The sequence below is a fragment of the Streptomyces sp. NPDC052101 genome, assembly GCF_040680235.1.
In the GTDB taxonomy this organism is placed as follows: domain Bacteria; phylum Actinomycetota; class Actinomycetes; order Streptomycetales; family Streptomycetaceae; genus Streptomyces.
The window spans coordinates 1-56621 of the sequence record NZ_JBFAWH010000009.1; the positions used below are offsets into that span (position 1 = coordinate 1).

The 56621-nt window shown below is 70.4% G+C and carries 52 protein-coding genes (1 of these 52 running past the window's edge); 27 read left to right on the top strand and 25 right to left on the bottom strand.

Going from position 1 to position 56621, the window contains the following annotated elements; translation table 11 throughout:
* Nucleotides 1–72: 72 nt before the first annotated feature.
* On the bottom strand, nt 73–489 hold the full coding sequence (locus AB0L75_RS17650) for a DUF3052 domain-containing protein (RefSeq protein WP_365181727.1): 417 nt from the start codon (nt 487–489) through the stop codon (nt 73–75).
* 450 nt (nt 490–939) lie between these two features.
* On the opposite strand from AB0L75_RS17650, the gene aceE reads away from it, so the two are divergent.
* On the top strand, nt 940–3687 hold the full coding sequence (aceE, locus tag AB0L75_RS17655; RefSeq protein ID WP_365181729.1) for a pyruvate dehydrogenase (acetyl-transferring), homodimeric type: 2748 nt from the start codon (nt 940–942) through the stop codon (nt 3685–3687).
* Nucleotides 3688–4086: 399 nt separating this feature from the next.
* Here the strand turns inward: aceE and AB0L75_RS17660 are convergent, their stop codons facing one another.
* Complete coding sequence (locus AB0L75_RS17660) at nt 4087–5733, bottom strand: MFS transporter (RefSeq protein ID WP_365181731.1); 1647 nt, start codon at nt 5731–5733, stop codon at nt 4087–4089.
* Between the two features lie 66 nt (nt 5734–5799).
* On the opposite strand from AB0L75_RS17660, the gene AB0L75_RS17665 reads away from it, so the two are divergent.
* The 3 genes from AB0L75_RS17665 (at nt 5800) to AB0L75_RS17675 (ending at nt 8657) form a co-directional block, all read left to right on the top strand.
* Nucleotides 5800–6435, top strand: a complete 636-nt coding sequence (locus AB0L75_RS17665) for a TetR family transcriptional regulator (protein WP_365181733.1) — start codon at nt 5800–5802, stop codon at nt 6433–6435.
* 83 nt (nt 6436–6518) lie between these two features.
* Complete coding sequence (locus AB0L75_RS17670) at nt 6519–7736, top strand: alpha/beta hydrolase (protein WP_365181735.1); 1218 nt, start codon at nt 6519–6521, stop codon at nt 7734–7736.
* Between the two features lie 66 nt (nt 7737–7802).
* Entirely contained in the window at nt 7803–8657 is an 855-nt protein-coding gene (locus AB0L75_RS17675; protein ID WP_365181736.1) for a DUF4429 domain-containing protein, read from the top strand.
* A gap of 1 nt (nt 8658) precedes the next feature.
* Here AB0L75_RS17675 and AB0L75_RS17680 read toward each other — a convergent pair whose 3' ends face one another.
* Both AB0L75_RS17680 and AB0L75_RS17685 read right to left on the bottom strand, forming a co-directional pair.
* Entirely contained in the window at nt 8659–9675 is a 1017-nt protein-coding gene (locus tag AB0L75_RS17680; protein WP_365181738.1) for an aldo/keto reductase, read from the bottom strand.
* Entirely contained in the window at nt 9672–10136 is a 465-nt protein-coding gene (locus AB0L75_RS17685; RefSeq protein ID WP_365181740.1) for a MerR family transcriptional regulator, read from the bottom strand. The genes AB0L75_RS17680 and AB0L75_RS17685 overlap by 4 nt, the downstream gene beginning before the upstream one ends.
* Nucleotides 10137–10233: 97 nt before the next feature.
* Between AB0L75_RS17685 and AB0L75_RS17690 the strand changes: the two genes are divergently transcribed.
* Together AB0L75_RS17690 and AB0L75_RS17695 are read left to right on the top strand one after the other, a co-directional pair.
* Entirely contained in the window at nt 10234–10710 is a 477-nt protein-coding gene (locus AB0L75_RS17690; RefSeq protein WP_365181742.1) for a GNAT family N-acetyltransferase, read from the top strand.
* A gap of 19 nt (nt 10711–10729) precedes the next feature.
* A complete protein-coding gene (locus AB0L75_RS17695; RefSeq protein ID WP_365181744.1) occupies nt 10730–11560 on the top strand; it encodes a serine hydrolase domain-containing protein in 831 nt (276 codons plus the stop codon).
* A 27-nt stretch (nt 11561–11587) separates the two neighbouring features.
* On the opposite strand, the gene AB0L75_RS17700 is transcribed toward AB0L75_RS17695, so the two are convergent.
* Nucleotides 11588–12241, bottom strand: coding sequence for a pirin family protein (locus AB0L75_RS17700; protein ID WP_365182121.1), 654 nt, complete (start codon nt 12239–12241; stop codon nt 11588–11590).
* A gap of 95 nt (nt 12242–12336) precedes the next feature.
* Here AB0L75_RS17700 and AB0L75_RS17705 point away from each other — a divergent pair, with 95 nt between their 5' ends.
* From AB0L75_RS17705 to AB0L75_RS17725, 5 genes are all read left to right on the top strand, one after another.
* Nucleotides 12337–13560, top strand: coding sequence for a helix-turn-helix domain-containing protein (locus tag AB0L75_RS17705; RefSeq protein ID WP_365181746.1), 1224 nt, complete (start codon nt 12337–12339; stop codon nt 13558–13560).
* A gap of 89 nt (nt 13561–13649) precedes the next feature.
* Nucleotides 13650–14603: an ACP S-malonyltransferase gene (locus AB0L75_RS17710; RefSeq protein ID WP_365181748.1), complete on the top strand. Its 954-nt coding sequence runs from the start codon at nt 13650–13652 to the stop codon at nt 14601–14603.
* A 10-nt stretch (nt 14604–14613) separates the two neighbouring features.
* Nucleotides 14614–15645, top strand: a complete 1032-nt coding sequence (locus AB0L75_RS17715) for a ketoacyl-ACP synthase III (protein ID WP_365181750.1) — start codon at nt 14614–14616, stop codon at nt 15643–15645.
* Between the two features lie 90 nt (nt 15646–15735).
* Entirely contained in the window at nt 15736–15984 is a 249-nt protein-coding gene (locus tag AB0L75_RS17720; protein WP_365181752.1) for an acyl carrier protein, read from the top strand.
* A gap of 77 nt (nt 15985–16061) precedes the next feature.
* Nucleotides 16062–17333 carry a beta-ketoacyl-[acyl-carrier-protein] synthase family protein gene (locus AB0L75_RS17725; RefSeq protein WP_365181753.1) on the top strand — a complete coding sequence of 424 codons (1272 nt, stop codon included), beginning with the start codon at nt 16062–16064 and terminating at the stop codon, nt 17331–17333.
* 101 nt (nt 17334–17434) lie between these two features.
* Here the strand turns inward: AB0L75_RS17725 and AB0L75_RS17730 are convergent, their stop codons facing one another.
* On the bottom strand, nt 17435–17929 hold the full coding sequence (locus AB0L75_RS17730; protein ID WP_365181755.1) for a DUF3145 domain-containing protein: 495 nt from the start codon (nt 17927–17929) through the stop codon (nt 17435–17437).
* A 323-nt stretch (nt 17930–18252) separates the two neighbouring features.
* Here AB0L75_RS17730 and AB0L75_RS17735 point away from each other — a divergent pair, with 323 nt between their 5' ends.
* Together AB0L75_RS17735 and AB0L75_RS17740 are read left to right on the top strand one after the other, a co-directional pair.
* Nucleotides 18253–19143 carry an SGNH/GDSL hydrolase family protein gene (locus AB0L75_RS17735; protein WP_365181757.1) on the top strand — a complete coding sequence of 297 codons (891 nt, stop codon included), beginning with the start codon at nt 18253–18255 and terminating at the stop codon, nt 19141–19143.
* A gap of 24 nt (nt 19144–19167) precedes the next feature.
* The gene (locus tag AB0L75_RS17740; RefSeq protein WP_365181759.1) at nt 19168–20139 is read left to right on the top strand and encodes an aldose epimerase family protein; all 972 of its coding nucleotides are present in this window, start codon (nt 19168–19170) and stop codon (nt 20137–20139) included.
* Nucleotides 20140–20153: 14 nt separating this feature from the next.
* Here the strand turns inward: AB0L75_RS17740 and AB0L75_RS17745 are convergent, their stop codons facing one another.
* Nucleotides 20154–21149: a hypothetical protein gene (locus tag AB0L75_RS17745; RefSeq protein ID WP_365181761.1), complete on the bottom strand. Its 996-nt coding sequence runs from the start codon at nt 21147–21149 to the stop codon at nt 20154–20156.
* Between the two features lie 133 nt (nt 21150–21282).
* Nucleotides 21283–23724, bottom strand: a complete 2442-nt coding sequence (locus AB0L75_RS17750; protein ID WP_365181763.1) for a glycoside hydrolase family 3 C-terminal domain-containing protein — start codon at nt 23722–23724, stop codon at nt 21283–21285.
* Nucleotides 23725–23847: 123 nt separating this feature from the next.
* Between AB0L75_RS17750 and AB0L75_RS17755 the strand changes: the two genes are divergently transcribed.
* A complete protein-coding gene (locus tag AB0L75_RS17755; RefSeq protein WP_365181765.1) occupies nt 23848–24411 on the top strand; it encodes a TetR/AcrR family transcriptional regulator in 564 nt (187 codons plus the stop codon).
* A 23-nt stretch (nt 24412–24434) separates the two neighbouring features.
* Here the strand turns inward: AB0L75_RS17755 and AB0L75_RS17760 are convergent, their stop codons facing one another.
* Together AB0L75_RS17760 and AB0L75_RS17765 are read right to left on the bottom strand one after the other, a co-directional pair.
* Nucleotides 24435–24821: a RidA family protein gene (locus tag AB0L75_RS17760; RefSeq protein WP_365181766.1), complete on the bottom strand. Its 387-nt coding sequence runs from the start codon at nt 24819–24821 to the stop codon at nt 24435–24437.
* Nucleotides 24822–24831: 10 nt separating this feature from the next.
* Nucleotides 24832–25671 carry an NAD(P)-dependent oxidoreductase gene (locus AB0L75_RS17765; protein WP_365181768.1) on the bottom strand — a complete coding sequence of 280 codons (840 nt, stop codon included), beginning with the start codon at nt 25669–25671 and terminating at the stop codon, nt 24832–24834.
* Nucleotides 25672–25730: 59 nt separating this feature from the next.
* Here AB0L75_RS17765 and AB0L75_RS17770 point away from each other — a divergent pair, with 59 nt between their 5' ends.
* The gene (locus tag AB0L75_RS17770) at nt 25731–26669 is read left to right on the top strand and encodes a LysR family transcriptional regulator (protein WP_365181770.1); all 939 of its coding nucleotides are present in this window, start codon (nt 25731–25733) and stop codon (nt 26667–26669) included.
* A gap of 44 nt (nt 26670–26713) precedes the next feature.
* Here AB0L75_RS17770 and AB0L75_RS17775 read toward each other — a convergent pair whose 3' ends face one another.
* Both AB0L75_RS17775 and AB0L75_RS17780 read right to left on the bottom strand, forming a co-directional pair.
* Nucleotides 26714–27535, bottom strand: a complete 822-nt coding sequence (locus AB0L75_RS17775; RefSeq protein ID WP_365181772.1) for an EI24 domain-containing protein — start codon at nt 27533–27535, stop codon at nt 26714–26716.
* Between the two features lie 20 nt (nt 27536–27555).
* Nucleotides 27556–28002 (bottom strand): MarR family transcriptional regulator, encoded by a 447-nt coding sequence (locus AB0L75_RS17780; protein WP_365181774.1) that lies wholly within the window; start codon nt 28000–28002, stop codon nt 27556–27558.
* A gap of 90 nt (nt 28003–28092) precedes the next feature.
* Between AB0L75_RS17780 and AB0L75_RS17785 the strand changes: the two genes are divergently transcribed.
* Nucleotides 28093–29145: an NADP-dependent oxidoreductase gene (locus AB0L75_RS17785; protein WP_365181776.1), complete on the top strand. Its 1053-nt coding sequence runs from the start codon at nt 28093–28095 to the stop codon at nt 29143–29145.
* A 109-nt stretch (nt 29146–29254) separates the two neighbouring features.
* Nucleotides 29255–29674, top strand: coding sequence for an organic hydroperoxide resistance protein (locus tag AB0L75_RS17790; protein WP_365181778.1), 420 nt, complete (start codon nt 29255–29257; stop codon nt 29672–29674).
* 178 nt (nt 29675–29852) lie between these two features.
* Here AB0L75_RS17790 and AB0L75_RS17795 read toward each other — a convergent pair whose 3' ends face one another.
* Both AB0L75_RS17795 and AB0L75_RS17800 read right to left on the bottom strand, forming a co-directional pair.
* A complete protein-coding gene (locus AB0L75_RS17795) occupies nt 29853–31007 on the bottom strand; it encodes a serine hydrolase domain-containing protein (protein ID WP_365181780.1) in 1155 nt (384 codons plus the stop codon).
* Between the two features lie 204 nt (nt 31008–31211).
* On the bottom strand, nt 31212–32231 hold the full coding sequence (locus AB0L75_RS17800; protein ID WP_365181782.1) for a hypothetical protein: 1020 nt from the start codon (nt 32229–32231) through the stop codon (nt 31212–31214).
* Nucleotides 32232–32431: 200 nt separating this feature from the next.
* Here AB0L75_RS17800 and AB0L75_RS17805 point away from each other — a divergent pair, with 200 nt between their 5' ends.
* The 8 genes from AB0L75_RS17805 to AB0L75_RS17840 all read left to right on the top strand — a co-directional run bounded on the left by AB0L75_RS17805 (nt 32432) and on the right by AB0L75_RS17840 (nt 42579).
* Complete coding sequence (locus tag AB0L75_RS17805; RefSeq protein WP_365181783.1) at nt 32432–33595, top strand: mandelate racemase/muconate lactonizing enzyme family protein; 1164 nt, start codon at nt 32432–32434, stop codon at nt 33593–33595.
* Entirely contained in the window at nt 33592–34596 is a 1005-nt protein-coding gene (locus AB0L75_RS17810) for an alcohol dehydrogenase catalytic domain-containing protein (RefSeq protein WP_365181785.1), read from the top strand. The genes AB0L75_RS17805 and AB0L75_RS17810 overlap by 4 nt, the downstream gene beginning before the upstream one ends.
* A 125-nt stretch (nt 34597–34721) precedes the next feature.
* Nucleotides 34722–35690, top strand: a complete 969-nt coding sequence (locus tag AB0L75_RS17815; RefSeq protein WP_365181787.1) for a hypothetical protein — start codon at nt 34722–34724, stop codon at nt 35688–35690.
* A 35-nt stretch (nt 35691–35725) separates the two neighbouring features.
* The gene (gene chvE / locus AB0L75_RS17820; protein WP_365181789.1) at nt 35726–36835 is read left to right on the top strand and encodes a multiple monosaccharide ABC transporter substrate-binding protein; all 1110 of its coding nucleotides are present in this window, start codon (nt 35726–35728) and stop codon (nt 36833–36835) included.
* Nucleotides 36836–36891: 56 nt separating this feature from the next.
* On the top strand, nt 36892–38469 hold the full coding sequence (gene mmsA / locus AB0L75_RS17825; protein WP_365181791.1) for a multiple monosaccharide ABC transporter ATP-binding protein: 1578 nt from the start codon (nt 36892–36894) through the stop codon (nt 38467–38469).
* A complete protein-coding gene (mmsB, locus tag AB0L75_RS17830; RefSeq protein ID WP_365181792.1) occupies nt 38466–39710 on the top strand; it encodes a multiple monosaccharide ABC transporter permease in 1245 nt (414 codons plus the stop codon). The genes mmsA and mmsB overlap by 4 nt, the downstream gene beginning before the upstream one ends.
* Nucleotides 39711–39735: 25 nt before the next feature.
* Nucleotides 39736–40887: an aldose epimerase family protein gene (locus tag AB0L75_RS17835; RefSeq protein ID WP_365181794.1), complete on the top strand. Its 1152-nt coding sequence runs from the start codon at nt 39736–39738 to the stop codon at nt 40885–40887.
* Between the two features lie 102 nt (nt 40888–40989).
* Nucleotides 40990–42579 (top strand): histidinol-phosphate transaminase, encoded by a 1590-nt coding sequence (locus AB0L75_RS17840; protein ID WP_365181796.1) that lies wholly within the window; start codon nt 40990–40992, stop codon nt 42577–42579.
* A 20-nt stretch (nt 42580–42599) separates the two neighbouring features.
* Here the strand turns inward: AB0L75_RS17840 and AB0L75_RS17845 are convergent, their stop codons facing one another.
* The 4 genes from AB0L75_RS17845 to AB0L75_RS17860 form a co-directional block, all read right to left on the bottom strand.
* On the bottom strand, nt 42600–43130 hold the full coding sequence (locus AB0L75_RS17845) for a hypothetical protein (protein ID WP_365181798.1): 531 nt from the start codon (nt 43128–43130) through the stop codon (nt 42600–42602).
* A 25-nt stretch (nt 43131–43155) separates the two neighbouring features.
* The gene (locus AB0L75_RS17850; RefSeq protein ID WP_365181800.1) at nt 43156–44979 is read right to left on the bottom strand and encodes an alpha/beta hydrolase; all 1824 of its coding nucleotides are present in this window, start codon (nt 44977–44979) and stop codon (nt 43156–43158) included.
* Between the two features lie 9 nt (nt 44980–44988).
* Nucleotides 44989–45429 (bottom strand): hypothetical protein, encoded by a 441-nt coding sequence (locus AB0L75_RS17855; protein WP_365181802.1) that lies wholly within the window; start codon nt 45427–45429, stop codon nt 44989–44991.
* A 177-nt stretch (nt 45430–45606) separates the two neighbouring features.
* A complete protein-coding gene (locus AB0L75_RS17860; RefSeq protein WP_365181803.1) occupies nt 45607–46059 on the bottom strand; it encodes an ATP-binding protein in 453 nt (150 codons plus the stop codon).
* 195 nt (nt 46060–46254) lie between these two features.
* Here AB0L75_RS17860 and AB0L75_RS17865 point away from each other — a divergent pair, with 195 nt between their 5' ends.
* Nucleotides 46255–46374: a DUF397 domain-containing protein gene (locus tag AB0L75_RS17865; protein ID WP_365181805.1), complete on the top strand. Its 120-nt coding sequence runs from the start codon at nt 46255–46257 to the stop codon at nt 46372–46374.
* Here AB0L75_RS17865 and AB0L75_RS17870 read toward each other — a convergent pair.
* The 6 genes from AB0L75_RS17870 to AB0L75_RS17895 all read right to left on the bottom strand — a co-directional run bounded on the left by AB0L75_RS17870 (nt 46355) and on the right by AB0L75_RS17895 (nt 53579).
* On the bottom strand, nt 46355–47701 hold the full coding sequence (locus AB0L75_RS17870) for an FAD-dependent monooxygenase (RefSeq protein WP_365181807.1): 1347 nt from the start codon (nt 47699–47701) through the stop codon (nt 46355–46357). The genes AB0L75_RS17865 and AB0L75_RS17870 overlap by 20 nt on opposite strands.
* 124 nt (nt 47702–47825) lie before the next feature.
* A complete protein-coding gene (locus AB0L75_RS17875) occupies nt 47826–48701 on the bottom strand; it encodes a geranyl diphosphate 2-C-methyltransferase (protein ID WP_365181808.1) in 876 nt (291 codons plus the stop codon).
* 48 nt (nt 48702–48749) lie between these two features.
* Entirely contained in the window at nt 48750–50594 is a 1845-nt protein-coding gene (locus AB0L75_RS17880; protein WP_365181810.1) for a family 2 encapsulin nanocompartment cargo protein terpene cyclase, read from the bottom strand.
* A 5-nt stretch (nt 50595–50599) separates the two neighbouring features.
* Entirely contained in the window at nt 50600–52033 is a 1434-nt protein-coding gene (locus AB0L75_RS17885; protein ID WP_365181811.1) for a family 2B encapsulin nanocompartment shell protein, read from the bottom strand.
* A 275-nt stretch (nt 52034–52308) separates the two neighbouring features.
* Nucleotides 52309–52962, bottom strand: a complete 654-nt coding sequence (locus tag AB0L75_RS17890; RefSeq protein WP_365181813.1) for a DUF4360 domain-containing protein — start codon at nt 52960–52962, stop codon at nt 52309–52311.
* Between the two features lie 158 nt (nt 52963–53120).
* Nucleotides 53121–53579, bottom strand: coding sequence for an Rrf2 family transcriptional regulator (locus AB0L75_RS17895; protein WP_365181815.1), 459 nt, complete (start codon nt 53577–53579; stop codon nt 53121–53123).
* Between the two features lie 76 nt (nt 53580–53655).
* Between AB0L75_RS17895 and AB0L75_RS17900 the strand changes: the two genes are divergently transcribed.
* Nucleotides 53656–56610 carry a beta-galactosidase gene (locus AB0L75_RS17900; RefSeq protein ID WP_365181817.1) on the top strand — a complete coding sequence of 985 codons (2955 nt, stop codon included), beginning with the start codon at nt 53656–53658 and terminating at the stop codon, nt 56608–56610.
* Here AB0L75_RS17900 and AB0L75_RS17905 read toward each other — a convergent pair.
* Nucleotides 56597–56621, bottom strand: the end of a protein-coding gene (locus tag AB0L75_RS17905) for an alpha-N-arabinofuranosidase (RefSeq protein ID WP_365181819.1). 1490 nt of this gene lie beyond the right edge of the window; 25 of the gene's 1515 nt are visible here — the last part of the coding sequence; the start codon falls outside the window, past its right edge; it ends in the stop codon at nt 56597–56599. The genes AB0L75_RS17900 and AB0L75_RS17905 overlap by 14 nt on opposite strands.

Here is a 56621-nt window from a genome sequence, read left to right on the forward strand (position 1 = left end):
GGCCGGGGGGGGGGGGGCGGCCCCGCCCGGGTGTCCGCCGCCGCCCCCGCTTCGCTCACCGACCGGCGTCGGTCACCGCTTCGGGGTCGACAGCTTGGTGTCGTTCCAGTCCTTGCCCACGCTGACGCTCTTGGCCTGCGACAGGCCCGCCGTCTGGGCCGCGTCGCTGATGTCGCTGGGCTCGATGTAGCCGTCCCGGCCGGTCTTCGGCGTGAGGAGGTGGATCAGGCCGCCCTCTTCGAGGAAACCGAGGGCGTCGACCAGCGCATCCGTCAGGTCACCGTCCTCGTCGCGGAACCACAACAACACGACGTCGGCCACGTCGTCGTAGTCCTCATCCACCAGCTCGCTGCCGATGGTGCCCTCGATGGACTCGCGGAGATCATGGTCCACGTCGTCGTCGTAGCCGATCTCCTGGACCACCTGTCCGGGCTGGAACCCCAGCCTGACGGCCAGGCTCGTCTCCGCGTGGTCCGCGGTCGCGCTCACGGTCTGCCTCCTGATCATGTCTTTGGGAAAAACTCGGCCACGCGCGTGCGCGCGTTGCTTGGCCGTAGTCCACACGGGCGGGACGGATCGCGCAAGTACCCGGCCGTTCGGACCGCCGAAACGGTGACGATCTCGACCTTGTCACCGCAACTCCTGGCACCGTATCCCGATTCTGCATGGCCCACATCACAGCGCTTTGCGTGGTTTGCACCGTTCGGAATCATCTCAGAATCATCCGGCGATACGCCCATCGAACACTTTTGCCAAGCGCGTCACACCCCGGGCGTATCGTTGCGTTTTGACCGATGGAGATGACGTACACCGCCCCGCGGTGGACGATGGGGAACGGTGTGGGCAGGCGCAGGAACTGGCCCTCCGCCAGGTACTGGCCCTCAGAACAGGTACTGGCCCTCAGAACAGGTACTGGCCCTCTGACAGGTAAGGAACAGCGTGGCTTCCGGATCCGATCGCAATCCGATCATCATTGGCGGCCTTCCGAGTCAGGTTCCTGACTTCGATCCCGAAGAGACCCAGGAGTGGCTCGACTCCCTCGACGCCGCCGTGGACGAGCGCGGCCGGGAGAGGGCCCGCTACCTCATGCTGCGGCTGATCGAGCGGGCCCGCGAGCGGCGCGTGGCCGTGCCCGAGATGCGCAGCACGGACTACGTCAACACGATCCCGACCAAGAGCGAGCCGTTCTTCCCGGGCAACGAGGAGATCGAACGCAAGATCCTCAACGCCACCCGCTGGAACGCGGCCGTGATGGTCTCGCGCGCCCAGCGCCCCGGCATCGGCGTCGGCGGCCACATCGCCACCTTCGCCTCCTCGGCCTCGCTGTACGACGTCGGCTTCAACCACTTCTTCCGCGGCAAGGACGAGGGCGACGGCGGCGACCAGGTCTTCTTCCAGGGCCACGCCTCGCCGGGCATCTACGCACGCGCGTACCTGCTCGACCGACTCACCGAGAACCAGCTCGACGGCTTCCGCCAGGAGAAGTCGAAGTACCCCGAGGGCCTGTCCAGCTACCCGCACCCGCGCTCCATGCCGGACTTCTGGGAGTTCCCGACGGTCTCCATGGGCCTCGGCCCGCTGGGCGCGATCTACCAGGCGCGGATGAACCGCTACATGGAGGCGCGCGGTATCGCCGACACCTCCAGGTCGCATGTGTGGGCGTTCCTCGGCGACGGTGAGATGGACGAGCCGGAGTCGCTGGGCCAGCTGTCCATCGCGGCCCGGGAGGGCCTGGACAACCTGACCTTCGTCGTCAACTGCAACCTGCAGCGGCTGGACGGCCCGGTGCGCGGCAACGGGAAGATCATCCAGGAGCTGGAGTCGATCTTCCGGGGCGCCGGCTGGAACGTGATCAAGCTGATCTGGGACCGCTCCTGGGACCCGCTGCTCGCGCAGGACCGGGACGGCATCCTCGTCAACAAGATGAACACGACCCCGGACGGCCAGTTCCAGACGTACGCCACGGAGTCCGGCGCGTACATCCGCGAGCACTTCTTCGGCGACGACCACCGGCTGCGCGCGATGGTCGAGAACATGACCGACGACCAGATCCTGCACCTGGGCCGCGGCGGTCACGACCACCGCAAGATCTACGCGGCGTTCAAGGCGGCCAAGGAGCACAAGGGCCAGCCGACGGTCATCCTGGCCAAGACCATCAAGGGCTGGACGCTGGGCCCCAACTTCGAGGGCCGCAACGCCACGCACCAGATGAAGAAGCTGACGGTCGACGACCTCAAGCGCTTCCGGGACCGCCTCCACCTGCCGATCTCCGACAAAGAGCTGGAGTCCGGCGCGCCGCCGTACTACCACCCGGGCCGGAACACCGACGAGATCCAGTACATGCACGACATGCGCAAGCAGTGCGGCGGGTACGTCCCGACGCGCGTCGTGCGCTCGAAGCCGCTCGCGCTGCCGGACGACAAGACGTACGCGAGCGTGAAGAAGGGCTCGGGCCAGCAGTCCATCGCCACGACGATGGCGTTCGTCCGGCTGCTGAAGGACCTCATGCGGGACAAGGAGATCGGCCGGCGGTTCGTGCTGATCGCGCCGGACGAGTACCGCACGTTCGGCATGGACTCCTTCTTCCCGAGCGCGAAGATCTACAACCCGCTCGGCCAGCAGTACGAGTCGGTGGACCGGGAGCTGCTCCTCGCCTACAAGGAGTCGCCGACCGGCCAGATGCTGCACGACGGCATCTCCGAGGCGGGCTGCACGGCGTCCCTGATCGCGGCGGGCTCGGCCTACGCGACGCACGGCGAGCCGCTGATCCCGGTCTACGTCTTCTACTCGATGTTCGGTTTCCAGCGCACCGGTGACCAGTTCTGGCAGATGGCCGACCAGCTGGCGCGCGGTTTCGTACTGGGCGCGACCGCGGGTCGAACGACCCTGACCGGTGAGGGTCTGCAGCACGCGGACGGCCACTCCCAGCTGCTCGCCTCGACCAACCCGGCGTGCGTGGCGTACGACCCGGCGTACTCGTACGAGATCGCGCACATCGTCCAGGACGGCCTGCGCCGGATGTACGGCGGCGACGCCGAACACCCGCACGGCGAGGACGTCTTCTACTACCTGACCGTCTACAACGAGCCCATCCAGCACCCGGCCGAGCCGGAGAACGTGGACGTCGAGGGCATCCTCAAGGGCGTCCACAAGCTGAGCGAGGGCACGGCGGGCGCGGTCCCGGCGCAGATCATGGCGTCGGGTGTGGCGGTCCCGTGGGCGCTTCAGGCGCAGCGGATCCTCGCCGAGGACTGGAACGTGCGCGCCGACGTCTGGTCGGCGACCTCCTGGAACGAGCTGCGGCGCGAGGCGGTGGCGTGCGAGGAGCACAACCTGCTGCATCCGGAGGAGGAGCAGCTGGTTCCGTTCGTGACGCGGAAACTCAGCGGCGCCGAGGGGCCGTTCGTGGCCGTGTCCGACTGGATGCGGGCGGTTCCGGACCAGATCGCGCGGTGGGTGCCGGGCACATACCAGTCCCTGGGCGCGGACGGCTTCGGCTTCGCCGACACCCGGGGTGCGGCGCGGCGCTTCTTCCACATCGACGCGCAGTCGATCGTCGTCGCGGTGCTGACCGAACTGGCCCGGGAGGGCAAGGTGGACCGTTCGGTACTCAAGCAGGCCATCGACCGGTACCAGTTGCTGGATGTCTCGGCGGCGCACCCGGGGGCGGCGGGGGGCGACGCGTAGCGGCAGCCGGGGTGGGGGTGCGGACTCGTTGCCGGGTGCGGGTCCGTGCCTGGCTGGTCGCGCAGTTCCCCGCGCCCCTGAGCAAGTTGCAGCTCGCCTGCCTAAGGGGCGCGGGGAACTGCGCGAGCAACCAAGACGGACCCGCACTCGGCAACGGACCCGCGGCCCCACCCCAGTTGCCGAATCCGCCAAGGCGCCGCAGGCCAAGGCGCCGCAGGCCGGCGCGCGCGGCCCCCTCCGCCGCACGCGCCGCGGCCCGGCGGTCCTCCCATGCCCTGCGGAGGAGTTGACCCACTGTGAACTGCGGCGCGTGCCCGGCGCGAGGAATCTTTAGCGGAGTCACCCTGATAGGGGAAATCCGCCGGCGAAGCCCGCTCGGAGGCTCATCCAGAGGCTCGCTCAGATGTGGCCCGCGCCCGCACCCGCCTCCGCGTTCGCACCCCGCTTGGTGAGCAGCGCGACGAGGACGGCGACCGCCGCCACACCCGCCGCGACCAGGGAGGCGAGGCTCATGCCGGTGATGAAGGTGTGGTGGGCGACCTCGGTGATCTCCGCGGCGACCTGGTCCGGCACACCCTTCGGCACCGGCGCCACACCGACCTGAACCGCCTCGGAGGCCTTGTCCAGCTGAGCCGGGGTCAGCTGCGGCAGCCCGGCCCCGGTCCAGTTGCCCGGCAGATCGCTGTCCACCTTGGAGGCCATCACGGCGCCCAGCACCGCCGTGCCGAGGCTGCCGCCGATCTGCATGGCCGCCTGCTGGAGGCCGCCGGCCACACCGGACAGCTCCATGGGGGCGTTGCCGACGATGACCTCGGTGGCGCCGACCATGACCGGAGCCAGGCCGAGGCCGAGCAGCGCGAACCAGACGGACATGACACCGCTGCCGGTGTCGGCCTTGAGCGTCGACATGCCGTACATGGCGACGGCGGTGGCGATCATGCCGCCGGCCAGCGGGACACGCGGGCCGAGCCTGGTGATCGCGGCGCCGGCGAGCGGCGAGCCGACGATCATCATGCCGGTGAGCGGCAGCAGGTGCAGGCCCGCGTCGACCGGGGTCATGCCGTGGACGTTCTGCAGGTAGAACGTCACGAAGAACAGGCCGCCCATGAACGCGACGGCCATGAGGACCATGAGCACGACGCCCGCCGAGAGCGGTATCGAGCGGAAGAGGCCGAGCGGGATCAGGGGCTCCGCGACCCTGGTCTCCCAGACCGAGAACACGGCGAAGAGCAGCACGGACGCGGCGACGAACAGCCATGTCCTGCCGTCGCCCCAGCCCCATGCCGGGGCCTTGATGAGCGCCCACACCAGGCAGAACATCGCGCCGGAGAGCAGTGCGATGCCGAGGGCGTCGAAGGAGCGCGGGGCGCTGTGCTCATTCAGCGGGCTCCGCCCGCGGGGGGCGCGGTGGTCGAGCAGGATCAGCGCGCCCAGGACCAGGGCGAGCGCACCGACCGGCACGTTGATGAAGAACACCGACTGCCAGTTGACGTGCTGGACGAGGACGCCGCCGAGGATCGGGCCGCCCGCCGTGGAGGCGCCGATCACCATGCCCCAGATGCCGATGGCCATGTTGAGCTTCTCGGCCGGGAAGGTGGCCCGCAACAGGCCGAGCGCGGCCGGCATCAACAGCGCGCCGAACAGGCCCTGGAGAGCACGGAAGGTGACGACGGCGGCGATGCTGTGGGACAGGCCGATGGCGCCCGAGGCGGTGGCGAAGCCGGTCACGCCGATCAGGAAGGTCTGCCGGTGGCCGAAGCGGTCGCCGAGCTTGCCCGCGGTGATCAGGGAGACCGCGAGGGCGAGGAAGTACCCGTTGGTGATCCACTGGACGTCGGCGAAGGTCGCGCCCAGGTCCTTCTTGATGGTCGGGTTGGCGATCGCGACGATGGTGCCGTCCAGGGCCACCATCATGACCCCTACGGCGACGGTGATCAGGGTGAGCCAGGGATGGCCGCGCAGCCCCGCGGCCGGGGCCGACTCCAACGAGGCCTGCGGTGCCGCGTCCCCCGGCCCCGTCGTGTCGATGGTGGTCTGACCAGTCATACGTTCGAGGGTAGTGACAGCCTCTGACAATTGACAATTGATTTCATCAGTCAGTTACTGACACCTATGGAAACACTGCGCGAACGCAAGAAGCAGCGCACCCGGGAGGCGCTGGTGCGGGCTGCCCTGGAGCTGTTCACGACCCAGGGATACGAGCACACCACGGTCGACGAGATCGCCGAGACCGTCGGCGTGTCGCAGCGCACCTTCTTCCGCTACTTCGCCGGCAAGGAGGACGTGGCCTTCACCGTGCAGGCCATGACGGAGGAGCGCTTCGTGGCCGCCGTACGGGCGCGGCCGGCCCACGAGGCGCCGATGGAGGCCCTGCGGCAGGCGGTCCTCGAAGGCTGGGACGCGATCCGCGAGACCGTCGAGACGGCCGTCCCGGTCGAGCTGTATGTGCGCATGTACCGGACGATCGAGTCGACGCCCGCACTGCTCGCCGCCCATCTGCTCCGCTCGGCGGCCACGGAGGAGACGATCGCGCGCGTGCTGGCCGAGCGCGAGGGTGTGGACGTGGACGCCGACCCCCGGCCGCGACTCGCCGTGGCCGTCTTCGGCGGGGTGATAAGGGTCACCGAGCGGCAGTGGTGCACGGGCGACGACTTCAGCCTGGACGCCATCCGCCAACTCACCGCGTCCTGCCTCGATCAGGTGGGTTCGGCACTCACCGGGAACTGGCGCGCAGACCGAGATCGTTGACGGCGCGTTCGACCTTCCGCGAAACGTGATACCTGTCACTCGGTTACCGCGAGACCGTCCCGTTCTCCTAGTGTGTCCTCCCAGTGACTTCCTTCGACACCTCCCCGCAACTGAACGTCTGGCGCGCTCTGCTGGCCCTGGCCGTGGTGTTCGTGATGCTCGCGACCACCGGCTGGACCGCCCTGCACAGCCACCAGGAGTCGACCGCGCTGCAGGCCTCGCTCGCCAAGTGGCGGCACGGCAGCGTCCGCGGCGTCCGTCTGCCGGACCCCGAGGCCGCGCCGGCCCGGCTCAGCCGTTTCTTCACCTCCCTCAGCCCCGAGGACCAGGGCCGCCTCGCCCACCGCTACCCGCTCGCGGTCGGCAACATGAACGGCGCCCCCGCCACCCTGCGCTACCGCGCCAACCGCATCGCGCTGGACCAGGCCCGCAAGGTCGAGAAGAAGCGCATGCACGACAGCCGCCTCAGCGCGGCCGGGCACCAGGACGCGGGCCGTCGTATGCACCGCTACGAGTCCCTGCTGAGCCCCGGCCGGCAGATCCTGGCCTTCGACCCCGAGGGCTCGGGCCGGGTCGCGGAGGTGTTCGGGAACCTGGACGAGGCCCAGCGGATCTCGGTCGTCGTCCCCGGCGTCGACACCGATCTGCTCACCTTCCAGAAGACCTACCGCCAGTACACCGCCCCGGTCGGCATGGCCAAGGCGCTGTACGCGGCGGAGCGCGCGCAGAGCCCCACGACCCGTACGGCCGTGATCGCCTGGGCCGACTACACCGCCCCCGGCGGGCTCGGTGTGGACGCGGCCACCGGACTGCGCGCCGAGGAGGGCGCCGTACGGCTGAACGCCCTGCTGCCCGGCCTGCCCGGCCGCGCCCCGGTGGCGATGATCTGCCACAGCTACGGCTCGGTGGTCTGCGGAGTCGCCGCGCACGCCATGCCCGCCCGGGTGACCGACATAGCGGTGGCCGCGAGCCCCGGCATGCGCGTCTCCAGCGCCGCCCACCTGGACACCGGGGCCCGGGTGTGGGCGATGCGGGACGCCACCGACTGGATCCAGAACGTGCCGTATCTGGAGTTCGGCGGACTCGGCCACGGCGCCGATCCGGTGTCCTCGGACTTCGGGGCGCGGGTGCTGTCCGCCCGGGACGCGCAGGGCCACGCCGGCTATTTCCAGCCCGGCACGGACAGCCTGCGCAACCTCGCCGACGTCGGCGTCGGGGCGTACGGCGCGGTCACGTGCGCTCGCGAGAACGACGGGTGCCGGGCCGGTGCGCCCGGCACGACGACGGCCGGACGCGCGTAGAAACAGCAGGAAGTGCGGTCTGCGCGGGTGGCGACGGAGGAGCACGTGCCGCATACGATGAGCCGCATGGGTGACGTACTGGCGGGATTTCATGCCGTCTGGGAGTTCGAGTCCGACTCCGTGCTCATCCGTTACGAACGGGGGATTCGGGCACCGAAGCTGTTCCAGGCGCTCGGGGAGCGGCGGATCCCGCTGTCCGCGGTCGAGGGCGTGACACTCGCCCCGGGCAGACGCGGCACCGTCGTCCTGCGGCTGCTGCCGCGCGCCGGCGCCGATCCGCTGATGGAGGCGGCGGCCGGGCAGCTGAAGGAGGGCTCCGATCCGTACCGGCTGGTGCTGCCGGCCGAGCGGGAGACGCTCGCCGAGTACTACGCGGACGAGCTGAAGGGACTGCTGGCCGAGTCCGGGTCCGGGCCGGCCGACCGGTTCCTGGTGCCGGCACCGGAGCGTCCGCTGCACTTCAAGGCGTACGACGGGAAGGCGTCGTTCGACGGGACGTCCGTGCAGTTCCGCTGGTCGTGGACGGGCGCGTCCTCGGCGAAGTGGAAGGCCGGTGACCAGCGCTTCGCGGTCGCCGACCTCAGCGGGGTGGAGTGGCGCTCGCCGGAGCTGTTCGAGGGGCACCTGCGGCTGGTCAGGCGCTCGGCCGACTCGGCGGCGGCCGTGCAGGCCGACCAGGATCCGGCGACCGTCGTCTTCGGGCTGGGATACGGGCCGGTGCACGAGTCACTGCCGTTCGCCGCGGCCGTCCTGGCGGCCGTACGCACACGGGGGCCGGTACCCGTGGTACCGGCCCCGTCCCGGCGCGACCCCGCCGACATCGCCGAACGGATCCGGCATCTCGGGGAGTTGCACCAGGCCGGGCTGGTCACCGACGAGGAGTTCTCCTCCAAGAAGGCGGAGCTGCTGGCGGAGCTGTGAGCTACTCCCGGCCGGCAGAGGTGAACGTCATGTCCGCATAGCGCTCGCCCGCCACCTTTGCCGCGATCGGCTCCAGTGCGGACAGTTCCTCGTCCGTGAGGACGATGGCCGTCGCCGCCACGTTCTCCGCCACCCGGCCCGGCTTGCGGGTGCCCGGGATCGGTACCACCGGCAGGGCGTCGATCGCGGCGCGCCGCTGCACCCAGGCCAGGGCGATCTGGCCGGGGGTGGCCCCGTGGGCCGCGGCGATGGTGCGCAGGGGCTCCAGGAGGGCCGCGTTGGCGGCCGCGTTGGCCCCGGTGAAGCGGGGCTGCTGGCGGCGGAAGTCGCCGGCCGACAGCTCCTGTTCGGCGTTGGTGAAGGAGCCGGTGAGGAAGCCCCGGCCGAGCGGCGAGTACGGGACCAGGGCGACGCCCAGGTCCCGCACGGCCGGTACGACCTTCGCCTCGATGTCCCGGCTGAACAGGGACCACTCCGACTGCACGGCCGCGATCGGGTGCACGGCGTGCGCGGCGCGCAGCTCGTCGGCGGTGACCTCGCTCAGCCCGAGGTGCTTGACCTTGCCCTCGCGGACCAGCTCCGCCATCGTGCCCACGGTCTCCTCGATGGGGACGTCCGGGTCACGGCGGTGCATGTAGTAGAGGTCGATCGCGTCGACGTCGAGCCGCCGCAGGCTGGCCTCGACGGCCTCCCGGATGTACGGCGCGTCGTTGCGGATGATCCGCTTGGTCGGGTCGTCCTTCGGGATCGACAGGGCGAACTTGGTGGCGATGACCACCTCGTCGCGGTGCGCCTTGAAGAACGGGGACAGGAACCGCTCGTTGTCCCCCTCGCCGTAGGCGTCCGCCGTGTCGTACAGCGTCACGCCCAGCTCCAGCGCCCGCTCCAGTGCGGCGCGCGCCTGGCCGGCGTCCGTGGGGCCGTACGCGAAGCTCATGCCCATGCAGCCGAGGCCCTGTACGCCGACCTCCGGTCCGCTCTCGCCGAGCCGTACTGTCGGAATCCTGGCGTCGGTCATCGCGTGGTCCCCTCCATCGCGTAGAAACTGATCTTGCGGTCGAGCACGGCGAGCGTGTCCCGTAGTTCGGCGATCCTGTTCAGCACGTCCCGGCGGGTCGACTCCAGCAGCTCCTGCCGCTCCCGGTAGGTGCTCTCACCCTCCCGGACCAGCTCCGCGTACCGGACCATGTCCGCCACCGGCATGCCGGTCAGCCGCAGCTTGGTCACGAAGTCCAGCCAGTCCAGATCGCGGTTGCTGTAGCGCCGCTGGCCGGTGTGCGAGCGGTCCACGTGCGGCATCAGGCCGATCCGCTCGTACCAGCGCAGGGTGTGCGCGGTCAGGCCGGTGAAGGCGACGACCTCGCTGATCGTGTAGCGGTCCTCGCCGTCGGGTCGCGGATGGCGCCTGGGCGGGGCGGAGCAGATGTCTGCGGGGGCCGTTCGGTCGGTGTCCGCTGGCGTGGTCTGCATCACCGTCATGACCACCACGCTATGACCTTGGAGTGCACTCCAAGCAAGCGGATCCGGTAAGAAATCCGCAGGACGTGCGCCGGGACGTGGAACTAGCGTGCCGGGTATGAGTCTTGCACGCCGGGCCCTGCCCGAAGACGCCGGTGAAGTGCTACGCCTGCGGCAGGTCATGATCGACGCGTTGTGGAGCGGGGGCGGCGGCGGGCCGACCGACTGGCACGCCGAGTCCCTGCCGACGCTGCGGGAGCGGCTCGCCGAGGCCGACGGGGACTTCGTGGCCTTCGTCGTCGACCATCCGGACCGGCCGGGGGCGCTGGCCGCGCTGGTGGCCGGGACGCTGGACTACCGCATCGGGAAGGCCGGCAATCCGCAGGGGCGGGTCGGGCACGTGTTCAGCGTGGCGACCGCCCCGGACGCCCGGCGCCGCGGGTACGCGCGCGCGTGCATGGAGGAACTGCTGGCCTGGTTCCGGGAGCGGGGCGCCGGGCATGTGCTGCTCAACGCCTCCCCGCAGGCCGAGCCGCTGTACGCCTCGCTCGGCTTCAGCCGGGATGCCGACCCGTCGATGCGGCTGCTGCTGTGAGCCGCATAGGCTCGGACGCATGTCGTTGAACAGCCTGACGAGCTTGGCGTCGATCGAGAACTGGCCCGTCCCCACCGCCGCGGCGGGCGTCGTACGAGCCGACGGGACCGTCCTCGGGACGCACGGCCCCGCCGGGCACCGCTTTCCGCTCGCCTCGGTCACCAAGCCGCTGGCGGCCTACGCGGCGCTCGTCGCGTACGAGGAGGGCGCGATCGAGCTGGACGAGCCGGCCGGGCCGGCCGGCTCGACCGTCCGCCACCTCCTCGCCCACACCTCCGGGCTGGCCTTCGACGAGCACCGGGTGACGGCGCCTCCCGGTGAGCGCCGCCTCTACTCCAACGCCGGGTTCGAGCAGCTCGGCGACCACGTCGCCAAGGCGACGGACATTCCGTTCGCCGAGTATCTGCGGCAGGCGGTGCTGCAGCCGCTGGGCATGATGTCCACGTCGCTGGAGGGCTCCCCCGCGAAGGACGGTGTGTCCACGGTGGCCGACCTGCTGCGGTTCGCGGCGGAGGTGCAGGCGCCGCGGCTGCTGGATCCGCGGACGGTGGCGGAGGCGATGAGCGTGCAGTACCCGGGGACGAAGGGGGTGCTGCCGGGGTACGGGCACCAGAACCCGAACGACTGGGGGCTGGGTTTCGAGATCCGGGACGGCAAGTCGCCGCACTGGACGGGGAGTTCGTCCTCTCCGCGGACCTTCGGGCACTTCGGGCAGTCCGGCACGTTCCTGTGGATCGATCCGGAGGCGGGGGTGGCGTGCGCCGCGCTGACCGACCGGGCGTTCGGGCCCTGGGCGATCGAGGCGTGGCCGGTCCTCACGGATGCGGTGCTCGGCGAACTGCGCGGCTGAGACCGGCGGGACGACCGACGCCCCCTGCTACGCCGCCATCTCCCACATCAGCAGTTCTGCCGACGTCACCCCCACCGCCTCCAGGCCCTCCGCCCCGGTGATCCGTGCCGCGTCGCCCGGCCGCAGGGCCGTCCCCGCCAACGCGATCTCCCCGTGCACCACGTGCACATACACGTACGCCGCGTCCGGCACGGCGGTCCGCTCGCCGGAGGCCAGGCGACGTACGTGCAGCATCGCTGCCGCCGCCGGTACCGCGTACGGCGTGGAGTCGGCGATGCCGGGGACGATCTCGTACGACGGCTCACCGCCGGGGTCCCGGGGGGCCAGCCACAGCTGGATGAAGGTGAGCGGGGACGGGCCGTCGTTGCGTTCGACGTGGCGGACGCCCGCGGCCGAGCTGAGGCGCTGTACGTCGCCGGGCCGTACCCGGGTCTCGTGGCCGGTGGAGTCGCGGTGGGTCAGCTCGCCCTCGACCACCCACGTGACGATCTCGGTGTGGCTGTGCGGGTGTTCGTCGAAGCCGGCGCCGGGGGCGAGCCGCTCCTCGTTGCAGGCGATGATCGCGCCGAAGCGGAGGTTGCCGGGGTCGTAGTGCGGTCCGAAGGAGAAGGCGTGCCGGGACTCGATCCCGGTCGCCGGGTCGCCCCCTTCGTAGCGCTCAGCGGCGCGCCGTACGTCCATCACGCCCACCACCGTAGACGGCGCGCGGGCCGCGCGGATCCCGCACCCCCGACCCAGCGGCGCACGTCGGCGTCCGGATAAGGCAGTCTTGTCCCGTGCCCGAACCCGAATCCCGCAGCAGCGCACTCCACGCCGATCACCACGCACACGCACACGACACGCACCAGCATGCCGCGACCCTGAAGCGGCTGGAGAAGTCCTCCGGGTCCCTTGCCGCACAGGCCATCGCGCGCATGGACGAGACCCTGCCGTGGTACCGGGCCATGCCCCCGGAGAACCGTTCCTGGATCGGGCTGGTGGCCCAGGCGGGCATCGCGGCCTTCACCGAGTGGTTCCGGCACCCGGACGCCCCGCAGGCGATCTCCACCGATGTGTTCGGGACCGCGCCGCGCGAGCTGACCCGGGCCATCACGCTGCGGCAGACCGTGGAGATGGTGCGGACCACCATCGAGGTCATGGAGAGCGCGATCGACGAGGTCGCGGCTCCCGGGGACGAGAGCGTGCTGCGGGAGGCCCTGCTCGTCTACGCGCGGGAGATCGCCTTCGCCACCGCGCAGGTGTACGCCCAGGCCGCCGAGGCACGCGGTGCCTGGGACGCGCGGCTGGAGTCCCTCGTCGTGAACGCCGTACTGAGCGGGGAGGCGGACGAAGGGGCCGTCAGCCGGGCCGCCGCGCTCGGGTGGAACTCGCCCGAGCATGTGTGTGTCGTCCTCGGGACCGCGCCCGACGGGGACAGCGAGCTGACCGTCGAGGCGATCCGGCGGGCCGCCCGGCACGCCAAGCTGCAGGTGCTCACCGGGGTTCTCGGGGATCGGCTCGTCGTCATCGCGGGGGGCAGCTCCAATCCGCTCGCCGTCGCCAAGTCGCTGATCGGGCCTTACGCGGCCGGGCCGGTCGTCGCGGGGCCCGTCGTACCGGATCTGCTGGCCGCGACCCGGTCCGCGCAGGCCGCCGCCGCGGGACTGAAGGCGTGTTCGGCCTGGCAGGACGCACCGCGACCGGTACTGGCGGACGATCTGCTGCCGGAGCGCGCGATCGCGGGCGATCCGAGCGCCCGCGAGCAGCTGGTGGAGGAGATCTACAGACCGTTGGAGGAAGCGGGCTCCGCCCTACTGGAGACCCTGAGCGTCTACCTGGAGCAGGCGAGCAGCCTCGAAGGCGCGGCCCGGATGCTCTTCGTTCACCCGAACACCGTGCGCTACCGGCTCCGACGTGTGACTGACGTCACCGGCTGGTCGCCATCGGATGTACGATCCGCGTTCACACTGCGGATCGCGCTCATCCTCGGGCGTCTGGCCGACGGTGAGGCCCAGACATAGGGTTTTGTCGAGGCCCCACAAAAGCCCTTCGTGTTCTTCGTCCCTGTCCCCACGGGCGGCCCCTGCCGTCCCCAAGAGAGAGTGTGAGAGTGCTCGTACTCGTCGCTCCCGGCCAGGGCGCCCAGACGCCCGGCTTCCTGACCCCCTGGCTCGACCTCCCCGGTGCCGCGGACCGCGTCGCCGCGTGGTCGGACGCCATCGGACTGGACCTGGTGCACTACGGCACCCAGGCCGACGCCGACGCCATCCGTGACACCGCGGTGGCCCAGCCGCTGCTGGTCGCCGCCGGGCTCCTGTCCGCCGCGGCACTCGGTGACATGCGCGAGATCGCGCCGGGCGCGGTCGCCGGTCACAGTGTCGGCGAGTTCACGGCCGCCGCGTTCGCCGGTGTGCTGGACGACACCGCCGCGCTGAGTCTGGTCCGCAAGCGGGGCCTGGCGATGGCCGACGCCGCCGCCATCACCGAGACCGGTATGTCGGCGCTGCTCGGCGGCGACCCGGAGACCTCCCTGGCGCACCTGGAGAAGCTGGGCCTGACCCCGGCGAACATCAACGGCGCGGGCCAGATCGTCGCCGCGGGCACGCTGGAGCAGCTCGCCGCGCTGAGCGAGGACAAGCCCGAGGGCGTCCGCAAGGTCGTCCCGCTGAAGGTCGCCGGCGCCTTCCACACCCAGCACATGGCCCCCGCCGTCGAGACGCTGGCCAAGGCCGCCGCGGAGCTGACGCCCGCCGACCCCGGCCTCCGTTACGTCTCCAACAGGGACGGCCGGGCGGTCGCCGGCGGCGCCGAGGTGCTGGAGCGGCTGGTCGGCCAGGTCGCCAGCCCCGTGCGCTGGGACCTGTGCATGGAGACGTTCAAGGAGCTGGGCGTCAGCGCGCTCATCGAGGTGTGCCCGGGCGGCACGCTGACCGGCCTGGCCAAGCGGGCGCTGCCCGGCGTCAGGACGCTGGCCCTGAAGACCCCCGACGACCTCGACGCGGCCCGCGCGCTCATCTCCACAGCATCCGATTCTGCCGCTGACGCAGCGGGCGCCGACGCCTAAGGAGCCGTACATGGCAAAGATCAAGCCCAGCAAGGGCGCCCCGTATGCGCGCATCCTCGGTGTCGGCGGCTACCGGCCGACCCGGGTGGTCCCCAACGAGGTGATCCTGGAGAAGATCGACTCGTCCGACGAATGGATCCGCTCGCGCTCCGGCATCGAGACCCGGCACTGGGCGGGTCCCGAGGAGACCGTGGCCGCGATGGCCATCGAGGCCTCCGGCAAGGCGATCGCGGACGCCGGTATCGACGCCGAGCGCATCGGTGCCGTGGTCGTCTCGACCGTCTCGCACTTCAGCCAGACCCCGGCCATCGCCACCGAGATCGCCGACAAGCTCGGCACCGACAAGGCCGCCGCCTTCGACATCTCGGCCGGCTGCGCGGGCTTCGGCTACGGCCTGACCCTGGCCAAGGGCATGGTGGTGGAAGGTTCCGCCGAGTACGTGCTCGTCATCGGCGTGGAGCGGCTCAGCGACCTGACCGACCTGGAGGACCGGGCCACGGCCTTCCTGTTCGGCGACGGCGCGGGCGCGGTCATCGTCGGTCCCGCGCAGGAGCCGGGGATCGGCCCGACCGTGTGGGGCTCGGAGGGCGACAAGGCCGAGACGATCAAGCAGACCGTCTCGTGGAACAGCTTCCGCGTCGGCGACGTGGCCGAACTCCCCCTGGACAGCGACGGCAGCATCAAGTTTCCTGCGATCACGCAGGAGGGCCAGGCGGTGTTCCGCTGGGCCGTGTTCGAGATGGCGAAGGTCGCCCAGCAGGCGCTGGACGCGGCCGGGATCACCCCGGCCGAACTGGACGTCTTCATCCCGCACCAGGCCAACGAGCGGATCATCGACTCGATGGTGAAGACTCTCAAGCTGCCGGAGCACGTCACGGTCGCCCGGGACGTCCGCACCACCGGCAACACCTCGGCCGCCTCGATTCCGCTCGCGATGGAGCGGCTCCTGGCGACCGGGGAGGCGAAGAGCGGCGACACCGCGCTCGTCATCGGATTCGGGGCGGGTCTCGTCTACGCCGCCACGGTCGTTACTCTCCCCTAGGCACTCCGTGCCGGATCCTGCGATCGGGCACGGCACCAATTGCCGCAAACCGTCTGATACATCGAAATACACCGAAGAAGGAGCGCCAACATGGCCGCCACTCAGGAAGAGATCGTCAAGGGTCTCGCCGAGATCGTGAACGAGATCGCTGGCATCCCGGTTGAGGACGTCCAGTTGGACAAGTCCTTCACCGACGACCTGGACGTCGACTCGCTGTCCATGGTCGAGGTCGTCGTCGCCGCCGAGGAGCGCTTCGACGTGAAGATCCCGGACGAGGACGTCAAGAACCTCAAGACCGTGGGCGACGCGACCAAGTACATCCTCGACCACCAGGGCTGAGTCTCAGCCCGGCTGCTAGGCCCCGCCACCCGGCGGTGGCGCCGTTGAATCCCGTATCCGTTGGAGAAAGAATTCCCGTGAGCCCGACCAATCGCACCGTGGTCGTCACCGGTATCGGCGCAACCACACCGCTGGGTGGCGACGCAGCCTCGACCTGGGAGGGTCTGATCGCCGGCAAGTCCGGCGTGAAGCCCCTGGAGCAGGAGTGGGCCGCCGAGCAGGCCGTCCGCATCGCTGCCCAGATCGCCGTGGAGCCCACCGAGGTGCTCCCGCGGCCGCAGGCCCGCAAGCTGGACCGTTCGGCGCAGTTCGCGCTGATCGCGGCCCAGGAGGCCTGGAAGGACGCGGGCTTCACCGCCAAGGCCGGGGAGGACGGCAGCGTCGACCCGGACCGGCTGGGCGCCGTCATCGCCTCCGGCATCGGCGGCGTGACCACGCTGCTCGACCAGTACGACGTGCTCAAGGAGAAGGGCGTCCGCCGCGTCTCCCCGCACACCGTTCCCATGCTGATGCCGAACGGCCCCTCGGCCAACGTGGGCCTGCTCGTGGGCGCCCGGGCGGGCGTGCACACGCCGGTCTCCGCGTGCGCCTCCGGCGCCGAGGCCATCGGCTACGCCATCGAAATGATCCGCACCGGCCGCGCCGACGTCGTCGTCGCCGGCGGTACGGAGGCCGCCATCCACCCGCTGCCGATCGCCGCGTTCGGCAACATGATGGCGATGTCCAAGAACAACGAGAACCCGCAGACCGCCTCGCGTCCCTACGACGTCGACCGCGACGGCTTCGTCCTCGGCGAGGGCGCCGGCGTGATCATCCTGGAGTCCGCCGAGCACGCCGCGAAGCGCGGTGCGCGCGTCTACGCGGAGGCCGTCGGGCAGGGCATCTCGGCCGACAGCCACGACATCGTGCAGCCGGAGCCGGAAGGCCGCGGTATCTCGCACGCGCTGCAGAACCTGATGGACAACACCGACCTGGACCCGGCCGAGATCGTGCACGTCAACGCGCACGCCACCTCGACGCCGGCCGGTGACATCGCCGAGCTGAAGGCGCTGCGGAAGGTGTTCGGCGACGACGCGGACCACATGGCGGTCTCCGCGACCAAGTCGATGACCGGTCACCTGCTCGGTGGCGCCGGCGGCGTGGAGTCGGTCGCGACCGTGCTCGCGCTGTACCACCGGTTGGCGCCGCCGACCGTCAACGTCGAGAACCTCGACCCCGAGGCGGAGGCCAACGCCGACGTCGTACGGGGCGAGGCCCGGAAGCTGCCCGTCGAGGGCCGCATCGCCGCGCTGAACGACTCGTTCGGATTCGGCGGCCACAACGTCGTTCTGGCGTTCAGGACCGTCTGAGAACGTGGATGAGGGCCCCTGCCGAACGGCGGGGGCCCTTTCCCGTACCCGGATACTCCGTACCCAGATACTCCGTACCCGGCCACTGCGGATTCCGAGGCTCACACCACCTGGTGGAGCCAGCGCACCGGGGCGCCCTCGCCCGCGTACCTGAACGGCTCCAGTTCGTCGTCCCACGGCTTTCCGAGGAGCTTGGCGATCTCCGCTTCCAGGTCCGTCTCGCCGCGCTGGGCACGGGTGAGGGCCGCGCGGAGCCGGTCCTCGGGGATCAGGATGTCGCCGTGGATGCCGGTGACGGCGTGGAAGATGCCCAGCTCGGGGGTGCAGCTGTAGCGCTCGCCCTCGGCGGTCGCGCAGGGCTCGGCGGTGACCTCGAACCGCAGGAGGTGCCAACCGCGCAGCGCGGAGGCCAGCTTGGAGGCCGTACCGGCCTCGCCCCGCCAGGAGAACTCCGAACGCCAGGTGCCGGGGGCCGCGGGCTGCCGGATCCAGTCGAGGCTGACGCGCGTGCCGAGCACCCCGGCGACGGCCCACTCGACATGCGGGCACAGCGCGCGCGGCGCGGAGTGCACGTACAGAACTCCACGTGTCGTCACCGGAACCTCCGGACAGAGCGGGACATCTTGCGGACTGGCTGGCGGCTGTGGCGCGACGGCCGCGTTGATGGCGAGGCTACCCTGCGGCGGTGCAAGGAGTGTGACGTACCGTCGGTCCCGCTGCCAGGAAACCTCCGCCATTCACCCAGGGGGACGCTTGTACGGGGGTGGTCCGTTCCAAGGCGCCGGGTCGGGAACCCTCGCACGTTGTTATGGAAGGAAGCACCGTAACCATCGGATCAACACCATCGGATCAACACCATCGGATTCCACACCACCGGATTGCACACCACCGGATTCGACGACGAGGGGATCATCAGGGGATGCGGAAGCGAAGCAGCCAAGTTCGGGCGGCTCTCGTCTTCGTGGCGGCCGCCGTGCTGGGCCTCGCCGGATGCGACGCGGGCGGCAGTTCACCCGCGCCCAAGGGCAGCAAGGCGCACGCGGACAGACCGGTGCCGCTGTGGAACCGCAGCCCGGACTCCATCGCCGCGGTCGGCGACTCCATCACACGCGGCTTCGACGCGTGCATGGTGCTGTCGGACTGCCCCGAGGTGTCATGGGCGACGGGCAGCGACGCGAAGGTCGACAGCCTGGCGGTGCGCCTGCTGGGAGTGGCGGGCGCGGCGGAGCGCAGCTGGAACTACGCGGTGACCGGCGCCCGGATGGCGGACCTGCCGGAGCAGATGTCCCAGGCGGCGGCGCGCGACCCGCAGTTGGTGACGGTGATGGTGGGCGCGAACGACGCCTGCCGGGCCTCGGCGTCCGCGATGACCTCGCCGGCCGACTTCCGCACGGACTTCGAGGAGGCGCTGCACGCGCTGCGCTCGGCGCGGCCGAAGGCACAGGTGTACGTGGCGAGCGTGCCGAATCTTAAGCGGCTGTGGTCGCAGGGGCGGACCAATCCGCTGGGCAAGCAGGTGTGGAAGCTCGGCATCTGCCCGTCGATGCTGTCCGACGCGGACGATCTGACCGGCGCGGCCGTGGGGCGCCGGGACCAGGTGCAGCAGCGGGTGCTGGAGTACAACAAGGTGCTGAAGGAGGTCTGCGCCAAGGACCGCCGCTGCCGCTTCGACGGGGGCGCGGTCTACGACTACCGCTTCGACACGGACCAGCTCAGCCACTGGGACTGGTTCCATCCCAGCAAGGACGGTCAGGCCCGGCTCGCGGCGATCGCGTACCGGACGATCACCGCGGCCCGTCCGGAGGGCTAGCCACTGATCGCCTATGTTTTCCACATGAGCGAACTTTTCGGCACACTTCCCGACGGCTCCGAGGTGCACCGCTGGACACTGGAGCGGGCCGGGACCCGGGTCGAGGTCCTGACGTACGGCGGGATCGTGCGCTCGGTCCGAGTGCCGGACCGGGAGGGCCGGACGGCCGACGTGGTGCTGGGGTTCGCCGGCCTGGACGGCTATCTCGCGCACCCGGAGCCGTACTTCGGCGCCCTGGTCGGACGGTACGCCAACCGGATCGCGCACGCCCGCTTCCCGCTGGACGGCGCGGTCCACGCCCTGGAGCCGAACAGCGGCCCGAACTCCCTGCACGGCGGCGGGCGCGGTTTCGACAAGCGGGTGTGGGAGGCGGAGCCCGTCGCGGACGGGGTACGGCTGAGCCGGGTGAGCCCGCACGGCGAGGAGGGCTTCCCGGGCCGGCTGGAGGTGGCGGCGACGTACACGCTGGACGCCTCCGGGGCGCTGCGGATCGCGTACGAGGCGGTCACGGACGCGCCGACCGTGATCAACCTCACCCAGCACAGCTACTTCAACCTGGCCGGCGCGGGCCATGCGGGCGGGCACGAACTGCGGCTCGCCGCCTCCCGCTTCACCCCGGTCGACACGGACCTGATCCCGACGGGCGCCCTCGCGGACGTGAGCGGCTCCCGCTTCGACTTCCGCGCCTCCCGCAAGGTCGGCGCGGGCTACGACCACAACTTCGTCCTGGACAAGGGCGTGACCGGCACCCCGGAGCAGGTCGCCGAGCTGCACGACCCGGCCTCGGGCCGCACCCTGACGATCTCGACGACCGAACCGGGCCTCCAGCTGTACACCGCCGACCATCTGACCGAGCCGTTCGCCCCGGCCGACGGCATCGCCCTGGAGGCCCAGCACTTCCCGGACTCACCGAACCGGCCGGAATTCCCGAGCACGGTGCTGCGGCCGGGGGAGGTGTTCCGCTCGGAGACGGTGTACGGCTTCTCGGTTCGCTGAGCGGACTGGGTCCGCTAGGCGGTCTCGCCGCGCATCCGCTTGGCCGCCTTGCCCAGCAGGGACATCGCGCCACCGCAGATCAGCAGCGCGGAGCCGCCGATCGCGATGCCGGGGAAGTCCATGCCCTTGATGCCCTCCCCCGTCACCGTCGTGGCCAGCACGAAGATGATCGAGTACAGGCTCCGTCCGACCTTCGCACCCGCCGGGATCACCTGGAGCAGCTGCGGAATGGTGGTCGCGGCGGCCAGCGCCATGCCGAAGGGCAGGGCGGCGGCGGTCATCAGCGCCCCGAAGCCGAAGGAGTTGCCGTACGCGCCCCAGCCGGCGCCCTTGTAGAGCAGATAGCCGGTGGCGGCCAGGGACAGCAGGACCAGCAGGCCGTTGAGATAGGCGGCCTGTGTGGCGGCCTTGCGGGCACCGGGCAGATGCGCGGCCGGGGAACGCCAGGCGTCCGCCGTGATGAGCCGCAGCTGCCGCTTGAGGCCCTGCATCTGCAGCAGCGAGAGGACACCGAAGGCCAGCAGGCCCAGTCCGGCGAGGGCCGCGACGAATCCGAGGGGCTTCTGCGTGATGCCGTAGTGGACGCCGCCGAAGGTGAGCGGGAGGCCGAGGACCATGCCGTAGGCCATGGGCTTGGCCTTCGCCTGGATCTTCAGCACCAGATCGCGCTGGTCCGGCGTGAGGTTGGGATCCAGCCGCATCCGGCCCTCACCGACGTGCTGGCCGGGCGGCTGGGGGGCGGTCTGCTGAGGGGGGTAGGGCTGCTGGGGGTACGGCTGCTGCGGATATCCCTGCGGCGGATACGGCTGCTGCGGCGGCGGATACGGCTGCTGCGGGGCGTAGGGCTGCTGCGGATACGGCTGTTGAGGCGCATACGGCTGCTGGTACTGCGGTTGCGCGTACTGCGGCTGCTGGCCGTACGGTCCCGGTGCCGGCGGCTGCTGGGGGCCGTGGGAACCCGGCTGTTGCGGCCCGTACGGACCCGGCTGTTGTGGCTGGCCTGGATACACGATCTCTCTCCCCCGTACCCGGTGTCTCCGGTACTCGCGGCCCGGGAGTCTGCCATACCGCCCCGGACGCCACGAGCCCCGGTCCAGGGGTCAGGTCCCGGACCGGGGCTGCTCGTGGGGGACTTGTCCCGGATCAGACGTTAATAGGCGCGGTGAGCCCGCGGTCCGCGATCGAGCGTCCGGCGGCGATCTCGTACGAACCCTTCACATACGCCCACGCCTTCGCCTTCTCGTCCCAGATCTCGAAGACGCGGCGCGGCAGGGCGACGCTCACCTCGACGCTCTCGCCGGGACCGGCCTCGGCGGAGGCGAAGCCGGCCAGCAGCCGGGCCGGGCGCTCGGGGTCGGGCTCGGCCGGGGAGACATAGACCTGGACGACTTCCCGGCCGGGGCGGTCGCCGGTGTTGCGGAGGCGGACGCTGACGGTGGTGCCGTCGATGTCCAGGGACTCGTAGGCCCAGTCGGTGTAGCCGAGGCCGTGGCCGAACGGGTACGCCGGGGTGCGGCCGGCCTTCTCCCAGGCGCGGTGGCCGATGAACACGCCCTCAGAGTAAGGGAGTTCACCGTCGCGGGGAGTGACCTGGGTGACCGGGGCGTCGGCGAGGGAGCCCCAGGTGGTGGGGAGCCGGCCGCCGGGCTCGTGGGCGCCGGTGAGGACGTCGGCGAGTGCGGCGCCGCCCTCCTGGCCGGGGAACCAGCCGAGCAGTACGGCGGCCACGTCCTCGCGCCAGGGCAGTTCCACCGGGGAGCCGGAGTTGACGACCACGACCGTGCGGGGGTTGGCGGCGGCGACCGCGCGGACCAGGTCGTCCTGGCGGCCGGGGAGCCTCAGGTCGGCGCGGTCGAAGCCCTCGGACTCGACGCGGTCGGTGGTGGCGACCATGACGACGGCCGTGTCGGCGGTGCGCGCCGCCTCGACGGCCTCGGCGATCAGCTCATCGGGGTCGCGCTGCGGGGCGGCGTAGGCGAGGGCGAAGGTGATGACCGTCATGGGGATGTCGTCGGGGAGCTGGACGACGTGGGTGAGGGAGACGTCGACCGGCCGGCCGGCGGTGAGTTCCGCCTGGGCGCGGGGCACGGGGGCGCCGAAGAAGGCCTCGAAAGGGTCCTCCTTGCCGGGGCGCTGGACGTCGTCGAAGTACGTGGTGCCGTCGACGGTGAGGGTGAAGAGGCCCATGCCCTTGATGCCGAAGGTGTGCGGGCCGGACTCGCGGGGAGTGAAGGTGCCGGTCAGCTCCACGGTGTGGAGCGTGTCGTGGGTGACGCCGTCGGGGAGGTCCGAGCCCATCCACTGGATCAGGCCGCCCGGGGCGGAGCGGCGGCCGATGACGGTGCCGCCGGCGTCGCGGCAGACCGCTTCGAGCGTGAATCCCCGGTCGGCGACGGCGAGTTCGGTGGCCGGGTCGGCGCCCACCGCGTAGCTGAGCGTGCCTTCGGGGAGTGCGGCGGTGAGGCCGTCCAGCGGGGAGACGATCCGGGCCGGGAAGACGGTGGCCGAGCCGCCGCCGAGGACACGGGCGTCGCGGGCGGCGGCGCCGATCAGGGCCACCGTGCCGTTCGGCCGCAGGGGCAGGGCGGCGTTCTCGTTGCGGACGAGGACGAAGGAGCGGCGGGCGATCTCGCGGGCGAGCGCCTCGCCGTCGACGGGCGCGGGCGGTTCGGTGACGGCGGGTTCGGCACCGTCGAGGATCCCGACGCGGGCGGCGAGCCGCAGGACCCGTCGTACCGCCGCGTCGACGGTGGCTTCGGCGACCTCGCCGTCCCGGACGGCCCGCGCGAGGGCCGCGCCGTAGACGGTGCGCGGCCCGGGCATGGCCACGTCCAGGCCACCGTTGATGTCACCGACGGTGTCCCGGGCGGCCATCCAGTCGGAGACGTTGAAGCCGTCGAAGCCCCATTCGCCGCGCAGGACCTCGTTGACCAGGTGGTGGTGCTCGGTCATCGTCGTGCCGTTGACCGAGTTGTAGGCGGTCATGATGCCCCAGGGGCGGGCGTTCTCGACGATGGCCTCGAAGGGGGCGAGGTACAGCTCGCGCAGAGCGCGTTCGGAGACCACGTTGTTCACCGTGAAGCGGTCGGTCTCGGCGTCGTTGGCGACGAAGTGCTTGACGGTGGTGGCGACGCCGCCGGACTGCACACCGGACACGTAACCGGTGCCGATGGCACCGGTCAGGTACGGGTCCTCGCTGTAGCACTCGAAGTGCCGTCCGCCGAGCGGGGAGCGGTGCAGGTTGACCGTGGGCGCGAGCAGCACATGGACGCCCTTGCGCCGGGCTTCCTGGGCGAGCAGCACGCCTGCCCGGCGGGCGAGTTGGGGGTCCCAGGTGGCGGCGAGGGCGGTCGGCGAGGGCAGGGCGACGGAGGGGTCGTCCGCGGTCCAGCGCACGCCCCGGACGCCGATCGGGCCGTCGGACATGACGAGGGGCTTCAGGCCGATCTCCGGCAGGGCGGGCAGGGTCCACATGTCCTGGCCGGCCAGCAGCCGCGTCTTGGCGTCGAGGCCGAGCGCGCCGAGGGCGTCCTCGACGACCGCCTCGCGGGCCGTGTCGGCCGGGGTGGGCTGGGATCCCGCCATCGCGGTGCCTCCTCGTAGCAGTGCGTGCAGGTGTCTCCCATCGTGCATCCGTAACCTGTAGACGGGTAGGTTTCGTTATGTTCACGTTATATTCACGCGAGGTGGATGCCGTAGCTTGATGTCATGAACGCGAGGGTCAGGAGCGAGGAGCGGCGCGCGGAGATCGTCGGGGCCGCACTTGAGGTGATCGCCGAGCGCGGTTACCGGGGGGCGAGCCTGGCCGCCGTGGCGGAGCGGGTCGGTCTCACCCAGCAGGGTCTGCTGCACCACTTCCCCACCAAGGACGCACTGCTGGTGGCCGTGTTGCAGGAGCGGGACCGATGGGACGCGGTGCCGGACACGCAGTGGCGGCTCGACCTGCTGGCCTCCCTGGTCGAGTACAACGCCATGCGCCCGGCGATCATCCAGACCTTCTCGGCACTGCTCGGCGAGAGCGTGACGGAGGACCACCCGGCGCGCTCCTACTTCACCGAACGGTACGCCCGGGTCCGGGAGTCCATGACGGCGGTGCTGCGCGCGGAGTACGGGGAGCGGCTGCCGAACGGCCTCACCCCGGAGCGGACCGCCCCCCTGCTCGTCGCCGTCATGGACGGGTTGCAGTACCAATGGCTGCTGGACCCGGAGTCGGTGGACATGCCGGGAGCGTTCCGGGACTTCCTGCGGCTGCTGGGTGAGCCGGTGGACTGAGGGTCACCCGGCCGTGACGGGGGCTACGCGGGCCGTACGGCCGCCACGACCTCCACCTCCACCTGGGCCTCGGGGAGGAACAGCCGCGGCACTTCGAAGGTCATGCTGGTCGGCGGGGTGCCGGTCAGGAACTGCCGTCGTACGGCACCGTATTCGTCGAGCTTGCCGATGTCCGTCAGGTACGTACGGATGTTGATGATGTCCGCGAGGCCCGCGCCGTGCGCCTTCAGCAGGGCGTCGATCGTCTCGAAGACGCCCCGGGTCTGCTCGGCCAGTGTCGCCCCCTCGGCGATCTGGCCCGAGAGGAACAACAGGGCGCTGCCGTCGGCGTGTTCGACGCGGGCGACCTGGGAGTAGTAGGGGGAGGCGGGCTGCGGCGCGGAGGCGGGGCTGTCCAGGGTGATCTGCACGGGGAGTCCTTCAGGCGGCATGGATGATGCGGGTGGCGGCCCGGCTGATGTCGGCGCCGGCCAGCTCGGGGTCCTCGGCGGCCTGCCGGAAGTGCTCCAACACCGCTGCGGTGACCGGTAGTTCGGCGGCACCCGCGGCGATCCGCAGGTCCTTCACGGCCAGGTCGGTCGTGAAGTGCACCCCGTCGGCGAAGGCGCGGGCGACCGCCCCGCCGAGCGGGCCCGCGCCGAGGGCGTCCCGGGCGGTGCCGTCGTCGAGACCCAGCGCGGCGGCGAGCCGCAGCGCCTCGGCGACGAGGCCGACGCCACCGATCACCGCCGTGTTGACGACGAGTTTGAGGGCCGCGCCCGAGCCGAGGGGGCCGGTGCGGGTGACCGTGCCGAGGTGCGCGAGGACCTGGTCCACGGCGTCCGCGTCCCCGCCCGCGAGGATGCCGAGCGTGCCCTCGGCGGCCCGGTCCGTGCTGCCCATGACCGGCGCGTCGACGAGGGCGATCCCGTCCTTCAGCCGCCCGGCCAGCTCCCGCACGGCGTCCGGTCCGACGGTGGACATCTCGATCCAGGTCGTGCCCGGCCGCAGCTCCGGTGCGACGGCGTCGGTGACGGCGGTGAGCGCCTCGGGTCCGGCGAGCATGGTGATCACGACGTCGGCGCCCTGGACGGCTGCGGCGGGTGACGCGGCGAGCGCGGCGCCCTCGGCGACGAGCGGCTCGGCCCGGGCCGGGGTGCGGTTCCAGACGGTCAGCGGGTGACCGGCCGCGAGCAGCCGGCGGGCCATGGGGGCACCCATGTGGCCCAGTCCCAGAAAGGCGATCCTCTGCTTCTTCTCCGTCTTCTGCTTCTTCTGCATGCCGTCGACGCTAGGACCGGAGGATGCGATGCGACAAGCGAATGTCTAGCATCGCTGACATGCCGATATCGCATGCCGTCGAGCCCGAGTTCCCGGATCTGTCCACCGTCTGGCTGCGGGTGTTCCTCGAGGTCGCCCGGCACGGGTCGTTCACCGTGGCCGCGCGGACGCTGGGCTGGACCCAGTCCGCGGTGTCCCGGCAGATCTCCTCCCTGGAGCAGGCCCTCGGCGGCGGTCCGCTCTTCGACCGGCTGCCGCGGGGCGTACGGCTCACCGAGGCCGGCCGGGCCCTGGTGCCGCACGCCGAGTCCGTCACCGACTCGCTGCGCGGCGCCGCGCGCGAGCTGGCCGAGCTGCGCACGGCGGCGGGCGGGCGGCTGCGGTTCGGCGCGTTCGCGACGGCGGACGCGGCGCTCGTCCCGCAGGCGCTGGCCGCCTTCCACACCCGCCATCCCCGCGTCCGCGTCTCGCGCGAGGAGGGCCTCTCCCCCGCCCTGCTGGACCGGCTGACGGCCGGTCATCTCGACCTCGCCGTGGTCTCGACGACCGGCCGCGCCCCGCTGGAGGCGTACTCGCTGCACCACCTCCTCGACGAGACCCTCTACGTCGCCGTGCCCGCCGGTCATCCGCTCGCCGCGACCGACGGGCCGGTGCGGCTGGGCCGGCTCGCCGACGACGACTGGATCGCCGGCAGCACACGGCCCGAGGGCACCCTCCTCGACGCGGCCGTGCGGCAGGGGTTCCGGCCGCGCGTCGCCCATGTCGTCGCCGAGTGGACCGCCAAGCAGGGATACGTCGCCGCCGGCCTCGGCGTCACCCTGGTCCCGGCGCTGGCGGCCACGTCCGTACGGCCGGACGTGGCCCTGCTGCGGGTGCACCCCGAGGACGCCCCGCCGCGCGCGGTGTACGCGGCGACGGCCCGGGGGCGCTCGCTGACGGCGGCGGTCCGGGCCTTCGTGGCGACCCTGCGTGAGGCGGCGGCGCGGATCCCCGTCTGAGCCGGTGCCGCACGGGCGCCCGGCGTCGCGGCGTCGCGGCGTCGCTACCGCGGCGCGGTTGGGGCGGCGTCGGGCCCGGAGTCGTCCGGCTGGGAGTCGTCCGGCTCGAAGTCGTCGGCGCTCTCCTCCCCCAGCAGGTCACGCGCGAGCAGGGTCGCGCCCGCCACCGCGCCCGGCATCAGGAACACCGCGACGAACGGGATCAGGAAGGCCAGGCCGAGGGGGGCGCCGAAGCCCCAGGCCAGGGGCTTGCGGGAGCGGAGCAGGGTGAGGCGGGCGCGCAGTTCGACGCCCCGGCGCTGGAGGGCCACGGCGGTCAGTTCCTCGGTGAGGAAGAAACCCGTGACGAAGAAGCCGAGCACGGGGACGGCGGTCTGGCCGACGACGGGCAGGAAGCCGAGGGCGAAGAGGAGTACGCCCCACAGGCCGGCGCGGACCAGGACGCGCAGGCTGTCGCGGCCGGAGATCCACAGCTCGCGCCAGAGCGGCAGCGGCGAGGCCGGGGCGGTGCCGTCGGGCGAGACGTCGGCGTCGACCCGCTCCGACAGGTTCTCGTAGAAGGGCTGGCCGACCAGCAGGGTGACCGCCGTGAACGTCAGCACCGACAGCAGCAGGCCGAGGGCGAACAGGACGGCCGTGAGGAACCCGCGGAACAGGCCCTGCCAGGGGCTGGACCAGTCGTCGGCGAACGGGGTCGCCCAGCTGACCGCGGACTCGCCCCACACGGCGAGCGCGATCAGCGCCGCCGCGTAGAGGACCAGGGTGATCAGGCCGGGCAGCAGCCCGAAGCCGTACTGGCGGCCGTGCCGGGCCATCCAGCGCTGGCCCTCCAGCAGATGGCGGAATCCCACCCCGAGATCGCGCATGACCGGAACTTTACCGACTCTCAGTCGGCCAGCATCCTGCGCAGCAGGTCGCGCAGGCTGCGGCGCTCGTCCGCCGAAAGGCCGGCGAGCGGCTCGCGGGCGAAGTGGAGACCCTCGCGCAGGTCACGGGCGACGCGCAGACCGTCCTCGGTGGCGGCGGCCACCTTCACCCGGCGGTCGGCCGGGTCGGGGCGGCGCTCCACCAGGCCGCGGGATTCCAGGCGGTCCACGATCCCGGTGACGTTGGACGGCTCGCACTTCAGCTTGTGCGCCAGCTTGCGCATGGGAAGCGGTTCCAGCGAGAGCAGGCTGAGCAGCCGGGCCTGCGGTCCGGTCAGCGTGTGCTCGCCCGCCGCCTTCTCGTAGTCCGCGTAGAAGCGGGCCACGACGTCACCGATCAGCTCGACGACCTCCAGGGTGAGGGCGTCGGCGCGGGGGGGCTGGGCGGGGCTGGGCGTGGGTGACATGCCGTCCAGGATACCCGGTTACTTGACATCCTGAAATATTCAGGTGCAGGGTTGTTTCAGGTTCTGAAGTATTTGAGGAAGGTCGGCATCATGTCCGAGTCCCCCGCGCTCCCCACCGTCAACCGTGAGTGGCACCTGCTCAGCCGCCCCGTCGGCTGGCCCAAGCCCGAGGACTTCGCCCTCGTCGAGGCCCCGGTCCCGGCCCTCGGCGAGGGCCAGGTGCTCGTACGCAACAAGTACCTCTCCGTCGACCCGTACATGCGCGGCCGTATGAGTGCCGCGAAGTCCTACGCCGCCCCCTTCGAGCTGGGCAAGGTCATGCAGGGCGGCGCGGTCGGCGAGGTGATCGCCTCCAACGCCGAGGGCCTGGAGCCCGGCGACCACGTCCTGCACTTCTTCGGCTGGCGCGAGTACGCGGCCCTGGACGCGAAGCACGCCGTCAAGGTGGGCCCGACGGCCGTGCCGTCCGCGAAGGTCGAGGCGCAGGACGTACCGCTGTCGGCGTTCCTCGGCGTCCTCGGCATGACCGGCCTGACGGCGTACGCCGGCCTGCTGCGCACGGCCTCCTTCAAGGAGGGCGACGTCGTCTTCGTCTCCGGCGCCGCGGGTGCCGTGGGCAGCGAGGTCGGCCAGCTCGCCAAGCTCCTGGGCGCCTCACGGGTCATCGGCTCGGCCGGCTCCGACGAGAAGGTCAAGCTGCTGGTCGAGGAGTACGGCTTCGACGCCGCGTTCAACTACAAGAACGGCCCGGTCGCCGAGCAGCTGCGCGAGGCCGCGCCCGACGGCATCGACGTGTACTTCGACAACGTCGGCGGGGACCACCTGGAAGCGGCCATCGGCTCGCTCAACCAGGGTGGCCGTATCGCCGTCTGCGGCATGATCTCGGTCTACAACAACACCGAGCCCGCGCCCGGCCCGAGGAACCTCGCCCGGCTGATCCAGACCCGGGGCCGTATCGAGGGCTTCCTCGTCGGCGACCACTACGACCTGCAGCCGGAGTTCGTCCAGAAGGTCGGGCCGTGGGTCGCCTCGGGCGAGCTGCAGTACCGCGAGACGGTCGTCGAGGGCATCGAGAACACCCTGGAGGCGTTCCTCGGGGTCCTGCGGGGCGACAACATCGGAAAGATGATCGTCAAGCTCTGAGGCTCGGGCGAGCCCTTCCCTGGCGTTTCCGGCATGCGGTAACTTCTTTCCGAAATCCGTCGTCGATCGTGGGCGCGAGTCGCGGCGGACCGAGGAGGAAGACAACCGCATGCCCATCACGCAGTCCGATGTCGTGTACACCGCCGTCGCCACCGCCGAGAACGGCCGGGACGGCCGGGTCGCCACGGATGACGGCCGAATCGACGTCGTCGTCAACCCGCCGAAGGAAATGGGCGGCAGCGGGTCCGGGACCAACCCGGAGCAGCTGTTCGCCGCCGGGTACTCCGCCTGCTTCCAGGGCGCGCTGGGGGTCGTCGCCCGGCAGGAGGGGGCCGACGTCTCCGGATCGACCGTCACCGCGAAGGTCGGGATCGGCAAGAACGACGACGGGTTCGGGATCATCGTGGAGATCTCGGCGAGCATTCCGGGCGTTTCCGCCGAGGTGGCCCGGGAACTGGTCGAGAAGGCTCACCAGGTGTGCCCGTACTCGAAGGCGACACGGGGAAACATCAGCGTGACGTTGGTCTGACAGTCGTCGTTTCAGACAGCGGAGGCCGCACCCTTGGACGTGGGGTGCGGTCTCTTTTTCGGCCGGGGGGTGGGTGCCGGGTGCGGCCGGATTCCGAGTGCGGGTTGTCTGTGGTTGCTCGCGCAGTTCCCCGCGCCCCTTGGGTAGGTCCACTCGTCCTCTGCTGCGGAGGCGACCCTCAGTCGGTGGTCAGCGCCGCCCGGTGCAGCACGCGCACGAAACTGTCGTTCTCCGGGGCCGCCCCACCCGGAAATGCCATGCGGCGGCGCGTGTAGCCGTAGGCCAGGCCGGTGCGGGGGTCGGCGAAGGCCTGGGAGCCGCCCGCGCCGCTGTGGCCGAAGGCGCCGGCACCCAGGACCGGGTGCCACATGTCCGCGGTCGCCTGGAAGCCCAGGCCGTACGACTTGTGGGCGCGGGCCACCAGGTCGTAGCCGACGGAGTGGATCTGGCCCACCTCGGCCACCGTGTCCGGCTTCAGCAGCGGCGGCCGCTCGTCCAGCTCGCTGATCGCCGCCGCGTACATCTTGGCGAGGCCCCGCGCGGAGGCGACGCCGCCCGCCGACGCCGGTCCCTTGGCCCGTACGAGACGGGAGTTGACGTAGTCCGCCGGCGTGCCCGGCTCCGGGACATGGGTGTTGAAGGCGATCGAGGCCAGGGTGTGCGGGCCGGCCGGCCGGGCGTCCAGCAGGGCCTGCTGCCCGGGGGTCGGGAGCATCGGCTGGACCGGGCGGAAACGGGCTTCCTGGGGCGCGGGCAGGCCGAGGAAGAAGTCCGTGCCGTACGGTGCGCGCACCCGTTCCTCGTACACCTCCTGGAGGGTTCGGCCCGTGGCCCGGCGGACCACCTCTCCGGTGAGCGCGCCGATGACCAGCGCGTGATAGCCGAAAGCGGTTCCCGGCCGCCAGAACGGCTTCTGGCCGGCGAGCCGTTCCGCCATCGCGCGGTCGTCGGCCATCTCCTCGGCGGAGAACCCGGCGTCGATCCCGACCAGGCCCGCTCTGTGCGCCAGCAGCTCCCGGAGAGTCACCGCGCCCTTGCCCTCGGCGCCGAACTCGGGCCAGTAGTACGTCACTTTGCGGTCCAGCTCCAGTGTGCCGTCCTGCACCAGGAGGGCGACCACCAGATGCGCGGCTCCCTTGGTGGACGAGAACACGCCGTACAGCGAGTCCGCCTCCGCGCCCGCCCACAGGTCGACGACCCGCCGCCCGCGCACATAGGCACACAACTGGCCCTCGTAGTCGTCCCGTGCGGCGGCCACGAAGGCGGCGAACTCCTCGCGCACCGCCTCGAAGCCCGCGACGACCGTGCCGTGGACGGTGATCTGCTGCGTCATCCGCTCTCCTCAACCGAGCCGCTTTCGCCGCTCCCCCTCAGCACAACGCCCGTTCCCGCTCCGGACGTTCCCGAGACCGGTACGGCGCGACGGACCTGTTCGACTCAACCGCCCTGAGCGCCCGCGGGTGTCATCGCTGCCCCGGATGGCGGATGGCGCGAGGTGGCGCGCGAGCGCGCGGCAGGGCTCAGATGCGCCACCGGCTCAGGTGCACCACCACAGGAACCGGGTGCAGGGCTTGGTGGGCGAAGGCGCCGGGGACGGAGCGGACGTCGTCGGGGCGCTGGTCGGGGTGCCGGCGGGCCGGGAGTGGGCCGGGGTCACCGGAGTGGTGGTGGCACCGGAGCCGGTCGAGCCGGTCTGCCGCGAGCTTTCGGTGTCCTTGGCGCCGGGCGACTTGGAGTGCTTGTCCTTCGGGTCCTTGGTGGCGGACGCGGAGGCCGAGGCGCCCGGGGAGGCGGCCTTGGAGGCGCCCGGGGTCACGCCGGAGGTGTCGGAGGCCGGGTCGGCCGTGGCGCCGGGGGACGCGGAGGACGCACCGCCGTCGGGCCCGGCGGCCCCCGGGGTGTCCGGCCGGCCGCTGGAGAAGGGCGAGAAGGGCGCGTCCGTGCCGAGTTCGGCGAAGCTGAGGCCGCCCGCGGCCAGCACGAACCCCGCGGTGATCAGCAGGGTACGGCGGCGTCGGCGCCGGTGCGCGGCGGCCTTGCGGTCACGGCGGCTGGCGTCGGCTTCGGCGGGGCTCACGGTGGCGGAGGCGCGCCCCCTGCGCCGGGCCGCCCGGCCGCCGGGCTCGCCGTCGCGCTCGGACGCGGACTCGTGCTCGGACGCGGACTCGTACTGGGACGCGGACGCGTGCTCCGCACCCTCGTGCAGTTCGGGGTCCTCGTACGGCTCCGGGTCTTCGTGCGGTTCCGGGCCATCGTGCGGCTCCGGTTCCGGTTCCGCTTGCGCGGGCTGTGCCTGCCCGTACTGGTCCTGCCCGTACTGCTCCTGCCCGGTCTGTACCGGACCGTACTGCTGGGGGATGCGGTACCCGTGGGTCCCGTACGGCTGCTGCTCGTACGGCTGCTGCTCGTACGCCTGAGGCGCGCCGCCCGGCGCCTCACCCGTGCCCGCGTAGGCGTGCGCGGCCGGCGCCTCGACGGCGGAGCGCGCCGGTGTTCCGCACCCGGGGCAGGCCAGGGCGCCGTTGAGGTGCCGTTGGCACGGGTGGCAATAGTCCATGACGCCGGAAGACTAGATTCCCCATCGGTCAGGTTCCTAGGCACCACTGTGAAGGTTTCGTAGAACACGAAAGAATTCTCGAAAGGCTTGTCGAAACCGTTACCTGTTCGACCCATTGACACCCCTACCGCCGCCTCCTTACTGTCACGCCAGCATTTCGAACGCGTGACGAAATCTCGAACAGCTGAAGGGCAACTGCCGTGCGCATCACCGGAATCAGCACACACGTGGTCGGCACGCCGTGGCGCAACCTGACCTACGTCCAGGTGCACACCGACGAGGGGATCACGGGAGTCGGCGAGACCCGGATGCTCGGTCACACCGACGCGCTGATCGGCTACTTGCGGGAGGCCGAAGCCAATCACATTCTCGGCTCGGATCCGTTCGCCGTGGAGGATCTCGTACGCCGGATGAAGTACGGCGACTACGGCCGCGCGGGCGAGATCGTCATGTCCGGCATCGCGGTCGTCGAGATGGCGTGCTGGGACATCAAGGGCAAGGCGCTGGGCGTGCCGGTGTGGCAGCTGCTGGGCGGCAAGGTGACCGACAAGGTCAAGGCGTACGCCAACGGCTGGTACACGACCGAGCGGACGCCGGAGGCCTATCACAAGGCCGCGCAGAGGGTCGTGGAGCGCGGCTACCGGGCGCTGAAGATCGACCCGTTCGGCACCGGGCACTTCGAGCTGGACCACCGGGAGACCCTCTACGCCGTCTCGCTCATCGAGGCCGTACGGGACGCGATCGGCCCGGACGCCGAACTGATGCTGGAGATGCACGGCCGCTTCTCCCCCGCCACCGCCGTCCGGCTGGCCAGGGAGCTGGCGCCCTTCAAGCCGGCCTGGCTGGAGGAACCGGTTCCACCGGAGAATCTGAAGGCGCTGGAGAAGGTCGCGGCCAAGGTGGACATCCCGCTCGCCACCGGTGAGCGGATCCACGACCGGATCGAGTTCCGCGAGCTGTTCGACAGCCAGTCCGTGGACATCCTCCAGCCCGACGTCGGCCACATCGGCGGCATCTGGGAGACCAGGAAGCTCGCCGCGACCGCCGAGACGCACTACATGCTGGTCGCGCCGCACAACGTCGGCGGGCCCGTGCTCACCGCCGCCTCCCTCCAAGTCGGCTTCACCACACCGAACTTCAAGGTCCTGGAGCACTTCAACGACTTCGCGGACGCGGAGATCAAGAAGGTGGTGAAGGGGGCGCCGCAGGTCGATCCGGCGGACGGGTGCTTCCATCTGTCCGACGCGCCCGGCCTCGGGGTCGAGCTGGACGTCGACGCGGCCGCCGAGTTCCCGCAGCAGCAGGCCCGGTTCGACCTGTGGGCCGAGGGCTGGGAGCAGCGCAAGCCGAAGGGGAGCAAGTGAGCGGCGCCGTCGTCGTCGAGGCCCCGGGCCGGCACCGGCTCGCGGAGCACACACCCCGCGAGCCCGGCCCGGGCGAGGCGCTGGTGGCCGTGCACGCGGTCGGCATCTGCGGCAGCGACCGCGAGGTGTATCAGGGCAACCGGCCCGAGGGGTATGTGCGGTATCCGCTCACGCCCGGGCATGAGTGGTCGGGGACCGTGCGGGCCGTGGGCGCCGGGGTGCCGGACGGCCTGGCCGGGCGCAAGGTGGTCGGCGAGGGCTTCCGCAACTGCCAGGTGTGCGACCGCTGCCACGCGGGCGAGACCACGCTGTGCACGGCCGGGTACGAGGAGACCGGGTTCACCCAGCCGGGCGCGATGGCCACCACGCTCACCCTGCCGGCCCGGCTGCTGCACGTCCTGCCGGACGACGCCGACCTGACCGCCGCCGCCCTGCTGGAGCCGGCCGCCTGTATCGCGGCGGCGGCCCTGAAGGCGGGCGCACAACCGGGCGAGCGGGTCGCGGTGGTCGGCACCGGCACGCTCGGGATGTTCGCGGTGCAGTTCCTGAAAGCGGTCTCACCGGCGGAGTTGCTCGTCGTGGGGACCAGGAACGACCGGGAAGCGCTGTCCCGGCGTTTCGGCGCCACCGACTTCCGGCTGCGCGAGCAGCGGCTGCCGGACGACTTCGACGTCGTCGTCGAGACGGCCGGTTCGGCCTCCGCCGCACGGACCGCCGCCGCGCTGCTGCGGCGCGGCGGACGGCTGGTCCTGACCGGGATTCCGGCGCCGGGCGCGGACGGACTCGACCCGACCGATCTCGTCGTACGACAGCTGGAGGTGCACACCGTCTTCGGAGCGCCGCCGGCCGCCTGGGCGCACACCGTGCGGGTGTTCGGCGCCGGGCTGCTGGACCCGCTGCCGCTGGTCACGCACGAGCTGCCGCTGACCGAGTTCTCCCGGGCCATCGACCTCGTGGGCGCCGGCGACCCCAAGGTGGGCAAGGTGCTGCTCCGCCCGTAGCCGTACGCCGGTCGGAGCGCGACCTGACGGCGCCCCGACCGGCGTACCCCAAGGCCCGAAGCCATGGCCTTTTCCTACCCAGAGCCGCGAACCTTGTCCGAAATATCGAACATTAAGGACAGCTTGTGACCGACGCTTCCGCTCCGGCAGCCCGCAGGCCCGGCGAGCAGACCCTCGCCGCTCTCGGCCTGGCCGCGCCCGCCCTCGACCCCGCCGACGCCTCCGCCCACAGCTTCCCTGGCGGCGGCCGCTGGCGCACCGAGATCCCTTCGTGCGAGGGTCCCGAAGCGCTGGCGGTCATCCTGAAGGAGGCCTCACGCCTCGATGTGCCGATCCACCGGATCAGCCAGGGCAGCGGTGTGTGGATGCTCACCGACGCCGAGATCACCGAGATGGTCGAGGCGGCGGGTGCACGCGACATCGAACTCTGCCTGTTCACCGGCCCGCGCGGCACCTGGGACATCGGCGGCTCGGCGCGCTCCGACTCGCGGGGGGCCGGACTGCGCGCACGCGGCCACGACGCCGTCGCCGGATGCGTCGAAGACGCCGTACGGGCCACGGAGTTGGGCGTCAACTGTCTGCTGGTCGCCGACGAGGGCGTGCTGTGGACGCTGCACCGGGCGCGGCAGAGCGGCATCATCCCCGCCGACACCACGCTGAAGGTCTCGGCGCTCATCGGCCCCGTCAACCCGGCCTCGTACGCCGTCTTCGAGCGGCTCGGCGCCGACTCCGTCAACGTGCCCAGCGATCTGACGCTGGATCACCTCACCGAGATCCGGCGGGTGTCCGGCGCCCCGATGGACATGTACATCGAGGCCCCCGACGACCTCGGCGGCTATGTGCGGATGTACGAGGTCGCCGAGCTGATCCGGCGCGGCGCCCCGCTCTATCTCAAGTTCGGCCTGTCCAAGGCACCCGGCATCTACCCGTGGGGCGCCCATCTGCGGGACGTGACCCTGGACACCGCCCGGGAGCGGGTGCGGCGCGGCCGGCTCGCCCTGGACCTGCTCGCCCGGCACGGCGCGGACGGCGACATGGCGCCGCTCGGCTCACGGCTGCCCGGACCGCTCAACCGCTTCCCCACCACCGCGTGACCTCTCCACGACGAGACGACCAAGGAATGATCATCATGCGCAACCGCAGAGCCGCACTCGCCGCGATATCCGCAGCCGCCTCGCTCGCCCTCACGCTGACCGCCTGCGGGCAGAGCGGCTCGGGCGGCAGCAAGGAGAAGACCGGCGACGTCAAGGGCGCCACCATCGGCATCGCGATGCCGACGAAGTCCTCCGAGCGGTGGATCAACGACGGCAACGACATGGTCAAGAACCTCCAGGCCAAGGGCTACAAGACCAAGCTGGTCTACGGCGAGGACGACCCGAGCACCCAGGTCTCGCAGATCGAGAACATGATCACGCAGGGGGTCAAGGGGCTGATCATCGCGGCCATCGACAACAAGTCCCTGAACAACGTGCTCCAGGAGGCCGCCCAGGCCAAGATCCCGGTCATCGCCTACGACCGGCTCATCCTCGGCACCAAGAACGTCGACTACTACGCCTCGTTCGACAACGAGAAGGTCGGCACCCTCCAGGGCACCTACATCGCCCACAAGCTCGGTCTGGACAGCGGCAAGAAGGGCCCGTTCAACATCGAGCTGTTCGCCGGGTCCAACGACGACAACAACACCCAGTACTTCTTCAACGGCGCGATGAAGGTGCTGCAGCCCTACATCGACAAGAAGGAGCTGGTGGTCAAGTCCGGGCAGACCAAGATCAACCAGGTCACCACCCTGCGCTGGGACGGCGCCACCGCGCAGAAGCGCATGGAGGACATCCTCACCTCCACCTACTCCAGCGCCAAGGTCGACGCGGTGCTCTCGCCGTACGACGGCATCTCCATCGGCATCATCGCCGCGCTGAAGTCCGACGGTTACGGCTCCGCCGGCAACCCGCTGCCGGTCATCACCGGCCAGGACGCCGAGCTGGCCTCGGTGAAGTCGATCATCGCGGGCCAGCAGACCCAGACCGTCTTCAAGGACAGCCGCAAGGAGACCGCGGTCGCGGTGTCCATGGTCGACGACGTCCTGCACGGCAAGAAGCCGCAGGTCAACGACACAACGACCTACACCAACGGCGCCAAGGTCGTCCCGTCCTACCTGCTCCAGCCGGTGAGCGTGGACAAGACCAACTACGCGGACGTCCTGATCAAGGGCGGTTACTACACCGAGTCCCAGCTCAAGTGATCCCGCCCGTCTGCTCCGGGCCGAACCGACCCCACATCTGATTGGAAGGCACGACCATGGCGGGACCCGTCCTGGAAATGCGCTCGATCGTCAAGACCTTTCCCGGTGTCAAGGCGCTGTCGGACGTCACGCTGACCGTCCGCCAGGGCGAGGTCCACGCCATCTGCGGGGAGAACGGCGCCGGCAAGTCCACCCTGATGAAGGTGCTCTCCGGCGTCCATCCGCACGGCACCTACGAGGGCGAGATCCTCTTCGACGGGGAGGTCTGCCACTTCAAGGACATCCGGGCGAGCGAGCAGCACGGCATCGTCATCATCCACCAGGAGCTGGCGCTGGTGCCGTACCTGTCCATCGCGGAGAACATCTTCCTCGGCAACGAGCACGCCACGCGCGGGTTCATCAACTGGAACGAGACCCTCAGGCACGGCACCGAACTGCTGCGCCGGGTCGGCCTCGACGAGCATCCGGAGACCCGCGTCGCCGACATCGGCGTGGGCAAGCAGCAGCTCGTGGAGATCGCCAAGGCGCTGTCCAAGGAGGTGAAGCTGCTCATCCTCGACGAGCCGACGGCGGCGCTGAACGACGAGGACAGCGGCAAACTCCTCGATCTGATCCTGGAGCTGAAGAACCAGGGCATCACCTCGATCATCATCTCCCACAAGCTCAACGAGATCCGCAAGGTCGCCGACTCGGTCACGATCATCCGCGACGGCAGGTCCATCGAGACGCTCGACGTGAAGGCGCCGGAGACGACCGAGGAGCGGATCATCAGCGGCATGGTGGGCCGCGACCTCGACCACCGCTTCCCCGAGCGCACCCCGCACGAGCCCAAGGAGGGCGCGGCACCGGCGCTGGAGATCCGCAACTGGACCGTCCATCACCCCATCGACCAGCAGCGCAAGGTCGTGGACGATGTGTCGATCAGCGTCCGCCGGGGCGAGATCGTCGGCATCGCGGGCCTGATGGGCGCCGGCCGCACCGAACTCGCGATGAGCGTCTTCGGCCGTACCTACGGCCGGTACGCGGGCGGCACGGTCCTCAAGGACGGCACGGAGATCCGTACGAAGTCCGTCGCGGAGGCGGTGGACCACGGCATCGCGTACGTCACCGAGGACCGCAAGCACTACGGCCTCAACCTCATCGACACCATCAACCGGAACATCTCGCTGACCGCGCTGAAGAAGGTGGCGCGGCGGGGCGTGGTGGACGAGCAGGCGGAGCGGCAGGTCTCCGAGGGCTTCCGCACGTCGATGAACATCAAGGCGCCGACGGTCTTCGAGCCGGTGGGCAAGCTGTCCGGCGGCAACCAGCAGAAGGTCGTCCTCAGCAAGTGGATCTTCGCCGGGCCCGACGTACTGATCCTGGACGAACCGACCCGCGGCATCGACGTGGGCGCCAAGTACGAGATCTACACGGTCATCGACCAACTGGCCGCCCAGGGCAAGGCGGTCGTCTTCATCTCCTCCGAGCTGCCGGAGCTGCTCGGCATGTGCGACCGCATCTACACGATGGCCGCCGGGCGGCTGACGGGTGAGGTGCCGCGGGCCGAGGCCACGCAGGAAGTGCTGATGCGCCATATGACGAAAGACAAGGCGCCGATGGACCACGCAAAGGACGAAGAGGTAACGCGATGAGCACGGACGTCACCGACAAGACTCCGGCGGCCGCCCCGCCGGGCAAGGGCGGACCGGCCGCCGGAGAGGGCCTGCTGCAGCTGGTGCTCGGCGGCCTGCGCCGCAACATGCGCCAGTACGGCATGCTGATCGCGCTCGGTCTGATCGTCGTCCTCTTCCAGTTCTGGACCGACGGCGACCTGCTGCTGCCGCGCAACGTCTCCAACCTGGTGCTGCAGAACAGCTACATCCTGATCCTCGCGATCGGCATGATGCTGGTGATCATCGCCGGGCACATCGACCTGTCGGTCGGCTCGATCACGGCGTTCGTGGGCGCCTTCGCCGCCGTGCTGACGGTGCAGCACCATGTCGCGTGGCCCGTCGCCCTGGTGCTGTGCCTGCTGGTGGGCGCGGCGGCGGGCTCCGTACAGGGCTTCCTGATCGCCTATCTCGGCATACCGTCGTTCATCGTCACCCTGGCGGGCATGCTGCTGTTCCGCGGTCTCACCGAGATCCTGCTCAAGGGCCAGACCCTCGGCCCGTTCCCGAACGGTCTGCAGAAGATCGGCAACGGCTTCCTGCCCGAGGTCGGCCCGAACACCAACTATCACAACCTCACCCTGCTCCTCGGCATCGTCCTGATCGCCGCCGTGGTGTGGCAGGAGGTGCGCGACCGGCGCCGCCAGCAGGAGTTCTCCCTCGACGTCGTGCCCGTGAAGCTGTTCCTGCTCAAGCTCGTCGCCCTGGTCGCCGCGATCCTCGTCCTCACGATGCTGCTGGCCAGCTACGACGGCGCGCCGATCGTCCTGATCATCCTCGGCGCGCTGGTGGGCGGCTACGGCTACGTCATGCGCAACTCGGTCTTCGGCCGCCACATCTACGCCATCGGCGGCAATCTGCCGGCGGCCAAGCTGTCCGGCGTGAAGGACAAGCGCATCACCTTCCAGGTGTTCCTGAACATGGGCGTGCTCGCGGCCCTGGCGGGTCTGGTGGTCGCCGCCCGTCTGAACGCGGCCTCACCGAAGGCGGGCGACGGCTTCGAACTGGAGGCCATCGCCTCCTCGTTCATCGGCGGCGCCTCCATGAGCGGCGGTGTCGGTACCGTACTCGGCGCCATCATCGGCGGTCTCGTCCTCGGTGTGCTGAACAACGGCATGAACCTCCTCAGCGTCGGCACCGACTGGCAGCAGGTCATCAAGGGCCTGGCCCTGTTGGCGGCGGTCGGGTTCGACGTGTGGAACAAGCGCAAGTCCGGTTCGTGAGGGTCCAGAAAAGGGAGCCGTACCCATGGAACTGAACAGACGCACGGTCATCGCCGGCGCCGCGGCGGCGGGCCTCGCGGCCACCGCTCTCGGCACAGGCACCGCAGCGGCGGCTTCGGGAAGGAAGCCGGTGAAGGAGTACTTCGGCACGCTCGCCGACGGCACCAGGGTCCACCGCTGGTCGCTGGCGAACGGCGGCACCCGGATGAAGGTCCTCTCCTACGGCGGCATCATCCAGTCACTGGAGATCCCGGACCGGCACGGCCGGTACGCGAACGTCTCCCTCGGCTACGACAACCTCGCCGCGTATGTCGCCGGGACCACCTTCTTCGGCGCGACCATCGGCCGTTACGGGAACCGCATCGCCAAGGGCCGGTTCACGCTCGACGGCACGACGTACCAGCTGTCCGTCAACGACGGCGTGAACAGCCTGCACGGCGGCAAGCAGGGCTTCAACACCAAGGTGTGGGGCATCGAGCCGTTCGTCTCCGGCTCCGACGTCGGCCTGCACCTGCACTACACGAGCGCCGACGGCGAGATGGGCTACCCCGGCACGCTGAGGACGAAGGTCACCTTCACCCTCACCCGGCACGGCGACTGGCGCATCGACTACGAGGCCACGACCGACAAGCCGACGGTCGTCAACCTCACCAACCACACGTACTACAACCTCGCGGGCGAGGGCAGCGGCAGCATCTACGACCACGAACTCTGGCTTGCAGCGGGCCGGTTCACCCCCACCGACGCGGGCCTGATCCCCACCGGGGAGCAGGCGAAGGTGAAGGGCACCCCCTTCGACTTCACCCGCCCCAAGCCGATCGGCCGGGACATCCGCATCGGCCACCCGCAGCTGGTCACGGCAAAGGGGTACGACCACAACTTCGTCCTCGACAAGGGTGTGACCGCGAGGCCCGAGCACGTGGTGACGCTGCGCGACCCCGGCTCCGGCCGCACCCTGAAGATCCTCACCGACCAGCCCGGTGTGCAGTTCTACTCGGGCAACTTCCTCGACGGCACCCTCGTCGGCCCGTCCGGGCACACCTACCGGCAGGGAGACGGACTGGCCCTGGAGACCCAGCACTTCCCGGACTCGCCGAACGAGCCGGCGTTCCCCTCGACCGTGCTGCGTCCGGGGCAGACGTACCGGACGACGACGATCCACACGTTCAGCGCGTGAACCGGCTCACACCGCCGGTGAGTTGAACGCCACTGCCGTCCCCTCCGTATCCATGGGTGGCCCGTGCTCCCCCGCACGGGCCACCTTGAACGGAGGTCCCCTTTGGCCGGCAACGTCACCTCGTTGTTCCGCGGCGGCGCCGCCCACAGCCCCTCGATGGCGGCGCTGACGCGGGAGGGCGGCGACGGAACCGGCCCGGTGGACTTCTGCATCCCCTGCAACCCGTACTTCCCCACGCCGGCCATGTTCGAGGAGTTGTCGGCCCGGCTGCACGAGATCGTCACGTACTACCCGAGCAGCGCCGACACCATCACCGGCGAGCTGTGCTCGCTGCTTCAGCTGCCGCCGCAGTGCGTGGCGATGGGAAACGGTTCCACCGAGCTGATCACCTGGATCGACCATCTGCTGGTCCGCGAGTCCCTGGCGATACCGGTTCCCACCTTCGGCCGCTGGACGGACCAGCCGATGGAGACCGGCAAGCGGGTCGACATGTTCCCGCTCCAGGAGGCAAGCGGATTCGCCCTGGACCTCGCCCAGTACGCCGAGTTCATCCGCCGGCGCGGCACACGAGCCGCGGTGATCTGCAACCCGAACAACCCCGACGGCGGCTATCTGCGCAAGCAGTCGGTGGTGCAGTTCATGGACGCGATGGCGGACCTGGACCTGGTCGTCGTGGACGAGTCCTTCCTGGAGTTCGCCGACGCCGAGACCGACCCCAGCGTCGTCCAGGAGGCCATGCTCCGCCCGAACGTCATCGTGCTGCGCAGCCTCGGCAAGAACTTCGGCCTGCACGGCGTCCGCTTCGGCTACCTGGTGGCGAATCCGGCGCTGGCCGGCAAGGTCCGCTCGATGCTGCCCAAATGGAACCTCAACTCCTTCGCCGAGCACCTGGTGTTCATGCTGAGGGAACATGGCGCCGAGTACGCGCAGAGCCTTCAGCAGATCCGCCGCGACCGCCTGGAGATGGCCAGCCACCTCTCCGCACTCCCCGGCCTGACGGTGTACCCCTCCCAAGGGAACTTCCTCTTCGTACGCCTGCCCGTCGGCGCCGAGGGCACGGTGGTCCGGGACCGGATGCTCACCGAGCACCGGATCCTGGTCCGCGAGTGCGGCAACAAGATCGGATCCTCCAGCCGCTTCCTGAGACTCGTGGTGCGCCCCCAGGTCGACGTGCGTCGCCTGGTGTCCGGCCTGGAACAGGTGCTCTACGGGTCCAGGAGGGGAGCCGCCGTACCCGAGCTGGGTGCCGGGACCAGCTACAGCTCGGGTACGGCGGCGGTGGACCGGCTGGTGAGCGAGACCAACGGAGCCGGCCTGCCCCTGCCTGCGGTGCCTCCGCCGATGCCCGCACCGATGCCGGTGGCACCCGCGGTGGCCCAGCCCCTGCCCGCGGCCCAGCCCATGGCACCTCAGCCCGCGCCGGTGCAGCAGCCCGTGATGCCGGCGCCGGTCCCGCAGCCGGCCCCTGTGCCGGCACCCGCTCCCCTGCCGACACCGCTGCCTGCCCCGACTCCGGTTCCGGCCCCCGCGGCCGCTTTCGCGCCCACTCCGCCCGGCGTCCCGGCGCGCGGCGGCCTCACGGCGGCCCAGGTCCGCGGTATGACGGCCCCGGCCCCTCCGACGGGCCTGACCCCGGCCCCGGCCACGGGCTGGCCCAACGCCCAGAGCTGGCCGAGCGCGGCCGGCGCCTGACCGGTGCCGACCAGCCGCCCTCAGAAGGACTCGACCTTTTGACCGTCCGGGACCTTGTAGCAACCGGACACGACATGCAGGCTGAGCTTCGGTGGGTCGTTCTTGGCCATCTGCACGATGTTGACGCCGGCCTTCTGCTGATCGTTGTCAGCGGTCAGATTAATGTTCCTGTTCTTGCTGGTGTCCGGCCCGTACGAGATGATCTTCCATCCGTGCTTGGACAGCTCCGCCTTGAGTCGCTCCATCGCCACGTCGAGGTCCTTCGCCGACGCAGGGTAGAAACTCCACCAGTGGAAGATCCGGAAGTAGGTCTTCGTGTCCTTTCCTGAGCATTCCGTTACGAATGGACGGCTGTCGGACGCCTTCCCCTTGACACCGATCATGTTGTAGATACCGCTGGACAGCTTTTCCATCGCGTCGGAGGCATCACGCGAGGTGCTTGTTCCGGCAGACGGGGTCGCGTCGGAGTCTTTCTCGGTCATGCCGCATCCAGTGATGGTGGTCAGGGTAAGAGGTAGGGCGAGCACACAGGCGCTCAGTCTGATCTTCACGTCGGTGAGCCTCACGTCGTCGCAGCTACTTGACATACGCCCACTTATCGGGCGGCGGCTTCAACGGCACATCATCACCCTTCCCGACGACGACCAGTGCCTGGTTCTTCAGGCTCTGTGAAGGACCGTTGGACGTCTCGTCCCAGTAACCGCTGTGCCCTTCGGTGTCCGTGGTCATCTCGTTGGCGCCGAACTCCGGATCGCTGGGGATGATGAAGCCGTCCCCGCCATGGCCCCAGCGGCCGATGTCCGGAACCACGTCTCCGTCGGCCTCCTCATTCCACACGTGGCCCTTGGGTACGTCCAGCTCGTCGGCGCTGGACACCTTGACCCCGGGACTGCCGGCGAAGACAAGATCATCGGCGCTGACATGTCCCGTCTGGGCCGCGGCGCCGACGAGCGTCGTTCCATACGAGTGAGCGATCACTGTACGGTGCGGATGCGTGCCGCCGGTGTAGGAGGTGTCGAGCCCGTCCAGGAACTTGTCGAACGCGGGCGCCCCGTCATATGCGTAGTGTTCGAACGGCGCGTCTTTCCAGACACTGTCAGGTGCGTCGTAGCCGAGCCAGGTGATCGTGGAAACGGACTTTCCGTCGGCTTCGTCATGAGCCGCGTACCAGACCTTGGCCATCCGGTCGATGTTCCCCCCGATGCTGTCCAAATCCGAGGTCGTACCCGGAACATAGACAGCCTGGTGATCCGCGGTGTCCGGGTTCCCGTTGGCGATGATCGCGCGGCCGTCTCCGTCGGCGCTGAAGCCCAGTAGGTATGCCTCGGGCAGTCCGCTGGTGCCCGTCTTGTCGAAACGGTCCTGTATCGCGTTCATGCCGTCAATCCCTTTGTACATCTTCTCCCGTTCGGCTTCCCATTCCTTCCACGCCGGGTTTTCCTCCTTGCCCTGCTTCACCCCGGTGTGCAGGTTGATGTGGTCCTGGTACCGCGGGGGCTCAGGGTTATCCTTCAACCAGGCGTCGTATTTGACCTGTGCGACACCGTGCGTCTCGGAGAGCACTGTCCGGTTGGCCTCATCCCGAACCGTGGCAGGGAGTCCGTCGAGTGCGCCGACCGAGTCGGGACGCATGGAGATCCACGCGGCCTGCTGCTCCGGGCTGAGCCCCTTCCACCACTTCGCGTTGTCCGCCGGTTTGCCGTCCTTGGGCGGCTGCGGCAGCGAGTCGAGGTACTCCTTGCCCGCGTCGCGCACGCCGCTCGTGTCCGAGGACGCGTCGGCAAGGTCCTTGTCGGAGACGGTGAGATCGTCGTCCGCCTTCAGTGCCCGCAGCTTCGGCGCCCACTTCTCGTCGGACTCCGTCGCCTCCATGAGGGCGCGGGCGATGTCGTCCGCGTAGTCCAGTGCGAGGCGGTGGTTCGGGTTGGGGTCGAGTTCGGCGAACTGATGGCTCACGGCCGAGACCATGCCCTCGAACAGGCCGCCCGCCGTGCCGCTGACCGTGCCGCCCCCGGGAACCTTTCCGTCCGTACCCTTCTCCCCGCCCGCCGGATAGGTGATCGAGCCGTCGGCGTTCACGGTGAGCTTCGCCGCCTGCGCGCCGTCGATGGCCGCTTGAAGCTTCTTCTTGGCCGCTTCGATCTCGTACGAGAACGCCTCAAGAGCCGCACTGACCAGTCCGCATTCGATCTGGACGTAGTGGAAGTCCTTGCCCAGCTCCGACAGTTGGCCGAGCGCCGCGGTCGAGGACTTACTGTTGAGGGATTTCCTCATGGCCGCGGCGATCTCGTTCTCGATGCGGTCCTTGGCCGCGCTGGCCATGTCACTGGTGCTGCGGTATCCGTCGGCCGCGTCCCGGAACTCTTTGGGGTCGAGCGCCTTCAGGGTTGCGAGGTCCATGACTTATGGTCACCGCCCCTTGTCCTGGCCGCCGACCGCCGGCGTATCCGCGTAGTCCACCTCGAGGTTGCCGATCTCGACCTTGACGGACTCATCGGTCTTCAACAGGTCGCTGCCGACTTTGCCCAGCAGGTCCGAGAGCCTTGTGCAGCGCCCGCTCACAGCCTTGACATAGCGATCCCACGAGTCGTGGACTTCCTTCTGAGCCCCGGACGTCTGGCAGCCGCTCTCCGCGACAAGGCCCTTCTGTCCGTCCGTCAGCTTTCCGAGCGCCGTGGTGATGGAGCTACTGAGCGTGCCGACGGCTTGGCCTGCCTTGGACCAGGCCGGTTTGTTCGTCACCAGAGTGCCGGATCCTCCCGGTTCCGGCGGCACATGGTTCAACTGCATGTGGGCGCCCTGCCCGTTGGCCGCGGCTGCTTTGAGCTGCTCCCACTCGTCCCACGCCATGCGTGTTCCCTCCCCCGTGTCCGCAGTAACACAGTGCGGTGACCGACTCGTACCGTATCCGGAAGGTGGCCGTACCGCATCGGCGTCAACCGCTACGGCGACTGAGTATCCGTACTCATGCGTGTGGCGAGCGTGACCTCGCGAGTCAACGGTTCGCGCGGCAACTCGCCTGTTCCGTCAGGTTACTTGGCGACTGAGCCAGGCAGGCATGTCGACCTCGGCCCGCACGGTCTTCCCGGGCGGGTCGCGGTCGACCACCTCCCACCGGTCCGCCAACGCGTCCACCAGCACGAGCCCACGCCCCGCGTCGGCGAGCGGCGCGGGCTCGGTCACGTCCTCGGGACCCGGTGGGCGTCGTTCGGCGCGCGTGTCACTCACCTCGACGCGGATACTCGCTGCCAGCCGGACCAGCCGGAGTTCGAAGTCCCGGCCGGGTACGCGTCCGTGAGTGACGGCGTTGGCCGCGAGTTCGGCGACGATCGCCGCGACCGAGTAGGCGGTGTCGGTGCCGTGCGGAATGCCCCAGGCGTCGAGCTGGGTCAGCACGAGGCGCCTTGCCAGGCGGGCGCCGCGCGGGGTGGAACTGAGGCGCTGAGTGACGGTGCGGATGGAGGCGGGAGGTGCTGTCATGGGGCCAATGTGGTGGGTGGGAAGGGCACTTCACCGGGTCCGCCGGTTTGCGGACGTTCGGGGCGGTAGTGCGGGCGCTTCGCGAGTATCGCGGGCTGAGCAGCTGGCGATCAGTCTCTACACGTACGAGTGCCGGATGATCCCGGGTCTGATATCCGACCCGAAAGTGGTCGGCGTCCTCCAGGCCAGGCATGCGTGGAGGTGGCCGCCCGCCCGGCCACCGTCCACGTCCGCGACTCCAAGGCCCAGGAGGGTCCGGCGCTCGCCCTCTCCCCCACCGCCTGGTCGGCGTTCGTCACCTTCGCCGGGGAGTGACCGTCAGGACCTTCAGGGCCACCAGGGGGTGGAACAGGAGGGCCGGTGAGGCCACCATGTTCACCACTCGTACGAACCTGGTCCAGACGGCCGCGTCCTTCACCGCCACATGGAAGAGACGCGTGTTGTACCAGTGGGCGAAGCGCACGGCGAGGGGTTGGCCCTTCGGGCTCCACATCAGGTCGGAGTTGGTGGACACCGTCCACGGCAGCAGCACCAGGCGGCCCACCTTCCTCTGGAATCCGCGGGCGAGGCCGTCCAGCCGACCGCTCGCGCGGTGCCGCTTCAGCATGTCCTGCAGCAGCTCCGCCTCCATCGCGGCGACCGTCATGCCCTGGCCGTAGACGGGGTTGAAGACACAGACCGAGTCGCCGACGGCGAGGAGGCGGTCCGGCCAGTTCTTGACGGTGTGGAAGGGCCGCCACTGGTTGTCGACGTTGGTGTAGCGGCGGGTGGGCTCCTGGACGGAGCGCATGGCGATCTGCTCGGCCAGGCGCGGGTTGGTCAGGCTCTCCGCGAACGCCAGGTAGCCCTCGTCGTCGGTCGGCGGCATGTCCTGGAACCCGAACAGCGAGCAGGTCCACCGGTTGCGCTCCACGGCGAGCAGGACCCCGGCCCGGGGCACGCTGGGAGCGAACAGCATCTGGTAGGCGACGTAGTAGTCGGGGTGGTCGGGGTGGCTCTGGGCCGGCCGGTCGAAGTTCATCGACGTGTAGGTGACCTTCGCCTTCACGGTCCGCTTGGGCGGGACGGTGATCCCCATCTCGTCCAGCCAGTCCGTCAGGGAACTGGACCGTCCGGAGGCGTCGATGACCAGATCGGCGTCCAGGCTGTAGAGCTGGTCGCTCTGCGACTGGCATGTCACGCCGGTCACGCGGCCGGAGGAGTCCCGGGTCAGTCCGGTGCACTGGGTGGCCGGCACCAGTGTGACCTGGGGAATCGCGAGCACCTTGCGCCGCAGGCGGCGTTCCAGCTCGTCGCGGGTGAAGGTCTGGACCGGGACGCCCGTTCGCTCCCGTGGCGCGAGTCCGACGGGCAGGAGGAAGTCGATCCCCTCTCCGTAGTCGAAGACCGGCGCTCCGGCTTCTTTCAGCTCCGCGCGCAGTCCGGGGAACAGCCGTTCCAGGATCTCCCCGCCCTTGGCCAGCATCGCGTGCGCGTGGTAGCCCTGCGGAGCGCCCGGATGGGCGCCGGTGTCCTCGTCGACTTCGTCCCGTTCCACGAGGACGACCTCGCTGAAGAAGTCGGCCAGGACGCGTGCGGTCACGAGTCCCGCATAGCTGCCGCCGATGACAACGGCCTTGCCCCAAGGGCGATCTGCTCTCATGTCGTCTCCCACTTGTGACTCGTTACCCCCGCAAGCGCGTGTCAGCCCCGGGATCAGGCTTCCGCGCCGGGCGTGGTGTCGCATGTCCCGCGCGTACGACACCACGCATGCGCCCTGGTTCCGTTCAGATCCGGTCAGCCGCGATCAGGAGGTAGTGGAAGCTGCCCTCCTTGTACGCGGTGAGGAACGGGTCCTCGATGCCCGTGGCCACCGAGGACTTCGCGCGCAGTTCCCAGTACGGGATCGTGTCCGGGGTCAGGTCGATGACCTGGATCGGCACCAGGTTGTTCGCCGCCAGTGCCCTGAAGTACTCGCTGCGCGGATGGATGTTGCAGGTGTAGTGCTCGTCGATCCTGCTGACGGCCTTGGAGCGCATGCCGGTGACGTCGTTGGAGCAGCCGGTGATGCAGACGTACCGTCCGCCGTACTCCAGCAGGCGGGAGAACTCGGCGAAGAGTTCGAACAGGTCGACGTACATGGTCGTCTCGTTGGTCCAGATCGCCCGGCGTGATCCGGTGTCGAGACGGGTGTCGAGCATGTTGCGGAAGTGGAAGCGGACCTTGTCGTGCACGGCGCGCTGCGCGGCCTGCTCGTTGGCGAAGTCGACCTGCTGCTCGGAGATGCTGACGCCGTCCACGTGGCAGCCGAAGCGGTCGTTGGCCATGAAGCTGGTGCCGCCGCGGCCGGAACCGGCGTCCAGGAGGCGGTCTTCGGGGGTGAGGCCACCGAGGTGGTCGAGGAGCACGTCGGCCTGGGCGGTCTCCAGGCGGTGCAGTTCCTCGATGATGTGCTGGTCGCGGGTCTCGGGCGGGCCGGCGAGGACCGAGGGGTCCCAGTCGCCGAGGCCGTAGTGGTGGTGGTAGAGGCCGTCGACCTCCCCGAGCTTGATGTTGACGGGATCCTTCTCCTGATTCCAGTACTCCGCGACCGACTTCTGGTAGTCGGTGCGCAGGACATCGCGCATGGCGATGCTTTCCATCTGGGTGGAGATCTTGGACATGGGTGATCCTTACTGGGGGTGGGGGATGCGCGGGGGACGCGCGCGGGGTCAGGCGGCGTTCGCGGTGCCGTGGTAGCGGCCGCTGGTGGCGTGCCACTCGCGGCTGCCGCCGACCCAGGCCCAGGTACTGGCCAGGAAGCGGCGTAGTTCCGGGGAGCCGGTCCGGGCGAGCGCGGCCGCCTCGGTCTCGAAGGTGAGCATCAGCTCGTTGTGGATGTCGATGGTGCGGTCGACGGCCTCTTCCAGCGAGCAGTCGTCCTCGGTGGCGATCAGCCGGGGCAGGCTGAAGTCCGCCGGGTCCTCCTTGGCCATGGAGTAGATGTCGTTGACGATCACGGTGGCGGTGCCCGCCAGGGTGAACGCGCGCCGTACCCGGAGGTCGGAGAACTCGCCGTACGGGATCTCGTAACCGGCGATCGCGTCGACGAGCACCATGCACGGGATGAAGCTGTTCTCGTGCCGGTGCATCAGGTACTCCCACACCGGCGGGCGGTGCCCGGAGGCCTGCCAGTAGCCCTCCTGGCCGTAGGCGACGAACATGATGCCCAGCTCGTGGCGGAGCCGGCGCACCTGTGAGGTCGTCGCGAACGAGTGGAGGTTGCGCAGGCTGTCCCGCAGGGCCCGCGCGACCGGGTCCGCCCGGACGACCTCCTCCAGCTGGGGGGCGTACTGGAGCGGGAGGTTCGCCTGGTCGATCACCGAGTGGGCGATGGCGAGCCGTTGGCCGAGCTGCTCGGGCCGGGCCTGCTCCACCTCGCCGTCCACGTAGTGGTCGTCCACGGCCCATTCCGCCAGCCCGCACTTGGCCGCCGCCAGCAGCCGGTCCGGGTCGTCCGTCTCGGGGTGGGCCAGCATCATCAGCCGGCCGAAGTCGGCCTGGCGGATCATGTCCAGTTGGCCCGGGTAGATCCCCATCTCCCCCGCCCACTCCACCAGGCGCGCGGTGACGGTCTCGCCGAGGGCGCGGTCGTCCCGCACGGCGGGCGGACAGTGGAGCCGGGGACCGGGATCGGACACCGACGACGCCGACGCCGAGGCCTCCCGGCGGGGCTCGGCGGCCGTGGCGCGGAGAGGGGCCACCGACGCGCCGTTACCGGTGCGCCCGAGCGCCGCCGCCGAGACACCCAGCCCGGTGGGCCCGGTCGGCAGCCCGACCAGAGACGGCCCCTCGCCCGCCTCTGGCTGCCGGGCCTCCGCAGGCTCCACGGGCGCCGGCTGACGCCCGGCCACCATCGCATCGCCGTCCGCCGCCGACTCCCCCGCCTCCGCCGGACGCACAGCCTCCGCCGCCTGCCCGGTCGCCTGGGCCGACGACGTACCCAGACCGGTGGGCCCGGACGGCAGACGGGCCACGCCCGCCCCGGACGTATCCCCCGGCAGCTGCACGGACGCCGGCGGAATCCCGTCGGACGCCGCCTCCCCATGACCGACCCCCGCCGGAGCCGACAGCGGAAAGCCGCGGCCGGTCGCCTGGGCCGACGACGTGCCCAGACCGGTGGGCCCGGACGGCAGACGGGCCACGCCCGCCCCGGACGCGTCCCCCGGCGGCTGCGCGGGCGCCGACGGAATCCCGGCAGGCGCCGGCCGATCACCCGCGCTCGACGGACGGGCCACCGTCGGCTGACGCGCGACCGCCGGAGTCGGCAGCGGGAGCGGGAGCCGGGGAGCGGTCGGCTGGGTCGCGCCGCGGGCCGTGTGTGTGCCGGGCGATGTGGGCGCCGCTCCGAAGGGGGCGTGGGCCGCCGACGTGCCCAGTCCCGTGGGGCCCGATGGCAGGCCCGGCGCGCCGGGCTCGGGCACGGGAGCCGGCGGGTGGGCCGACAGCAGTGCCCGTACCAGGCCCGCCATGTCGTGGGCCGCGGCGGGCGCCGCGACCCGGGAGATCAACGACACCGGCGTCAGCTCCCGTTCGTGCGGGCGATCTCGACGTTCTCCAGGACGCCGAGGGCGTCGGGCACCAGGACGGCCGCCGAGTAGTAGGTGCTGACCAGGTAGGAGATGATCGCCTGCTCGTTGATGCCCATGAAGCGGACGTTCAGGCCGGGCTCGATCTCGTCCGGGATGCCGGTCTGGTAGAGACCGATGACGCCCTGGTCGTCCTCGCCGGTGCGCATGGCGATGATCGACGTGGTGCCCTGCTCGCTGATCGGGATCTTGCTGCACGGCAGCAGCGGCACCCCGCGCCACGCGGGCAGGTGGTTGCCGTTCAGGTCGATGCTGCCGAAGTAGATGCCCCGCTTGTTGCACTGGCGCCCGAACGCGGCGATGGCCTTGGGGTGGGCGAGGAAGCAGCGGGTCTTGCGCCGCATGCTGAGCAGTTCGTCCAGGTCGTCCGGGGTCGGCGGGCCGGCGTAGGTGGAGATCCGCTGGTCGAAGTCGGCGTTGTTGAGCAGGCCGAACTCCTCGTTGTTGATCAGCTCGTGCTCCTGCCGCTCGCGCAGTGCCTCGATGGTCAGCCGCAGCTGCTGCTGCGTCTGGTTCATCGGCTGGTTGTAGAGGTCGGCGACCCGGCTGTGCACCCGCAGCACGGTCTGCGCCACGCTCAACTCGTACTCGCGCGGCTTGAGTTCGTAGTCGGCGAAGGTCTGCGGCAGCGTCTCCTCACCCATGTGCCCCGCGCTGAGCACGATCTCCGCCTCGCCCGAGCGGTTCATCCTGCGGTGCCCGTTGGCGCTGATGTGCTGGACATGCCGGCGCAGCGCATCGTGCCGGTCGGCGACCGCCTTGTACGCCGTCAGCGGCAGCGCGAGCACCGTGGTGGCGGTCGTCGCGCGGGCCGTGAAGTCCCATTTCTTGGCCTGTCCGGCGAGCACCCGGCCGCCGAAGGTGTCCCCGTCGGCCAGCAGTCCGATCACGGCCTCGTCGCCGTACGGGCCCTCGCCGATCTTCTCGACCTTGCCGTGCGCGATCAGGTACACGTGGTCGGCCTTGCGGCCCTCCTGCACGATGACCTGGCCCGGCGTGAACTCCTTCTGCACGAACTTGTCGGCCAGCGCGCCGAGTACGTCGGCGTCCGTGAAGCCGCGCAGCAGCGGCAGTTCGCCCAGCTCTGCGGGGATCACCTCGACCTTGGAGCCGGTCTTCACGAAGGACACCCGGCCGTCGCCCACGGTGAACGACAGGCGGCGGTTGACCCGGTACGTCGCGCCGGGCACGTTGACCCAGGGGAGCATGCGGGTGGCCCAGCGGGAGCTGATGCCCTGCATCTGGGGTTCGGACTTGGTGGTGGTGGCGAGATTGCGCGCCGCCGCGGTGCTGAGGCTCTGCTGCTCGCGCTGCTGCTGCTGGGACTCCGGGCCCGCCGCCGGCGCTGTCACTGTGTCGAGGGGCATGGCTCTACCTCGTCTTCCCTGGGCACGTAAGAATGCGACGACCCGTTGTCGTCACGCTGCGTACACAGGAGTAGCAGAGGCGCGCTTACGTTGAGTGACCAAAGCAGACGGCGCGCGAGGTAGTTGACGCACTTCGCGTGCGCCCCTCGCGCGCCCCTTGCGGGCATCACTCCTGGTCTAACGTTTCCGCATGTCAACCGCTGGATGACTGTTCACCGACGAAATCCGGGGAGAGTCGTCACATACGCAGAGTGACCGGCGTGGCGCCCGCCCGCCTAGCTGCTGGGACACTGCTTCCACGCCAGGTGGTACACCGTGCTGATGTCCCCGTCCGTCGAGTCCATCGTCATGAAGCTGACCTTGTCGGGTGAGGTGGTGCCCGCGTTCACCCGCAGCTCGGTGTTGATGTTGAAGTTGCGCAGCACCCCGCAGGGTGCCCAGACCAGTTGGGCCCAGTCCGTGCTGTCGGTGGCCTCCCAGTTGTCGTTGAAGGGGGCGCTGAAGGGGTGGCTCTTGGGCACGGTGTTCGGGGAGCCCTGGAAGTAGTACGAGGCCTTCTGGGTGGCGCTCGCGCCGGGCTGCAGGGCCAGGAAGCCGCGGTAGTCGGCGCTGGCTATCGCGTAGGTGAAGCCCTGGGGGACGTGCACCACCAGGTTCAGCTGGCAGTTCTTGCGGAAGGCCGTGGGGTCGGAGTTGCCGCCGGCCTGGGCCAGGTAGCTGCTGTAGGTCACCGTGAAGGCGGTGTTGTCGGGCGAGACGGCGACCGCGGCCGTGCCCGCGGGGCAGCCGGAGCCGTTCACCGTCGCCACATCGATGACGATCTTGTCCGGAGGCGGGCTGTCGAACACGCCGGAGGCGGGTGTCCGGCCGGGTATCGCGGTGGTGAGCAGCGCCGCCACGGCGCCGCTCAGGAGGAGTCCACCAGCCATGGTTTCTCCCATAGTCGGATGTGGGGGGTCTGTGTGGAGTCTGTGAAGCGCTCCGCATCGTAGAAAGGCGCGCCCACCCTCGGAAGGCTCAACTCCGGCCATTCACATCCGGAGTTTTCACTGCTCCCCCCACGCCCCTACGGGTCCGCCGAGGTCCCCTACGGGTTCTCCCAGGCCCCCGGTTCCGCCGCCAGCGACCGGACGGGCTCCGGCAGCGCGTCCGCCGCGAGGTCGGCGAGGGTGACGCCCTCCAGGATCCGCCGGACGTTCGCACGCAGCGCGATCCACAGGGGCAGCAGGGGCTGTGCGCTGCCGGTGTAGGCGAGGCCGGTCGGGCGTTCGCCGCGGACCGACACGATCGGCCCGTCCACCGCCCGGATCACATCCGCCACCGTGATCTCGGCCGCGTCCCGCGCCAGCCGGTAACCGCCGCCTCCGCCGCGCCGGCTGTCGACGACTCCCCCGCGCCTGAGGTCGCCCAGGATCCCTTCCAGGAACTTGTGCGGGATGCCCTGCACGGCGGCGATCTCCTCCGCCTTCACCGGGCCGTCGCCCTGCCGCACGGCCAGCTCCAGTACCGCCCGTACCGCGTAATCCGCCCGTGCCGAGATCCTCATGGATCCATTGTGGGCCGCCGCCGCGTGGAGAATGGCCGCACCCGCGCCCCGTAAGATCGCCCGCGGAGGATCCACCTTGGCGCTCAGCAGACGTACTTTCAGTGCCCTGACCGGCTCGACCGCGCTCGGTCTCGCCCTGGGCGGCAGCGGCGGCCCCGGGGCGCCTTCGGCGTACGCGGCGCGCAGTGTGCCGACCGGCCCGGCGCCCGCCCCGCCGAGCGCCGACGGCGAGCGGCACACCATCGGCTACGACCGGTACTCACTGCTCGTGGACGGCAGACGGCTGATCGTGTGGTCCGGCGAGATGCATCCCTTCCGGCTGCCGAGCCCCTCCCTGTGGCGGGACGTGCTGCAGAAGATGCGGGCCCACGGGTACAACGCCGTGAGCATCTACGTGGCCTGGAACTACCACTCCCCCGCACCCGGCCGCTTCGACTTCACCGGCGTCCGGGACCTGGACCTGTTCCTGCGCATGGCCGCCGAGACGGGTCTGTACGTCATCCTGCGGCCCGGCCCGTACATCAACGCCGAGGTGGACGGCGGCGGCTTCCCCGGCTGGCTGACCGCCACCGAGGGCAGGGCGCGGACCGACGACCCGACCTATCTGGGGCATGTCGACGCCTGGCTGACCCAGGTCGACCGGATCGCCCGCAAGCACCTGTTCACCCAGGGCACCGGCACGGTCCTGCTGTACCAGATCGAGAACGAGTACGACGCCCACACCGACGGGACCGGCCGGGCGTACATGTCCCACCTGTACCGCAAGGTGCGGGCGGACGGCATCGACGTCCCGCTGTTCCACAACGACAAGGGGCGCAACGGCTACTGGGTGCCCGAGTCGTTCGACACCGGCGGCGAGAAGGGCGGCTGGCTGTACGGGTTCGACGGGTATCCGTCGCCGGCACAGACCCCGCCGGACTGGGGGACGTTCGGGCCCGGCGGGGCAAAGGGCGGGGCCAGCGCCTCGCCGTCCACGCCCGGGTTCGTGCCCGAGTTCGGCGGCGGCTGGTTCGACCCGTGGGGCGGGGCCTGGTTCGACGGCAAGGGGTACGCCGAGTCGCGGCGGACCCGGGACGCGGCGTACGAGCGGCGTTTCTATCTCACCAACCTCGCCAACGGGCTCACGCTCCACAACGTCTACATGACGTTCGGCGGGACCTCCTGGGGCTGGCTGCCCGCGCCGGTCGTCTACACGTCGTACGACTACGGCGCCGCCATCGACGAGGGCCGGAACGTCACCGCGAAGATCGCGCCGATGCACCAGCTCGGCCATCTGCTGCAGCGCGTGCCCGACTTCGCCAAGCTGGACCGGGCGGCGGAGGTGAAGGCCGAGGGCCTGAAGGTCTACCACCTGGCCAACCCGGACACCGGCGCGCATGTCTACGTCGCCCGCAACGACGCCGCGGACGCGGTCACCGCCGATCTGCCGACCGACGCCGGCCGGGTGCGGATCACCGTGCCCGGCGAGGACGCGCGGCTGCTGACGACCGGCCTGAAGCTGGGCAAGCGGACGCTCAAGTACGCCACCGCCGAGCCCGTGCTGTGCGTGACGGCGGGCCGGCAGGACATCGCGGTGTTCTCCGGGCGCCGTGACGACATGGCCGAGCTGGTGCTGAGGTGCCCGGTCGAGCCGAGCGTCACACGGCTGGACCCGGAGGCCGCCTGGGTCTTCGACGGCGACGCCGCGCTGCGGGTGAACGTCCCGCTCGGCAAGGGCGGGCTGACCCGGGTGCTGGTGCAGAAGGGCGAGACCGAGACCCCGCTGCTGCTGATCTTCGCCGACGACGCCACCGTCGTACGCGTGTTCCCCTACGACACCCCGTCCGGGACCCTGCTGGTGTACGGCCCGGCGCTGCTGCGCCATGTCGAACTGCGGGGTTCCGAGGTCCACTTGACGGGTGACGTCACCGAGACGACGAGCGTGGAGGTGTGGGGGCCGCGCGGCATCGACAAGCTGGTGTGGAACGGGCGCACCCTGCCCACCCGGGTGACGATGTCCGGCAGTCTGATGACCACCGGTCTGCTGCCCGCCGCCCCCGAGGTGAGGCTGCCCGCGCTGGGCGGCTGGCGGATGCGCAGGGAGAACCCGGAGGCCGGGCCCGGCTTCGACGACTCGGACTGGAAGGCGGCGGACAAGAAGACGTCGTTCAGCACCACCCCCGTCCCCGAGGGCCGGCCGGTCCTCTTCGCCGACGACTACGGCTTCCACTACGGAGACGTCTGGTACCGGGGCTCCTTCACCGACTCCACCGGCCTCCGGGAGATCTCGCTCGCCTACAGCACCGGCACCCAGGGCCTGCTGATGGCCTGGCTGGACGGTGAACCGCTGGGCACCCACCGGATGCCCGTGCCGGACAAGGACACGACGGTCAGGCAGGGGACCTGGGCGGCGACCGCCGCCTTCCCGGTGCGGGACGCGCTGCGCTCGCCCGGCCGGCATGTGCTGTCCGTGCTCGTCCGGCGCATGCAGCACGACCAGGACGGCAAGGGGCTCGACACCCACAAGGCGGCCCGGGGCCTGACCGCCGCCACCTTCGACGGCGCCTCCCCGAAGGTGCGTTGGCGGATCCAGGGCGCGAAGGCTCCCGATCCCGTGCGCGGCCCGATGAACAACGGCGGCCTGTACGGCGAGCGGAAGGGCTGGCATCTGCCCGGCTTCCGGGACCACGACTGGGAGAGGACGGCCTTCCCCCGCGCCGCCCGGTACCAGGGCGTGACCTGGTACCGGACCACCTTCCGCCTCTCGGTCCCGGCGGACATCGACGCGTCGATCGGCCTGACCCTGGACGACGACCCCTACCGCGCCTACCGCGCCCAGATCTTCCTCAACGGCTGGAACATGGGCCAGTACATCAACAACGTGGGCCCGCAGCACACCTTCGTCCTGCCGAACGGCGTCCTGCGCACCCGGGGCACCAACACCCTCGCGCTGGCGGTCCTCTCGGAGTTCACCACGCTGTCGGGGCCGGGGAAGGTGGGCCTGACACTGCTCGGCAGGGCGACCGGAGGACTGCCGGTCACGCCAGTCTGATCACGTTCCAG

What these genes read in the sequence shown, in the direction of transcription:
- AB0L75_RS17660 (WP_365181731.1), bottom strand. Translation starts at nt 5,733, where the DNA reads ATGACTGGTCAGACCACCATCGACACGACGGGGCCGGGGGACGCGGCA.
- AB0L75_RS17665 (WP_365181733.1), top strand. Translation starts at nt 5,800, where the DNA reads ATGGAAACACTGCGCGAACGCAAGAAGCAGCGCACCCGGGAGGCGCTG.
- AB0L75_RS17675 (WP_365181736.1), top strand. Translation starts at nt 7,803, where the DNA reads ATGGGTGACGTACTGGCGGGATTTCATGCCGTCTGGGAGTTCGAGTCC.
- AB0L75_RS17680 (WP_365181738.1), bottom strand. Translation starts at nt 9,675, where the DNA reads ATGACCGACGCCAGGATTCCGACAGTACGGCTCGGCGAGAGCGGACCG.
- AB0L75_RS17685 (WP_365181740.1), bottom strand. Translation starts at nt 10,136, where the DNA reads ATGACGGTGATGCAGACCACGCCAGCGGACACCGACCGAACGGCCCCC.
- AB0L75_RS17690 (WP_365181742.1), top strand. Translation starts at nt 10,234, where the DNA reads ATGAGTCTTGCACGCCGGGCCCTGCCCGAAGACGCCGGTGAAGTGCTA.
- AB0L75_RS17695 (WP_365181744.1), top strand. Translation starts at nt 10,730, where the DNA reads ATGTCGTTGAACAGCCTGACGAGCTTGGCGTCGATCGAGAACTGGCCC.
- AB0L75_RS17700 (WP_365182121.1), bottom strand. Translation starts at nt 12,241, where the DNA reads ATGGACGTACGGCGCGCCGCTGAGCGCTACGAAGGGGGCGACCCGGCG.
- AB0L75_RS17715 (WP_365181750.1), top strand. Translation starts at nt 14,614, where the DNA reads ATGGCAAAGATCAAGCCCAGCAAGGGCGCCCCGTATGCGCGCATCCTC.
- AB0L75_RS17720 (WP_365181752.1), top strand. Translation starts at nt 15,736, where the DNA reads ATGGCCGCCACTCAGGAAGAGATCGTCAAGGGTCTCGCCGAGATCGTG.
- AB0L75_RS17735 (WP_365181757.1), top strand. Translation starts at nt 18,253, where the DNA reads ATGCGGAAGCGAAGCAGCCAAGTTCGGGCGGCTCTCGTCTTCGTGGCG.
- AB0L75_RS17740 (WP_365181759.1), top strand. Translation starts at nt 19,168, where the DNA reads ATGAGCGAACTTTTCGGCACACTTCCCGACGGCTCCGAGGTGCACCGC.
- AB0L75_RS17750 (WP_365181763.1), bottom strand. Translation starts at nt 23,724, where the DNA reads ATGGCGGGATCCCAGCCCACCCCGGCCGACACGGCCCGCGAGGCGGTC.
- AB0L75_RS17755 (WP_365181765.1), top strand. Translation starts at nt 23,848, where the DNA reads ATGAACGCGAGGGTCAGGAGCGAGGAGCGGCGCGCGGAGATCGTCGGG.
- AB0L75_RS17765 (WP_365181768.1), bottom strand. Translation starts at nt 25,671, where the DNA reads ATGCAGAAGAAGCAGAAGACGGAGAAGAAGCAGAGGATCGCCTTTCTG.
- AB0L75_RS17770 (WP_365181770.1), top strand. Translation starts at nt 25,731, where the DNA reads ATGCCGATATCGCATGCCGTCGAGCCCGAGTTCCCGGATCTGTCCACC.
- AB0L75_RS17775 (WP_365181772.1), bottom strand. Translation starts at nt 27,535, where the DNA reads ATGCGCGATCTCGGGGTGGGATTCCGCCATCTGCTGGAGGGCCAGCGC.
- AB0L75_RS17780 (WP_365181774.1), bottom strand. Translation starts at nt 28,002, where the DNA reads ATGTCACCCACGCCCAGCCCCGCCCAGCCCCCCCGCGCCGACGCCCTC.
- AB0L75_RS17785 (WP_365181776.1), top strand. Translation starts at nt 28,093, where the DNA reads ATGTCCGAGTCCCCCGCGCTCCCCACCGTCAACCGTGAGTGGCACCTG.
- AB0L75_RS17790 (WP_365181778.1), top strand. Translation starts at nt 29,255, where the DNA reads ATGCCCATCACGCAGTCCGATGTCGTGTACACCGCCGTCGCCACCGCC.
- AB0L75_RS17795 (WP_365181780.1), bottom strand. Translation starts at nt 31,007, where the DNA reads ATGACGCAGCAGATCACCGTCCACGGCACGGTCGTCGCGGGCTTCGAG.
- AB0L75_RS17800 (WP_365181782.1), bottom strand. Translation starts at nt 32,231, where the DNA reads ATGGACTATTGCCACCCGTGCCAACGGCACCTCAACGGCGCCCTGGCC.
- chvE (WP_365181789.1), top strand. Translation starts at nt 35,726, where the DNA reads ATGCGCAACCGCAGAGCCGCACTCGCCGCGATATCCGCAGCCGCCTCG.
- mmsA (WP_365181791.1), top strand. Translation starts at nt 36,892, where the DNA reads ATGGCGGGACCCGTCCTGGAAATGCGCTCGATCGTCAAGACCTTTCCC.
- mmsB (WP_365181792.1), top strand. Translation starts at nt 38,466, where the DNA reads ATGAGCACGGACGTCACCGACAAGACTCCGGCGGCCGCCCCGCCGGGC.
- AB0L75_RS17835 (WP_365181794.1), top strand. Translation starts at nt 39,736, where the DNA reads ATGGAACTGAACAGACGCACGGTCATCGCCGGCGCCGCGGCGGCGGGC.
- AB0L75_RS17850 (WP_365181800.1), bottom strand. Translation starts at nt 44,979, where the DNA reads ATGGACCTCGCAACCCTGAAGGCGCTCGACCCCAAAGAGTTCCGGGAC.
- AB0L75_RS17855 (WP_365181802.1), bottom strand. Translation starts at nt 45,429, where the DNA reads ATGGCGTGGGACGAGTGGGAGCAGCTCAAAGCAGCCGCGGCCAACGGG.
- AB0L75_RS17860 (WP_365181803.1), bottom strand. Translation starts at nt 46,059, where the DNA reads ATGACAGCACCTCCCGCCTCCATCCGCACCGTCACTCAGCGCCTCAGT.
- AB0L75_RS17870 (WP_365181807.1), bottom strand. Translation starts at nt 47,701, where the DNA reads ATGAGAGCAGATCGCCCTTGGGGCAAGGCCGTTGTCATCGGCGGCAGC.
- AB0L75_RS17875 (WP_365181808.1), bottom strand. Translation starts at nt 48,701, where the DNA reads ATGTCCAAGATCTCCACCCAGATGGAAAGCATCGCCATGCGCGATGTC.
- AB0L75_RS17885 (WP_365181811.1), bottom strand. Translation starts at nt 52,033, where the DNA reads ATGCCCCTCGACACAGTGACAGCGCCGGCGGCGGGCCCGGAGTCCCAG.
- AB0L75_RS17890 (WP_365181813.1), bottom strand. Translation starts at nt 52,962, where the DNA reads ATGGCTGGTGGACTCCTCCTGAGCGGCGCCGTGGCGGCGCTGCTCACC.
- AB0L75_RS17895 (WP_365181815.1), bottom strand. Translation starts at nt 53,579, where the DNA reads ATGAGGATCTCGGCACGGGCGGATTACGCGGTACGGGCGGTACTGGAG.